Source organism: Photorhabdus namnaonensis, assembly GCF_001684335.1.
GTDB classification, from domain to species: Bacteria; Pseudomonadota; Gammaproteobacteria; order Enterobacterales; family Enterobacteriaceae; genus Photorhabdus; species Photorhabdus namnaonensis.
Map to the genome: position 1 here is coordinate 57,672 of NZ_LOIC01000099.1, position 42,112 is coordinate 99,783.

Here is a 42,112-nt window from a genome sequence, read left to right on the forward strand (position 1 = left end):
TTTTATCTGGCGTTTCGTTGATAATAAACCCATTATTAATCAGTGGGAAACTGCCATAGAGGTACCGGTAAAAACAGAGATTTCAGACGCATTATCACAAGCGCTTAAAAAAAGAGGTTTTAAATTTATCGGCAGTACCACTTGTTATGCATTTATGCAGGCTACCGGTTTAGTCAATGATCATATAACAGACTGTTTATGTAGAAAATAAATTTAGTGGGTTACAACAATCCCTAAGATTAATATGGATAATTAAAGTTGGATGTTAACAAAACATTTGCGCTTTATTTGAAATGCTAAATTAAATATTAAATAACCAATAGTCATAATTTTCCAGATTGCACGCCGATAGTACGCGGAGTATGGTGTTATATCTCCTAATCCAAACAACACACTGACAACGAACGTGGCTATGATTTTTTCTCAATTCGGTAACAAATTCACACAAGACGCGGGCATAACCCGCCTGATGAATGACCTTAATCAAGGGTTGAGGACGCCCGGCGCAATTATGCTAGGCGGCGGCAACCCGGCGCACATTCCAGAAATGGATGACTATTTTCAGCAACTACTGACAGAGATGGTCGCCAACGGCCAGCTCACTGACACGCTATGCAACTATGATGGACCTCAAGGAAAGGATACGTTGATTCAAGCATTGGCAGAGATGTTGCGCGAAAAATTGGGTTGGGAGATTGGTACACAAAATATTGCCCTGACCAATGGCAGCCAAAGTGCATTCTTCTATCTATTTAACTTGCTGGCTGGACGCGGAGAAGATGGCTCTGTCCGCAAGGTACTGTTTCCACTAGCACCGGAATATATTGGCTATTCTGACTCAGGGCTGGACGAAGGCTTATTTGTTGCCAATAAACCCAATATTGAGTTATTGCCAGAAGGCCAATTCAAATATCATGTTGATTTTGACCATCTCAATATTACCGAAGATATTGGTCTGATCTGTGTTTCTCGCCCGACCAACCCAACGGGTAACGTCATCACTGATGAAGAGTTACAACGGCTAGATTGTCTGGCTCAACAACACCAGATTCCATTACTCATTGATAATGCTTATGGCGTGCCATTCCCAGGTATTATTTTTAGCGAAGCTACACCATTGTGGAATCCCAATATTATTCTGTGCATGAGTTTATCCAAATTAGGGTTGCCGGGTTCACGCTGCGGAATCATTATCGCTAACGAGAAAATCATCAATGCCGTCAGTAACATGAATGGTATTATCAGCCTCGCGCCGGGCGGTGTCGGCCCCGCGATGGCGTTGGAAATGATCCGGCGCAATGACTTGCTTCGTTTGTCACAGGAAGTTATCCGCCCGTTTTATCAACAACGGGTTCAAGACGTGATTCAGATTATCCGTCGTTATCTGCCGGCAGAACTTTGCCTTATCCATAAACCAGAAGGCGCCATTTTTCTGTGGTTGTGGTTTAAAAATCTGCCGATAACCACAGAAATGCTTTATCAAAGACTGAAAAAACGGGGTGTGTTAATGGTTCCAGGTCACTATTTCTTCCCCGGACTGGAACAAGACTGGCCGCATACTCACGAATGCATGCGTATGAATTATGTTCCTGACCCGGAAAGGATTGCCAAAGGGATTGCGATTCTGGCAGAAGAAATTAAATTAGCCCATCAGCAAGCCGCCTGAAATCACAAGCCATTTGAAATTACAAACCATTTGAAATGAATAGTAAAAAAGCTCCTGCTCGGAAATGCAGGAGCTAAATGATAACGAGGACTTTACATAATTATTCTCAGAATTTATAGAATGCTTTATGCATAAGGCGAGAAAGAAACAACTCCTTGTTTGCCACCCCTCCTTAAGCAGCCTCTATTCAATCAGAAATTTCTAAATCCAATGCCCTGAATAGGCGGGTTTTTGTGCGTTTACTGGCAGTCAAAGTAAAAACGTACTTCTATACCCGTTATCTTTCAAGTTGCCTCTTTGTTGGCGACACTCACTCGCCATCGCGATACATCTTGAAATCCATAGGATATATACTTAAGAAATATTTAAATTTAAGACTATTTAGATCATTATGATGACTTACATTATTTTTTATTAATTAAAGAACAGAAAAAAATCCTGTTACATAAAAAATTCACGACTTTTTGATCTCGGTGCTATGGTCAACATTGCGTGACGTGATTATAGTGATTGATGCCAAAGCCCTTCGTTAAGGGATTTGGAGAAATTTGGGGAAATAAAGATCACCCAATAAACTCACGCAAGGGCGAACTATTTCAGCGGCTTACCCAGACGAGATCGATAGAACCGATGAAGAGTAATAAACTAATTCTATTTTGCGTCACATTAGGATGGCTGTTAATCAGCGGCTGTACCAGCATCATGACACATTCAGGACCTAGCCGCGGTTATTATCCCGGCGCTAAAACTGACATTGAAATGTTAAAAGACCAAGATACAGGCTGGGTAATGAAACCACTACTCGCGATTGATCTACCCTTTTCCGCGCTATTAGATACTCTGTTATTACCTTATGACTATATAAAATCTGACGAAGATCAATCAGCCAGTTCACCAAAAGAGCGAATTGAAAAAATAGAAAAAGCACAACATCAAACCAAAAACAATTAATTGATAATCCGTTCCGGTTTATTTATTGCCACCAGCAGCAAGTGAACTGGCGGCAAATATATTTATTTCAGTCCTGTTTCCACCAGGAAAATTTGCATATAGCTATCAACTTCACGCATAAAGGCCACATGATGGCTATTTGGTGAAATCACAACCGCATCCGCGGCAGGCGCTTTTTTTGTACGCTTTGTCAAACGTCGCATTTGACCATTGTTTACATCACACAGCATCACGCTGTTATCACAAATAAAAGCAACATATTGACCGCTTCGATCCCAACTGAAAGCAGATTGAATACCATAATGACTCTGAGTTATCTGACGCGGTTCGCCGCCATTTGGCGATATTGTCCACAGTTGCACAATGCCATTATCATCTTTCATCAGAAAGCCAATCCGCTCACCATCCGGTGAAGCCCGCAACCAGTGGCGTGGATTATTCGCTACCCCCGGCCAACGCCTATGATTGGTCAATGTCAGACGACGCTGCATGATATTAGCAGGCGGTGCGGGTAACGTCGTTTCCGTACCTTGCAGTGGTTTTCCCCCTGCTACGGCATAATCAACATCCCGTTCTGGTAAATCAACGATATAAACTTCCGGTACTTTTTCCCCTGTTGCAGAAATAGTATCGCCAATAAATGCCAACGCCCAACGCTGCCAATCACCATCCGCTTTACGATACCCAGCCTGGCCGACCCAACACTCTTCATAGGCACGGTTAATCTCATCACTACCCGGCTCCGGCTGAAAAGTGGTATGACTGACTACAACGGAGAAATAGCGACCATCATGTTCACGGGGATGTCGCTTAGGCGGCTCAACTGATTTGAGAGGCACAGCCACGGCGATATTGCGCAAATCCAGCGCGGGATCAAGTTCATGCATAACATGGTCGTTATAAGTAAAACTCAGACGGCTACCATCCGGGCTGAATACATGAACGTGGCTGCCTCCGCGCAGCGCTCCCGGCGTATAAGGAGCAGTAACATCCATCGCATCCAGAGTGACCGCTTTTCCCGGTAAATCTTCGCTGACAATCACCCCTCGTCGGTGATGAAAATCGTAATGCCATTGCTCATCTGGGAATTCTGGCCCATGAATAAACGCATAACGGACAGGTTCCGTTGGGCTGACTGTCACCACGCCAACATGAGCCCCCTCTTTAGCCTGATAGATAATTTCTGTTTTGCCACTGTGTACATGAATTTTTTCTATCGTTAAACCGGTAAAAGAAGCGCCATGAGGACGAACATCATAAGCTAACCACTGGCTGTCTGGCGTCCAGACATTAATATTGGTAAGCTGGTGGCTACGATTATCAAACGTGATTTGCCGTTCCTGAAAGGCCATTTTATTATCCTTACATCAGGTTTTTTCGGATAAATAATATTAATCCGAAATAGATGGAACTAAAAAATTTCAGTCGAGACTTTACCACTTCGACATTACTCTTACCTTTTTACGTTATGCACATCGAATAACCTATGTTACTAAGTGTTCTTTATATCATTGGTATTACTGCCGAAGCGATGACCGGCGCTTTAGCTGCGGGCCGCCGTAAAATGGACATGTTCGGCGTGATTATTATTGCTTCGGTAACCGCCATTGGCGGCGGTTCCGTTCGGGATATACTTCTGGGGCACTACCCTCTCGGTTGGGTTAAACACCCTGAATATATCGTCACCGTCGCCTGTGCCGCCGTGATAACCACTTGGGTTGCCCCCATGATGAAGCATTTACGCCGCCTGTTTCTTATCCTTGACGCCATTGGCTTGATTGTTTTCTCCATTCTCGGCGCACAAATTGCCTTGGATATGAACTATGGCCCAATCATCGCCTCCATCGCGGCGGTTATCACCGGTGTTTTCGGTGGCGTGTTACGCGATATGCTGTGTAACACCATCCCGTTAGTTTTCCAGAAAGAGATTTATGCCGGTGTCTCTTTTACCGCCGCCTGGTTATATATTGGCTTACAACACACGCCATTACCGCAGGATGGCATTGTACTGATTACCCTAATCGTAGGTTTGACAGCAAGATTGGTTGCTATTCGCTACCGCCTTGGATTACCTGTCTTTAATTATGAACATTCTGATCACTGAGCTATAGCTATACCTACGGGGTTAACCACAGCCCCGTTTTCCCGATCAAACCCCTTGATCCCGGCCACTGACAGTTTCTCTGCAATCGTTTTAATCTGCGTATCATTGACAAAATCAGACAACTTTTTCAATTGCCCGCGAGTGAGTTGCTGTTTTAGCTGTGTTCCGGCTAATTTCTGCTCCAGTTGCCGCCAGTGATCAACATCGTCAGACAACTTATCCATATAAGGCACTCCAATCCCTTTCATCCAATAGGAAAAAGGCTGATTTTTTGCCTTGCTGAATTGTGAATAAATGGCCTGAGCTCGTTTATCTCCAATGCCCGGTAAGGCCGCGATTTGTTGAACTGAAAGTACCAACCAATCGGTTAAATCCGTGACTAACTTCTGTTCGGTCAACATTGCCCAACTACCACTACTGACGCCTGTCATTTGCAAACTTTCACCAAGCCATTTCAATCGTGCATTAAACTGTTGTTCGCAGCCCGCCGTTAACGTCAAGCAACTCAGCGTATAATAACGCTGCTTATCTGGCGGCTGAATATCCTGACGCTCTTTAATCCGCCACACCACCTGAGCTAATTTCGGGATACCATGACCGGCCAGCGTGAGAGTGACCCGATCCCCCGGCAACACATCCAACTGTCGCCAACGACGGACTGAGCCAATATTGACTCGGCTAACTTGTCGGTCATCTAGTTTCACCTTATCCAGCCCAAGCACAACTGAGATCTTGCCCGTTCTGCCAATAGTAAAGCTCACTTCCCTGACTTGTGTAATCTGATGGCGTAAAGGATGTTTCCATGCCACAGCCCAACTGTTAGATCCAGACCGCCACTGATTCCCTTTAGGTTCAATTTCCTGTTTCAGCACGATACCGTCTGTGGCAAAAGGCATGGGTTGTTCAAAATAATGCGTCCGTAGTTTCTGTACCTGTTCTGGCCTCCCTATTTTATGGCTGTAGCGAAGCGCTAATGGAAAACCCATATCCGCCAGTTTCCGCAATTTACTTTCCATATCAACAGGACCATCCGGCCAGCTCCAGATAAATAAACCGACTTGCTTTAATTCTGGCGAATGTTCCTTACGCATCATTAAACCGGCGACACGATTACGCGCGCCATCACTGCCGGAAGATTGCTGTATATGTCCATCCTTATGCAGAAAAAGCTCCCCTTGCAATACCATATAAGGCGGCGCGTTTTCTATCTCTTGGGGAATATCGGAAATATGTCGGCTTTTTGCTGTCCAGTTTACCCCTTCGGCGCCATTGCCCCGGCTGATTAATGAAACCAGTTTCCCATTCTGATAAATCAATGTTACCGCCACGCCATCAATCTTTGGCTGTAACCAGACAGGCAATCTGCCGTGCAACCATCGGTTAATTTCCCGTTCATCTTTCAGTTTATTTAATCCGGTATGAGCAACTGGATGAACCAGCTTATTATCCGCAACAACTTCTACCGGAAAGTTCGAATCAGGTGATTGTTTCAAACAAAGCTGCCAATGAATTAGCTCCGCCATTAATTGATCATAAACTTCATCATCGATCTCACTGATCCCTTTCTGACGATAAAGTTGATCCCATTGAGCCATTTGTTGCATCAGACTTTTTGTTTCATATTGCAATTTATCCTGCGACCATGCCGGGCAATCTTTCTCTATATTCAATGTCTCAGCCGCAACTATCGGTGTACTGAAAACAATAAACAGAATCAATATCAATAAATTAAGCATCCGCTGCTCCTTGGCTATCCATGCATAACGGCAAAATAGAGGATAAAGAGATGCTGTCCAAGGCAAAGATAATAATTTTGCGAAGCGGTTCAAAGGAATAACTTCCTGAAATCCCAAGATAACGAACTTTTTCATATACTGCACAAAACCGATAATTATGGTGAGAACCTGACTCATTTAACTATTTATTGCATTGCAATTAATAATTAAATTCTAAGTCTTTCAAGAAGCAGGATACTTGATTGTTTTTCCGTTACCCATCATACTTATGCGCATACCTTTGCGCATAGGAGTAAACACCATGAATACCGTTACCTCTCCCCGTAACCGCACCAAAAGAAGCACCAACGTGTACCTGACGGCTTCACTGGTCGATAAAGCCCATAGTATGGACATGAATCTCTCAGCAACACTAGATATCCTTCTGGCGCAGGCTATAAAAGCTAAACAGGATGAGAGAGAGAAAGAGAAAGAAGATATGCAGGCTATGAACATATTCATGGCGAAAGCTGGAATGCTCACAGACGATGAATTTTTCGGGAGCCTGTAATGCCACAGCAATTTGATGTGTATCGTAATCCATCGGCCAAAACAAACAGGCTTTGGCCGTTTTACCTTATTATCCAGAATGATTATTTTGATGATTTAACAACAAGGATTATTGTTCCTCTGGTATCTAAAAATGACATTAGCCTCAACCAGAAAAGAATCACCCCTCAGGTGGTCATTAATAATAATAGTTATCATATATTTACACCGGCAATAACGTTTCTGGATGCAAAAAAAATCAACAAATCAGATTTTGTATGCAACGTAGCCTCATCCAGAAATGAAATTATCTCAGCCCTCGATGCCATCATAACGAACACCTGAACCCGCAAAGAGAAGAAAGATAACTAGAACCGTCAGACCCCTTCTGCGGAGAATGTAAAAAATACCCGCTCAATCCGGGCAATCTTTCTCTATATTCAATGTCTCAGCCGCAACTATCGGTGTACTGAAAACAATAAACAGAATCAATATCAATAAATTAAGCATCCGCTGCTCCTTGGCTATCCATGCATAACGGCAAAATAGAGGATAAAGAGATGCTGTCCAAGGCAAAGATAATAATTTTGCGAAGCGGTTCGAAGGAATAACTGCTTGAAATCCCAAGGTAACGGACTTTTTTATATACTGCATAGAGCGGATATTATGGTGAAAAGCTGATGCATTTAATATTTAGTTCAGGGTTGCCATAACAACTCCCACCCCTGTGGTTTTCATCGAAAACAGAGGTTTGACAACTCACAAACTTATCATATAAGATAAGTCTTAGGACAATATTGAATATGAACTGGAACGTTGAACTCTATGATGGTGTCGAGGATGCGATCCTCAATATGCCACCCAGAATTCAAGCTCGTATGCTGAAACTGCTTGAACTCATTGAAGAATATGGCGCTAATCTTGGAGAGCCACACACTAAGTCAATGGGAAAAGGTCTATTCGAGATTCGAGCCAAAGCGCAAGAAGGTATTGGACGCGGATTGTTTTGCTACCTACAAGGCCCAAATATCATCGTCCTTCATGCGTTTATTAAGAAAAACCAGAAAACACCTAAAAAGGATTTTGATCTCGCTTATAAACGAATGAAAGAGGTTACAAAATGAGTAGTTTAAAATCGCTAAAATCCAAAGCATTAGCTAACCCAAATGTAAAAGCTGAGTATGATGCATTAGAACCAGAATTCGAGCTAATTAATACTCTATTACGCATGCGGCATGCCGCTGGCCTAACGCAAAACCAAGTTGCACAACGTATGGGAACAAAAGAAGCTAATATTTCCAGGCTTGAAAAAGGAAATGGAAACCCAACATTTAAGACATTATTGAACTACGCCAAAGCTTGCAATTGTGAACTGCATTTTGACTTAAAAACAATTTAATCCAAACGATAAAAAAAGCATCTTCGGGTATTTTTCATATTTATTTTCTCTTATAACAGCCAACTATATCCGCATTTTTCAGTAATGGATTATGCGGACTGAGTTCTCGTGCTATATCATCGGGATTTACTACAGGAACCTTGCCAGTTAGATGACGTCGAACCAGTGTCGATTTGCCAGCTCCATTAGGTCCTGCAATAACCCATAGCTGAGGCCAATGCGTCACTCTTCCAAAACCTCAACTATCTCCTCGGTACCACTCATAAAACTAGCCAGTTCCCTACGGCCGCCTGGATATTCTTTAATAACCATCCCTGCTGGAGTGTCAAACTCCGCATAATAAATTGGTTCACCTGCATTGAGGTGAGCACGTGCCTCTGAACCATCGTCATTTGCCAGTTGAGCATCAAAGATAGCTATAAAAGCGCACTCTTGCACCGGTGACATCTCATCTAAATTTTGCAGTTCAAGCCTCATCGCTGTAGCCCCTGTAATTTGCGCCACAAACGTATGGCAGAATAAAATTAACTTAATGATATTAAGGCAATAATTGTTGATAAATTATACACCATAGAATGCAGTGTAAATTCCATTCTTACCCAAGACAACTCTTTTCTGATACATCCATGTGACTACATCAATAAATTAAGCATCCGTCGCTCCCAAGCTATCCATGTAATAACGGCAACATAGAGGATAAAGAAAGACTGTCCAAGGCAAAGATAATAACTTTGCGAAGCGGTTCGAAGAATAACTTCCTGAAACCCCAAGGCAACGGAATTTTTTATATACTACACAAAACAGATAATTATGGTGAGAACTTGGCTCATTTAACTATTTATCGCATTGCAATTAATAATTAATTGCATATGCTACTCTAAGTACTTGCATATACATAACTCAGGAGAACATTTATGGTCACAGAAACAATCGATCATCCCACACTAAATCGCCTGGTTGAAGCTGGCGCTGTTAACTCGGTACATGTGGTAGGTCATAACGACGGATGGGCTCTGATGGTGAAATATGGCACGGTGGAGCGTCCTTTGGTTGCCCAGCGCAGCCGTCAAGTACGCCTGTTCAAACGGCTGGAAACCCTTGTCACCTATCTTAAAGACGTCGGCATCGCACAGTTCAATGTAGATGCAGCCAATTATAATCTGGATATACCAACGAAAATTGCCCGCCCAGACCGTGCAGAAGCTCTGAAACGGACACATAAGGCAGCTGCTTATGACGCATGGTTCCGTAAGCAAGTTCAGGCAGCTATCGATGATCCCCACCCCAGCATTCCCCATGAGGAAGTTAAAGCGCGGTTTGCAGCCAAAAAAGCGGCCCTACGTAAGGAGATATAATGGAGTTGGAATGGAAGCCAATGGCTCTGGCTGATCGTGAGGCTATTATGGAGTATATCGCGCTGGATAATCCGCTAGCTGCAATTGAACTAGATAATGGATTTGAATTGACGGCAGAAACTGCCTGCCAACACCCCAATATGTATAAACCCGGTAGGGTAAAAGGGACACGAGAGGCTGTCGTTCATCCCCATTACGTTATTATCTACCAAGTTCAGGGAAACCTTTTACAGATACTCAGAGTGTTACATACTGCCCAGCAATGGCCTTAGTTATTTACGACGATAGAATTTTTCTTGCGTTATTTCTAATACATTAATCTAGCTACGAGTAGGTGATTGAATGATCATAGCGCCTGAATATATCACCATGTAAAAAATACCGGCTCAATCAGGACAATTATTCTCTGTATCTGATATCTCAGCCGCAACTATCGGTGTACTGAAAACAATAAACAGAATCAATATCAATAAATTAAGCATCCGCTGCTCCTTGGCTATCCATGCATAACGGCAAAATAGAGGATAAAGAGATGCTGTCCAAGGCAAAGATAATAATTTTGCGAAGCGGTTCGAAGGAATAACTGCTTGAAATCCCAAGGTAACGGACTTTTTTATATACTGCATAGAGCGGATATTATGGTGAAAAGCTGATGCATTTAATATTTAGTTCAGGGTTGCCATAACAACTCCCACCCCTGTGGTTTTCATCGAAAACAGAGGTTTGACAACTCACAAGCTTATCATATAAGATAAGTTTTAGGGCAATATTGAATATGAACTGGAACGTTGAACTCTATGATGGTGTCGAGGATGCGATCCTCAATATGCCACCCAGAATTCAAGCTCGTATGCTGAAACTGCTTGAACTCATTGAAGAATATGGCGCTAATCTTGGAGAGCCACACACTAAGTCAATGGGAAAAGGTCTATTCGAGATTCGAGCCAAAGCGCAAGAAGGTATTGGACGCGGATTGTTTTGCTACCTACAAGGCCCAAATATCATCGTCCTTCATGCGTTTATTAAGAAAAACCAGAAAACACCTAAAAAGGATCTTGATCTCGCTTATAAACGAATGCAAGAGGTTACAAAATGAGTAGCTTAAAGTCGCTAAAATCCAAAGCATTAGCTAACCCAGATGTAAAAGCTGAGTATGATGCGCTAGAACCAGAATTCGAGCTAATTAATACTCTATTACGCATGCGGCATGCTGCTGGTTTAACGCAAAACCAAGTTGCCCAGCGTATGGGAACAAAAGAAGCGAATATTTCCAGGCTTGAAAAAGGAAATGGAAACCCAACACTTAAGACACTATTGAACTACGCCAAAGCTTGCAATTGTGAACTGCATTTTAGCTTCAAAACAACTTAATCCAAACGACATAGAAAAGCATCTTCGGATGTTTTTCATATTTGTTTTCTCTTGTAACAGTCAGCTACATCCGCATTCTTCAACGATAGATAATGATCAGGACTACATCTCGTTGACCGATATGGTCAAGAACTTTGGGGACGAGAGTATCCTCTATAATTGGCTGCGTAACCGAAATACTATTGAGTTTCTGGGGATATGGGAGCAGCTCTACAATTCAGCCAATTTTAAACTTGTCGAATTCGAGAGGTTTAAAAGCCAGGCGGGTTTGAACAGTTTTCACTACTCAGATGCGTTCCCTGATTGGTCAGCCAGGTGTCAAACAGTTGGCAGGGAGATCACAACAATTACCTGATCCCTCATCAACACAGTAAAGGGATTGAAACTCAAAAGAAAACGGGCAACCGATCGTTAAGCCCTTAGAATTAGATATTAAGGCTCACGGCGAATATAATTAGTTAATCCATTAAGTGAACCATTAACCAATAGCTGAGACAAATAGAATAACTCAGCCTATCGAGTATTCATTTTAAATCTTAGTTCTCCCGCCCTCTTTTATCACCAAAATCACCTTTCAAATAAAGATCAAAAACCCCAAAATAACTGACACTTTTATAAACAGGAAAAATCGAATATTAAGATAACCACCCGGGTGCTTTTTACTCTTTTTTTACAATTAATACTTAGTAGATTAAGTTACATATTCATGTATTAATCAATAGCCATAAAGATGTACATTTCCTCTAAATTCTGTCGTTCAAACCTCATAATTTTAACCTTCATCACTTATCGATAAAAAATAATCCAAAACCAACTACCAAAAAATCAATTTAGTATTAACCTATAGTTATTAGCCGATAACCTCTCTCTATTATCTTACTCATCAAAGAATGGCTAGTATTAAATCAAATTAACCCACAAAGGATAAGTTTTATGGCATAGATTCCCATGTGGGTAATGTAGGTAAAAAGGTCAATCCGATATCACCATCATTAGGAGGGTAATATGCATCAAGATGGTTTCTCCTCAAACATGAGTTCCAGCAATACTCTTATATGAATGAACCTGTAATAACGGCCTGCACGGGTAACCCGATGCAGAAAATAATCATTTAAAGAAGGAGTGCCCTTAAAAGGCCAATGTAATCTGGCCGGGACAGGGTTATCACAGAGAATGAAAATTTTTAATATGCCAACCGGGGAGCAATCCCCGCCAGAGTATCCGATGAATACTGAAAAAACGTTCATCAATAGAGTGAAGCAGAATGTTGGCCGAAATCGCCGGTGGTCGGCATGGGTAATGTGCGTATCTATAGGAGCGCTTTTTTTCACCTCGGTATTGGCTGCTACTGAATCCCCCAGTAAACCAACACCAGACCTAGGGGACGCAGAATACATATTCAAATCTCTCGGGCAGCCAATAATCAATGGGAAAGACAACAAGGTCTCCATCACCTCCACTTACACCGCAACCGCCATGTTATTAACCAATGGCAGAATGGTCGCCTGGGGAGATGAGAGCGGCGGCGGCTCTATACCGTCAGAAATTGCCAAATTACAAGATATCGTCAGCCTGAGTTCAACAGGCTATGCATTCGCAGCCCTGCGGGCAGACCGTAGCGTGGTCGCTTGGGGAGATGAGAAGTATGGCGGCTCTATACCGCCAGAAATTGCCAAATTACAGGATATTGTCAGCCTGAGTTCAACAAATTATGCTTTTGCTGCCCTACGGGCAGACGGTAGTGTAGTCGCTTGGGGAGATCAGAAATATGGCGGCAAATTACCAGCAGAGATTGCTGAATTAAAGGACATTATAAGCATAAGTTCAATACATAACATTTCGGATAGTGTCTGTGCAGCCTGGTGGCCAGACCGTAACCCAAACGCTTGCGGAGATGACTACAACCGTGGCTGGCCCAAGTTCGTTATAAAATATAACTTCACAAATGATACCTTTACCGCCCTTAGGGCAAACGGTAGAGTGGTCGCTTGGGGAAAAGTCCCGGTCCCGCCAGACATTAAAAAGTTAGAGGATATTATCAGTCTCAGTTCAAGAAATAACATTTTCATCGCCCGGCGAGCAGACCTCAGCGTAGTCACCTGGCCCGGGTATCCCATACCTCCTGAAATTGCAAATTGGCAGGATATTATCCACCTAGATGTAACAACCTATGCTGTAGCCGCCCTGCGGGCAAACCGTAGCGTGGTCGCCTGGGGGCATCAAAACTATGGAGGTCAAGTCCCACCAGAAATTGCCGCATTACGGGATATTATCAGCTTAAGTGCAACAAATGGTGCTTTCGCCGCTTTGCGTACCGATCGCAGTGTCGTCGCCTGGGGGGACCCAAGCTCTGGTGGTCAGGTTCCACCCGAAATTGCCGTATTAAAAGATATCGTCAGCCTATACTCATCAAGGAACACATTTATAGCTCTACGGGCAGACCGCAGTGTGGTCTCCTGGGGTCTTATTAGTGTCCCACCCGAAATTGCCAAATTAAAGGATATCGTCAGCCTGAGTACAACCGATCTTGATGATTCCTCACGAGGTCATTATGCTTTCGCAGCTCTACGAGCAAATCGTAGCGTGGTCGCTTGGGGGTTCAAAGAGCTTAATATCCAGATACCACCTGGAATAACCCAACTACAAGATATCATCAGCCTAAGTGCATCCAGCAGCGCATTCACCGTCTTACGGGCAAATGGTCAAAGATTAGCCTGGGATCTGTTGGATATGGGGGACAATATAGTACATAGCGAATATGATGATTAATCCCTTGTTATTATGAATGACCAAAAAGCACGAAAACCAAGGCTGAACCACAATACTTCGGTTCAGCCTATCGTTTATTCCGTTTTAAATATCAACTCATTCGCCCGCTGTTATTACCAACATCAACTTTCAAATCACGTTCAAAAGACAATAACTTTATGAAACAGTTTGAAAAATAAATATTAAAAACCTCAAAATAACTAAGTTTTCATAAACCATACAGAGCGAAAATTACGACAACAACTTAACAACCCTTTATTTCCGGCCTAACAACTAATTGTTAATTAATTAAGTTACTCATTCAAGTAATAATAGCCATAAAGATGTATATCCCCTCTAAATTCTTCTGCCTAAATCTCATTATTATTACTCTTATCATTTACCTGTAAAAATGACCTTAAAAACCACCATCAACAATCAACTTTAGCGTTAACCAATAGTTATAGACTGATAATCTTTTATTATCACATTCTGTTAATTTTTTGCTTTTTCTATTATCTTTTTTTTAAAGAATTGCTAAACTTATTTATGTCTTATTAGCCGCAATAGAAAATCAGCGTAATCCGCAAGGGATTCAGTTCTACGGTATAAGCTCCCCTGTGGGTAAAAAAGGTCAATCCAATACCACCTTAAATTTAGGAGCATAATATGAATCAAGACGATTTCTCCTCAAACATAAGTGCCAGCAATACTCTTATATAAATGCAATCTGTAATGATGGCCTGCGCGGATAACCCGATGCAGAAAATAATCATTTAAAGAAGGAGTACCCTTAAAAGGCCAATCCAATCTGGCCGGGACAGGGTTATCACAGAGAATGAAAATTTTTAATATACCAACCGGGGAACAATCCCCGTCAGAGTCTCCGATAAATACGGAAAAAACGTTCATTAACAGAGCAAAGCAGAATGTTGGTCGAAATCGCCGCTGGTCGGCATGGGTAATGTGCGTGTCTATCGGGGCGCTTTTTTCCACCTCGGTATTGGCCGCCGCTAAATGCCCAGATAAACCAGTACCAGACCCAATATATCCTGCCACCCCGGCCTGGGATGCAGAAGGCATATTCAGATATCTCGGGCAGCCAATCATCAATGGGAAAGACAACAAAGGTAAGCCGGTTCATTACCCAGCAAGGGGGTACACTAACTTACCGGGTGCCTTTCCGCCAGTAGTCGATCATGAGTTTCCAACGCCGACCGGAGATTTGAAGTTAAAAGAGGGCATGTTTTGGGTTAGAGCGCCAAACGGAATCTTCAAGGTGCCACATGTGGTCACAGGTAAGTATACCTGTAAGATGACTGCCAAGCTTAAAGATGGAACGCCCGGGAAAGCCACCTCAACCCTTGAGACGGATGCTGTCGTTGCAAATCAGATCATCCGCAGGTTTCAGGGAGACAAAAACGTTCTGGAATCTAGCGTGACAGACCTGTTTTACACAGCGACCTGTAAAGGGACTGGATTTTCATGGGAGCGTAAACCCGAAGAGAAATTTGAATGGGAAAGTGTGTGGGACAACCCTGCGCTGTCAATTAAAATGCAAGACCTTTGCAACTGGGCTCATGATGTCATTTTCTGGACGCCACCAGAAGACAATCCGAATGATCGGTTTAAAGACCCGGCTGTCATGAGGCCGACTAGTACGGATAGCGGCAATAAATAAAAATCGTCAACAAAACAGCCGGGGAGCAATCCCCGGTTGAGCACGCAATAATTGTTACTAAAACCAAAGCAGAGCCATAACACTCGGCTCTGCCTATCATTTATTTCATTTAAAATATCATCTCCCCTTCCCTCTGTTATTACCAAAATCAACTATCAAATAAAGATTAAAAAACAATAACTTTACGTAACCGTTTTAAAAATAAATATTAAAAACCCCAAAATAACTGATATTTTACAAATCATATAGAACGTAAATTACGAAAACAACTTAGCAACACCTTATTTCCAGCCCGACAATAGGTCATTAGTTAATTAAGTTACTCGTTCACGTAATAATAGCCATAAAGATGTACATCCCCATTAAATTCTTCTATTTAAATCTCATTATTATCACTCTTATCATTTATTTGTGAAAAACAATCTTAGCAACCATCATTAACAATCCACTTTAGCGATAACCTATAGTTATCGATTGATAACTTTTCGTTATCACATTTTTCTAATCTTTTGCTTTTTCTATTATCTTTTTTTTAAAGAGTTGCTAAACTTATTTATGTCTTATCAGTCGCAATAGAAAATCAGCGTAATCCGCAAGGGGTTTAGTTTTACGGTACAGGCTCCTCTGTGGGTAAAAAGGTTAATCCACTACAACCTTAAATTTAGGAGGGTAATATGAATCCAGACGATTTCTCCTCAAACATAAGTTCCAGCAATACCCTTATATGAATGCAATCTGTAATAACGGCCTGCACGGGTAATCCGATGCAGAAAATAATCATTTAAAGAAGGAGTGCCCTTAAAAGGCCAATGCAATCTGGCCGGGACAGGGTTATCACAGAGAATGAAAATTTTTAATATGCCAACCGGGGAACACTCCCCGTCAGAGTATCCAATGAATACTGAAAAAACGTTCATCAACAGAGTGAAACAGAATGTTGGTCGAAATCGCCGCTGGTCGGCATGGGTAATGTGCGTGTCTATCGGGGCGCTTTTTTCCACCTCGGTATTGGCCGCTACTGAATGCCCTAAAGTACCAGTACAAGACCTAGGGTACCCTGCAACTCCCTCCTGGGATGCAAGATACATATTCAAAACTCTCGGGCAACCAGTCATCAATGGGAAAGACAACCAAGGTAAGCCGGTTCATTACCCAGCAAGGGGGTCCACTAACTTAACAATTGCCTTTCCACAAGTAGTCGATCATGATTTTCCAACACCGACCGGCGATTTGATGTTAAAAGACGCCATGTTTTGGGTTAGAGCACAAAACAGAATATTCAAGGTTCCACATGTGGTCACAGGTATGTATCACTGTAAGATGGTTGCCAAACGTAAAGATGGAGCGCCTGGCGAAGCCACAGCAAACCTTTATACGGATGCTATCGTTGTAAATCATGATACCCACCAGTTCCAGGGAGACCAAAACGTCATGGAATCTAGCGTGACAGACCTGGTTTACACAGCAACCTGCAAAGGGGCTGGATTTTCGTGGGAACGTAAACCCGAAGAGAAATTTGAATGGGAAAGTAAGTGGGAAAACGGGGTGCCGTCAATTGAAATGCTAGACAACTGCCATTGGATTCATAATGTCGCTTTCTGGACGCCACCAGACAACAATCCGAATGATAAGTTTAAAGACCCGGCCGTCCTGAGACCGACTAGCGCGGAAAGTGCTAACTCGAAAAAGCCAGTCTCCCAAGATAACCCAGATAATCTCCCTTGGAAGAGAAAAGCGGATAGTAATAATCAATAAAGATCATTAATAAAACAGCCGGGGAGCAATCCCCGGTTGAATATCCAAGCAATACAGATAGTAGACCGAGTTATAATTCATCTTATTTGCTATTAATCTGAAATATCAGAATATTTAATTCCAGTTATTATACTGATTTTCTAATTCATTCACATTAATCATATTATCCGCTTACTTGTTCATGTTACCCTTTCAATTACTTTCATTCGCAAAATATCTCAATTTATGTGATATTTTATTTAATGATGTAATGTAGTATTAACCGCTATATCTAACTTTCTATTTAACTGATGCAAAGCCAATTCAACAACTTCAACCCTTGATGAATGTTCAACATCAAGAAGCCGATCAATCTGTGGCCCCTTTTGCCCTAATCGTCGAGCAAGATCGGCTTTGCGTGTTCCTGTCTCTATCATTGCATTATGCAATGCCACTTTCATTGCGACCAGAATAGGGAGACTGACAACATATTCACCTGCCTCCAACACTGATGCTTCAGGTATAGGCCGACGTTTGTCAATTTCTATAGCAATAGCCGTAACCAACCCATCAATAGATTCGAGAAGAGCTTCATCAACTGAGTCACCTACTGAGTTGAATAAGGGAAGATCACGACAACTAGCCACATAACTTCCTGTCTCTTCGTCATATTCTAGTTTTATCGGATAATTAAACATAATACCTCTCTTTAAAATAGATAACCGGAACTTAAAGCCCCAGATCCTTCATTATTTTCTTCCTCAACGGTTCAGGGATCTCTTTGGAGCCATGATCAGGGAAAACCGACGATTTACCATTTATAGATACCTTTCGGCGGCTTCCTCCACCCCTAGCTTTTTCTATCAGCACTCCTAGAGAAGTCACTCTCTAACGATACAAAATACCCATTAGCAATCCTTCGCCAATAAAATTTCGGCAGAAATGCATCGGCAACGCGACACATATAAGCAGGTACGTGTATACTGTAAAAGAATTTTATTCTGCTTCATTGTTATTGTTATCCAATCAACCAAGACACCATCATGATCCAAGGCACGTTATATATTGTCTCTGCGCCAAGCGGAGCGGGTAAATCAAGTCTGATTCAGGCTTTATTAAAAACTCAACCTTTGTATGATACTCAGGTTTCTGTCTCTCATACCACGCGTGCAATGCGCCCCGGTGAGAATCATGGTGAACACTATTTTTTTATCACCGAAGAAGCCTTTCGCCAGATGATTGATAATAATGAATTTCTGGAACATGCTCGTGTTTTTGATAATTATTACGGTACATCCCGGAAAGTGATTGAAGAAACCCTTGCCAGTGGGGTGGATGTTTTTCTTGATATCGATTGGCAAGGAGCACAGCAGATCCGCAAACAGATGCCATCTGCCCGCGGCATTTTTATCCTGCCGCCGTCGAAGGAAGAGCTTTGTCGCCGTCTACGTGGCCGGGGGCAGGACAGTGAAGACGTTATTGAAAAACGTATGGAGCAAGCCGTTGCAGAGATGGCTCACTATAACGAGTATGATTATTTAATCGTTAATGATGATTTCAATACTGCATTGGCCGATCTACACACCATCATCCGTTCAGAACGCCTGCATCGGGAGCGCCAGGCACAACGGCATGATGCTTTAATCAGCAAATTATTGGCAGACTGAACCCAATTTCAGTATGATGCCCAGTCATTTCTTTACCTGTGGAGTCGCACACATATGGCACGCGTAACTGTTCAAGACGCTGTAGAAAAAATTGGTAACCGTTTTGACCTGGTGTTGGTCGCCGCTCGTCGAGCGCGTCAACTGCAAACAGGCGGTAAAGACCCGCTGGTGGCGGAAGAGAACGATAAAGTGACGGTTATCGCTCTACGTGAAGTGGAAGAGGGGCTGATTAACGGTAAGATCCTGGATGTCCGTGAGCGCCAGGAACAACAAGAGCAGGAAGCCGCGGAAATGCAGGCGGTTTCCGCTATCGCGGAAAGTCGTCGTTAATCTACGGTAGGTCTGCCTTGTATCTGTTCGAAAGCCTGAATCTGCTTATCCAAAAATATCTGCCTGGGAGTCAAATTGAACTCCTCAAGCAGGCTTACACTGTCGCGCGGGATGCCCATGACGGGCAAACCCGCACCAGTGGCGAACCCTACATTACGCACCCTGTCGCGGTCGCCTGTATTCTGGCCGAAATGCGTCTCGACCATGAAACACTGATGGCCGCTTTGTTGCATGATGTCATTGAAGACACGCCCGCCACCTTTCAGGATATCGCCCAACCTTTCGGCTCGGTGGTCGCCGGGTTAGTCGAGGGGGTTTCCAAGCTTGATAAGCTCAATTTCCGCGATAAAAAAGAGGCGCAGGCGGAAAACTTCCGCAAAATGATCATGGCGATGGTGCAAGATATTCGCGTCATTTTGATCAAACTGGCAGACCGTACCCATAATATGCGTACTCTCGGAGCGTTACGTCCAGATAAGCGCCGTCGTATCGCCCGGGAAACGTTAGAGATTTACAGCCCATTGGCGCATCGTCTGGGTATTCACCACCTGAAAACCGAGTTAGAAGAACTGGGGTTTGAAGCTCTCCACCCTAACCGTTACCGGGTTATCAAAGAGGTGGTAAAAGCGGCCCGTGGCAACCGCAAAGAGATGATCCAGAAAATTCTGTCTGAAATCGCAGGCAGGCTGGCCGAAGCCAATATTGAATGCAAAGTCAGCGGCAGGGAAAAACATCTCTACTCTATCTACCAGAAAATGCACCTCAAAGAGCAGCGTTTCCATTCCATTATGGATATCTATGCCTTTCGGGTCATCGTCAACAATGTTGATATCTGCTATCGCGTTTTGGGGCAGATGCACAGCCTGTATAAACCCCGTCCAGGCAGAGTCAAAGATTATATCGCCATCCCTAAAGCCAACGGCTATCAATCTTTGCACACTTCTCTGATTGGCCCTCACGGCGTACCGGTTGAAATCCAGATTCGCACCGAAGATATGGATCAAATGGCTGAAATGGGCGTCGCGGCACACTGGGCCTACAAGGAACAGAAAGAGTCGAGCACCGCCGCGCAAGTTCGCGCACAACGCTGGATGCAGAGTCTGCTGGAATTACAACAAAGCGCCGGCAACTCTTTTGAATTTATTGAAAGCGTTAAATCTGATCTGTTTCCTGATGAGATTTACGTTTTTACCCCGAAAGGGCGCATTGTGGAATTACCCGCGGGCGCGACCCCGGTTGACTTCGCTTACGCCGTACACACCGATATTGGTCATGCCTGTGTGGGTTCGCGAGTTGATCGCCAGCCATATCCATTATCGCAATCGCTGACCAACGGCCAGACGGTTGAGATTATTACCGCGCCGGGCGCTCGACCAAACGCCGCCTGGCTGAACTTTGTCGTCAGCTCAAAAGCGCGCGCCAAAATTCGCCAATTGCTAAAAAACCTTAAGCGGGAAGATTCGATTGGGCTAGGTCGTCGCCTGCTAAATCACGCGTTTGGGAATGGGAAAAAGCTGGTTGATATTCCACAGGAAAATATCAATAAAGAGTTGACGCGAATGAGACTCGCGACAATAGAGGATCTACTGGCTGAAATCGGGCTTGGCAATACCATGAGTATCGTCGTCGCCCGCAACCTGTTAGGCGCGCAGGAGAGCGGCGCAAACACCAGCAGCAGTAACAGCGGAGCACGTAAACTACCGATCAAAGGCGCTGACGGTGTACTGATCACTTTCGCCAAATGTTGTCGGCCGATCCCCGGCGACCCGATTATCGCCCATATCAGCCCCGGCAAAGGGTTGGTTATCCACCATGAATCCTGTCGTAATATTCGCGGCTATCAGAAAGAGCCGGAGAAATTTATGCCGGTGGAGTGGGATAAAGATGTTAGCAGTGATTTTATTGCTGAAATCAAAGTGGATATGTTTAACCATCAAGGGGCGCTGGCAAATCTGACCGCCGCGATTAACGCAGCAAACTCCAATATTCAGAGCATGAACACAGAAGAGAAAGATGGTCGTGTTTACTGCGCTTTTATCCGGCTGACCACCAAGGACCGCATCCAGTTAGCCAATATTATGCGCAAAATCCGCATTATGCCGGATGTGATGCGAGTCAGCCGTAACAGAAACTAAACCGGCCAGACTCCCCTCGTCGCTCAGGGGATCTGGTTTTAATTATTCTTTTCAACTCCGGGCAGCCCGTGCGGATCAACCGGTGAATAGCCAACAGCGCTCTCCACCGCCGCCCCACAAGAGACCACTGTCGATGACTGCGCCGGATACAGAGCCGACGGCGCGTCATTCCGATGCTCAAGGAATAGGCCCATCAATACGGAATCAACCTCACCTAGCATACGACCTAACCACCCCTCCCCCTCCACGCCAAACATTAACACCAGCCCAATTGCAATAAACAATAGCGGCAAAATCCATGCCCGGCACCAATACGCTAGCAGCATACGGGGATAGCGGGAGTGGCGAACTTTGTTACCCAATAACAACCCACAGGCAATAAGCAGTACGATGCTGATAACCAATACCACTCGGCTTATCAGCATCCTACCCACAGAATCGATAAAAACGCATCCTCCACCATATGCCGCCAGACAGCCACCTGTGTCATACTCTTTAAGAAATAAACGGACCGTTAAGAAATAAACGGACCGCAAGCGCGTTGCAAAAACCAAGTACGCATATGATTAATCTGTGATGATGTCCGGGAATGCGCCGACTTCACCGTTTTTGTCACCAGTGTCTGGTTCCTCTGAGGCATAGGTTTAGCGACTGCCGTAACAATCAACATCAGACGCCGACTGCCGTGTTTTTCACGAAAAAAGACTTTTTCACAGGAAATCACATCACTCCGCTCATTGTAGATATAATTCATCACATCCCTTGCCCGGCGTTCCGACACCCGAAACACCTGACTGATTTCACTTTTGGTAAATCCTCGCCCCTTCAATAACCCCCAATACGCGACCGCCATATACAACGGCGTATCATTCAAATGAGACAAGCAGACAGGCAGACGAAAAGTCCCATGATTACTCTGCTTGCCAGTAATAGTCTGATTTCCGGGCAAATCAGACTGACTGCCGCTCATTTGAAGCGCCATTGAATCATTAACATTGATTGTCATTTTACTCTCCCCTGGTGACTAACTGGTCGATCTGTTACCACATGAGAAATGAAATAGTGTGATTTATTGAGATGAAGCACTTAGGCGGCTAAAGCCACATGCCATATTTAAATACCCTGCCATCGTAGGCGTTATCGCACGACTAACGTTGCGTTCATAGTGGTCTGAAATTCACCATAAGTACCCGGGTTTAACGCCTTTACTTGCCAAACTTCCACATTAAATTGGTTTTGAGAGACATAGGTGTTTGGCGTATCACCCACAGTAAAGTACAGAACATCCGCCGGGTTAGTTGGAGGACCAAATTTTACTGGCTTGTCTTTCACGTTTGGCGCCGCCAACTGAGTATTCCCGCCTATCATTGTCGGCACCACTTTAATCCTCAGCGCGTCATCGAAGTCAGGCACCACGATACTTTCATTATTATCAGCTAGCTGTGAGGCAGAAAACTGCAAAGTGGCCACTCCTCCGGCCTTGTTCTTATCGCTCACCGTGCATATAATGTTCATAGGAAAATATCCACCAGACCTGCTGAATTCACCTGTTGGGAGCTGTTTCGGATATGGCCCGAGCGACCGGAGAACCTCTCCCATCGGCACTACACCCACAAAAGCACCTGGGGTGCCAAAATCTAAGCCGCAAACCGGCGGGTCCAGTACTGTTACCGGGTCTTTGATAGGCGGAAAGCGTGGTTTGGACCACGACATGAACTCCTCTCCATCAGCCAAAATACTTAAAATTGGTGCGTTATCGTCACTATCAAATTCGACTTTTTCATCAGGATTCCGCTGCCAGGAAAAATTTACCCCACGACAGGACACATCAAAATCGAGGTCACTTATCCTTCCCTCTGCTATATTCTTATCATCCTGATTATTAGGATTTTCCGGCTGGAAATATAATGGTTGAGAAAGATTTTCATTGGGGTATGGCTTATCAAGACTCACCGTAAAGTGTTGAATGGCTGTTCCTTCAATAGGATGCTTAGTATGGTAATAATGAGATTTAGCTATAATTGTACATTCGTAACTGCCTGACACCACTCTAGGGACTTTAAAAATTTCACCGCGCCCTGCTCTGAGCTGGAACCGGACATCCTCCAGAAATTTCTGATCATACGAGGTGGTGTTACTCGCTATCCTCTTCCTATAAAACGGAAACACATCTAATGTCGCTTTACCCGCTGCCGGGTAAGTGATTACTCCATCACTGCGCTTTACCGTCCGCTCAGGCCCCAAGACTTTCAAGGTTGTATCAGCGTTCCAATTTAGTGACTCGGCAAACACTGAGGGAGAAGAAGAAATAGCCACCACGGATAGGCATATCATCCCCACCCATATCGGCATCGACCACCAGCGACAATGAACCACCATCCAACTCATATCCTGTTTTAGCTTGTTAATAAATGTCTTATTCGTCTTCATCGGCTGCCCAACCGGGAGTAACTTCCCAGTTGTCCTGTTAGAAATTTTCATTCGTTAATCTCCCCCCATCCCGGCCAGATTACACCCACCTTTCAGCGGTTCCTCTTCCTCTAATAACGATGGTTCTTCACATCAGGTTATCTGTGCACCACCTCATCTTAACCCTGCCCCATCTTAACGGCAGGTTTCGTTCAATTGCCTCATTGGGCTCCAGCTCTTATCTTGCTTCGTTTTTACCGGCGGCGGCCCCAAGTTAAACATCACCTCGCACTGGCTGTCCGGCGCGCTGCCCCACTTCACTTTGAGTACCCCGTTGGGAGGCATGCCACTCAGGTACACTTGTCCGCCCTCCCCGACTATCGCCGCCAGATTGGTTGTTGTATCCCCTTTAAGCCCCGCCATTGCCCCAAACGGTACCGGTTTACCGTGATAGAGCAAATTCATCAACAATTGCTGCCCAATACGTACGGGATAATCCACCATCACAACCGCCCCTTTAGTCGGGAATACGTTCTTGCTACCCTGCGCCATGTCAGCCCCTTCCGGCAGCGATGACGGATCTAAACTGATACTATTACGGCTGTACGTCTGGGCATAAGGCACCACCGCATATCCCCAACGATTAGTCGAAATCGAGCTGGAGTTCATCACACGAATACCGCCAACCCCCGATGTCCGCACTAATACCGCCGCATCACCAATACGCGATGCCAACGTGACGCCATGCTGATGGGCGATCAATCCGCCACTAATCCCGTAGTTCACACCTCGCCCTCCCGATGAATCGTAGTTGTATCCCAGGTTAGCCTGCCCAAGGGAACCACTGTATCCCATTGATACTGACCCGCTATTTCCCTGTCCTTTATTCGCCTGACTTTGCGACACACTCCAGGACAGACTATTGTCATCCAGCAATGAACCGCCCAAACCTAACTGGTTACTGCCGCGCCCCGTGCTATCGTGGAATAAGCTATAGTTGGCATACGCATTGTTCAGAGCCGCATAAGAGCCAAACAGACTCAGAGGAATGTTAACGTTCAACGACACTTGCCGGTTCTCAGGCCAATCGCCGTTGCCGCGTATGCGATCAATGCTGTAATTAAGCCCCCAGCCCACACGGTAGAAAGAGCCATTCAATCCCATCGACAGGGTGGTGTTAGTTTTAGAACTGCCCCAGTAGTTATCCCGCTGACCACTGAGCCACAGGGAATAGTTACCCGGCAATGACTGGCTCAATCTCATTTGCCAACTGCTGCGACGTCGCTGAGACATCCAGGAAGGCAGCTCCCCCCAAACCGTGTAACCTTGGGTATTAACATCGGAAAAACTGAGGTAATTACGTGTTGAATAGCGGTACGCGGTTAAATCCACCGTCGTGCCGGAGGTCAGCATACTTTTCGAATATTTAGCGCGATAAGATTCTCCGCGCTGGATATCAGCCATATTTTTCAACCTGGCCCGAGACGTGGTGATATCCGCGGATAACGCTCCCATCATACCTAGGGAAAGCCCGGTCCCCAGCGCCGCGGACTGGTACGATTGCGCTACCAAACCACCACCATATAATGTGACGTTGCCGGGCAGACCATAAATCATTGAGACCATGCCAAACACTGGCTTACGCCCGCCGCTACTATATCCACTACTGTGATAGCGCCCTGCCGCTGCTTCGTATTTGAATTGCCCCTGCCGCAACATCATCGGCAGGCTAGAATAAGCCTGACTGAACCCATGATGGGTACCATCAGCCTCAGTGATTGTTACCTGCAAATCCCCGCCGGTACTGCTCCCCACCAAATCCGTGATACGAAATGGGCCTGGCGCGACATTGGTTTGATAAATCACACTGCCATTCTGTGTCACCGTCACCTGAGCATTAGATTTAGCTATCCCACTGATAATCGGCGCAAAACCACTCTGCCTACCCGGTATCATCGAATCGCTGGTGGCCAGCCCAATCCCACGATAGGGGAAACCATCAAATACCTGCCCCGCCACACTGCCGGTGGAAGTATCCCCTATCGTCAGATCACTGCGTAACGCCACCACATCCCGCTGCAAATAGGTTTGCAGGAAGTTCCACCTTTGCCGGGATTGGGTGGTTTTTTTCATTGCGTCATCGAGTGAGTCATACCGGTTATAAGTTTGGGTACTATAAGAATAGGTAGCTGTGTTACGAAGACGCCAGGCACCCAGATTCAATCCAGAATTGAAGCTACCGAACAGACTCTGATTAGTCTGTTGATTGCCAAATTGCGAGCGTCGATTCTGGCTGCCATTAATGTTGTAGTTCAATATAAAAGCCGGGATGCCCTCTTGCCATAACTTCGGATCAACCTGCCCGTTGGCTGAAGGCTTCATCGCTATTTGGGGTATACTCAAATTTAACCGCATCTGGGAAAAGTTCAGGCGGGCCGTAGCCTGGGGAATATATTTACCTAACGGATTCTCTATCGGCTTATCCGCCGGCAAGGTTTTCAGTGCCGGCGTGTCGCTGATATTAACACCGGCGGTATCTAACAAATCTGGAGTAAGCACCGGGACCAGCTCGCTGTCGCCATGACGCTGGAACGTAATATCCCGTGAATCAAAAAAATTGCCATTCACGTAAATGTCAACACGATAAGTCCCTGGCGCCTGGCCTCCGGCGGTTTCAAACTGTGATAAATCCACCGTTTGCCCTGAATTCGAACCAAAGTCCAATAAGGCCGGGTCAAAATAGTCGCGTCCTATCGCCTGAGCACTCCATCCAGTCACAAACGCCAGCGCCATCCGACAGAAAACCAGAGAAAGGCGCAATTTCACCGGGCACTTTGATAGCGCCAGAGAAATAGAAATATTTTGATTTACACGATGATAAATAGGCGGTCGCTCTAAACGGCAGCTTATCACCGGAATTAACATTTTCATTGTTAAAATCGCCATCTCTTATTTAAATATATTCAACTCAATATCTATTCGGTCGGTATCTGCAATATTGTTATTAACCACAATTGTTATTAACCATATTGCTATTAGCCACTGCCAGATACAGCAATAGATCGACTCTCTTCATCGGTGCTTAAACCAAATTCATCAATAGCACGCCACGATATCGTGACACTATTGCCTAGTGACATTTTGCCCACCGGCAGCGACCAGCTCTGCTGACCAAATGGCGGCACCATCCTAAATAAATCCTGATCCGGTACGGCAAACGAACTTACCTGTAAAGCCTGCAACGTTATCCAAAACGGCGACGGATTAGTCAGCGTCACAACACTCTCTTTTACTGACGCGCTTAATTGTTTCACGGCACCGGCAACGCCCTCTTTTGGCAACCCTTCAGGACGATAGAACACTTTTACCGCCAAAGCCGTCGTCATTTTTATCTTGCCGGAGAAACTCTTAGATACCGATGATGGTTTCTCAGAAGGCAACATACGCACATTCAGAAAAAACAGAGATTCCCGATCCTTAGGAAAATCCCCACCGGTACGCAGGATTTTCAACACCTGCCGTTCATGCGCATCCACCTTGGCAATAGGCGGAATCACAATAAATGGCGCCTTAGCATCCAGCGGTAAACCGGTGGCAGGGTCCAATTCCCGTACCGTTGACTGAATTAGATAATTACTGTCGCTGTTATTAATGAATGTTGAAGGAACGCCATTGTTGAATGATTCAAGGTAAAGCACACGGGCATCATTGATATATAACGCCCCCATCAGGCCCTCTTCCGCCCTCAGTGGCAAAACCGGTAATATCATTGCCAGAGCGCATAACACAGACGTCACCCTCTGCTTTATTAAAACCTTACGCTCCGCCATGTGATGCTCTTCCAATTCTCAAAATATACTCAGTCAGCCTGTAACGTACCGCTCTGTAGCTTACTCACCCCGCCGATATCGGTGATCATCGACCATTCCACCTTACTGCCAACCTTGCCTGCCAGGGGAAAAGTCGTCTGGCCGAAAGGCGTCAATATTGACGGGGCTTTGTCAAAATCCACCGCCTTGCCGTCAAGTTTCAGTTGAGCAAAAGTCTGGTAATACGGTGTTGGGTTGGTCACTACCACACTATTGCCTGATTGTGTAAACGTCAGCCGACCCCGGGCCTGTTCCGGCGTCATCGGCAGCTTATCCGGCCGGTAGATAAGTTTAATATTCATACCCAACGAGATAGACAGCGACGCGCCAATCTCCCCTTGTTTCCCGTCGCTATTTTCTTTGCTGTCATCAGTTGTTTTCTTCGCCGGGATCGCATTAATCCGAAAACGAAACAGAGACTCACGATCAGCAGGGAAATCACCACCGGTACGTACAAGGCGCATCACATTCAAGCTATTGCCCTCCATACGGAACAACGGGGGCAGCACCGTAAACTCCGATGAACGAGTATTTGGGTTATCCCACGGCGTCACGGCAGCTTGTACCAGATAGACCTCTTCGCCTGAATTTTGCAGTGAGATGCTTTGCACCTTGTCACCCTGCTGATAAATAATACGCGTCTTCCTCAACATCAGACCTGCGTGGGCTGACGACGACGCCATAACCGCCCATATCCCCAGCATCCCCATAACTATCAGCTTTTTCATATATCCCACTTCATTTCAGATACTCTTCCTCAAATACACCCGGCTGATAACGTTATCTACTTCAAGCGCTCATACGAAAACTCAAAATGTATGGTCACTCGCGCCTCTCCTCCGCATAACACACTGGTCTCGTTACTCCCGGTTTTACACGTTACTGGATTATTTTTGTCGCCAAAACCACCCACATAAGCCCGGAACGTCCTCGTTACTCCATCCCCTGCGGACGGTAACGGCACCTGAAACGGATCATTGATAGGCTGCGCCTTTACAAACGTCTGGTTGCCAAGGTCCCGTAACCTAATCCCCACTCCCTTGGTAGTACCAACATCATTTGCAGGCATGAACAGCTCCAAGTCACTTGAGTTGCGAGCACCATTAGTCCATATGTACAACGCTGGCGATTGGCCTGGACTACAGTGACTAAGCTGAAATTCTAAATCTAAGGCTGAACTTTCCACATATTTGCTATTTCTAAGTTGATTCGCGTAGACCTGAGGCATAGTATCGTCATAACCACTACCAGTAGATCCGCCATACTTGCCATTTACACTCAACGCACAAGTCGGACGCAACAGATTGCCTTTAATTGTGATCTCAATATTCTTACCATCCGCCTGAACCGACAAAGCTACACAACCGATAATCCATCCAATCAGTATCATGATGAGTAACGAATATTTCGCTCTGCTGTGACATGTTATTAACTCACGGTTTATAAGAGTGCTATTTTTCGCTTTCATCTAACTCTCTTCCCCTCATTGGTCCCCATTTTTATCATCTGTGATCAACCGCATCTCAGGGATAAGAATAGGTAAACGCGACTCGCGCAATTAATGAGCCTGGTCGAATAACCTTACTATCTTTTCCACGTGCAACCGCTGCCGTCACCTGAAGCTGTGCACGACCATCATCAAAAAATAGCGAATCAAGGCGATTCTCATGATTATTTATTACCAAATTATCCCAACCTATTTTCCCTTCATCTCCTAAATGAACAATAAACCCCAACCCCTCAGAGGCGTTATCATCGGAACCAGAGACAGGATCACGAAATATTGAACCTTGTTCAGCGTCGATGGTGTTTCCTGACACAGTGATAACAGGTCCGTTCGGTGCAACATCCGGATCACCACAATTGGTTAATTCCAGAGTAAATCTTCTGGGGTTTGATATATACCCTGCCTGACTGAACTCCGCCGCTGGTAGCGAGCCGAAATTCAGCTCCGAACCATTGATATCACTACCACTGATCCCTACGTCACAAGGTTCAGGCACGACAGTTATAGACAGATTTACGTCTACCCCACTCGATTGCGTCGATGGGATTGGAGGGGGTTTAGGATCTTCGGATTCAGCCATAACGCTGCCTGCCAAGAATAGCGCAGCTAACATAACCCCCCAACAAAACCGGAGTACCACGATACGCAACGTCGAGCAGCCGCCATTACTCAGAAAAGCTTGTTGGTCGCCCACTCTGTTTTTTTCTTGCCTTGTCACTTTGGTCCACCTTAAAACTCTCTCGTTTACAGCTATTCTGTTAATGAATCGCACTGCAAACTCAACGATAATCAAATGTAAAATTCACGTTGGCATAGATTCTTCCTGGCTTTTTGCAGACCATTATCGTCTCCCCTGCCGCCGGGGCGCATACCAGTGAAAACCTCACCGGCACAGAGGGAGTTTGAGCATTTATGACTGTGCCTTTATCCGCCAGATAAAATGGTTCACTATCCGCTATATTTGAGGACCATTCCGTTCCATTCAGCTTTTTCAAGCGCACCGTGACGCCCACAGCCTTTGAAACCGAATCTTCGCTGTTTTGACTACGAAATAGCGTCTTATCATTTGTACCAAAATGCTCTCCGGTAATAGTAATCGCAGGAGCAACCCTGTTTGCATCGATCACATCTGAGCAATTTCTCAGAGTGAGATTGGTTTCCCCGTAGGCGCTCCCTGATACCAGGCTGGCAAATTGCACTTTGCCCAGATCGATATTGTTGTTATCCACAGCGATATCACACGTCCCGTAGGCAATATCGGCCTTAAATGTGACGATGGCAGAATTCTCCGCCCACAAGGGGCCAGAAGAGAGCCACAGAACTCCGCCTATGCCGATGTAATTCAGGTATCTGCGCAGATGCTGAACCCTTGAGATACCGGCTTTACTGAATTTCACCATTGAAGTTCTCTCCACCGCCGAGATCGCTGATCACCGCCCATTCCACTTTCTTTTTATTCTGATTATTTTGAGCGGGATAAACATGGCTACTGAAAGGCGCCAGCATTTGTGGATGGCTTTCAGAAAACTTCACCGGCACGCCATCAACTTTGATTTGGGTAAAGCTGATGTGATAAGGCGAATTGTTACTGACTTGAACGCCCCCGGAAGCATGGGTAAAGCGCAGCGCTTTGTATGCCTGCTCTGGCGTACCCACCAATCCCGTTGGCCGATAAAATAGTTTGATGGTATTGCCGATGGCATAAGTTATCCCGCCGCCAATCTTAGTTTCTTCGAAACGCTGGCTCGGCGGATTATTACTACCGGGAATAGCAGAGGCATTAAAATAAAAGACGCTCTCCCGGTCAGTCGGCAACTTACTGGTATCGCCTAAGATGCGCAGGACATTGGTTCCTTTAGGGTCCAAACGGAATAAAGGAGGCGTGACGTAAAAAGGCGCTTTACCCTTGCCATCGACGGTGCGAGTAATTTTAGTTGTCACCAAGTAAGGGATATTGGTTGTTGTATTGCGTACTGAGACTGTTGTTGCAGCTTTATCCTGTAAGAAAATAATGCGTGTAACATCGATGCCAAATCCGCCTTCGGCCTGACTTTGTGACGTGAATAAAAACACACCCAATACAAAGCTTTTTACTATGATGTTAGGAAGTCGGAGTTTATGGATCATCTTTTCTTTCTCACTATTTTGGCTCTGCCCGCCAGTAACTACCTGATAAAAGGCATCATCAATCATCTAGAATTCTTCACCAAAGAAGCCCGAGGAGGTTCTCCTCAGGCTAAAGCCACATAAAAGTCAGTCATACGCATAGGAGAAGGTGATGGGAGCATAAATCTGCTGATTTCCAGGAACATCTTTGCCCGTCGTTGCTATAAATACAACAAACTTTGCATAACTATTCTTGATGTCAGCTGAATCTTTGTCGTCTATTTTCACAGAAGGAACAGTCATATCAATCAAGCTTTCAGTTTTAATAGGTGTTAATACATCATTTTCTAAATGATTTAGTATTATACCTGCCTGTTCCTTACTATCTTTGTTAAAGAGATAACCCCCTGATCCATTCAAAGTTTGACCTGTCACATACAACTTAACTTTAGTTGCATCTTTATTGTCTGAAGAGCAGTTAGCAAGACCAATAGTAAAATGCCTTTCACTGCTAGATATAAATTTTTTAATTTCTGCGTGTGGAAATTTATTACCCGGATCTACAAACTCTACTTTTGTATGGTTCCCCGTATCCACCGTCCCATTTGAGCCTGGGTTGGTAACATCACATGTTGCAGTCACAATCGTACCAGTAACATTTACTGTGGTATTATTCCCCCCTTTATTTTCCTCACCTGCTGCCAAAGCAGCCGAAGCTGCCCCCATAACCAGCGCTGCCACCGCGCTTATCTTTAATATCTTTTTCATTTCATTAATCTCTTTTAACTACCTAACTAAAGTCCGATTCAAACTCGTGCATCATGTTTTGATAAACAGAGGCATCTAGCTGTACAAAAATTTGTCAATTAGGACCATTTTGACTATCGAAACACGGCTATTTTTCTGTATAAAAACAGCATCATACAGAGTTAATATGCGATTTTTCCGCAAATTTTAAGGATATCATCTTTGCCTATCCTAAAATTAAAAACAAAAATTTTGCTAAAGTGACAACAAAAGGGCAATGTTTTTGCATGTTGTAATAAAAAGAGTGGATTATTGGAATGTTTCTGTGGTAGGATTATTGAGTTTTACAAATATATACAAATCTATCTCTTTTTTTATTAGAAAACTTTTAGTACAATTTCTAGGCGATCGTGTTTCGATAGTCAAAATGGTCCTAACTGTCGTACCTTAACGCCTACCTTTTACGCCCCAAACTCCTTGAAAACGTTCAACATTACTCGCGGTATAACGTACCGTGTGGCGAATGTTTTTATGTCCAAGATAGTCTTGTATTAGCCGGGTATCGATTCCTCGATCTGCAAGGGCAAAACCGCAGGCATGACGCAACATATGTGGATGAGGCTCTACCGCGATATTCGCCCGTTGCCCTAACTGGTTGATAATCTGATAGATGCGCTGGCGAGTCAGTGGTTTCCCACAACGCGACAAAAACAACCAATCGCTATCGGCGCCCTGAAAAGTTTTGCGCACTTTAAGCCATGCCTTAATCGCCTTAACTTCACGCTGCAAAAGGGGATGATTAGTACAAAACCCGCCTTTTAATCGCCTGATATATAGGCATTTTTCTTTTAACTCCATGTCAGATAACCGTAAATGCCTGGCTTCGCTAACACGAAAACCGTGGATATAGCTCATATAAATCAGACAGTAATTTCGTTCTGGATTAGGCCCCACTTTCGCCATTTCCAACATGCTTTCTACTTCTGATTGAGTCAGATATTTTCTTTGGCCCATGATTATTTCTCCAAAATATATTGATAGCACAACCCGGCGATATCTCGCTTAGAACAGACATAAGCTAGGATAAAATAGACACCGCTACCCAAAACGATGGCCTATTGTTCACCGAGGCTACAAGAGGTTATACAGATATGGGATAAAATTTAAACACCTTTTTTGATTATTTTTTCACCTCGCAAGCACGTTAGTTTACATTTGACTGACAGGACAGATTATTCAAAACAGGTTATAAGAACCTGTCATTACAAATCGTCTTTTTCGTTATAGCGGCTTACTCTTAAAGGTATTGATATGGTTTTCAACCAGTTACCAAGGCAAATATTCCATTGATTACGCTAAACTCGCCTGTATTATTATGGCTGGTCAACAGGATCAGGCCACGACCTGTAAAACCTGATGGAATGCCATGCAATTAACGGAGATAAAAGAAACCTTATGAAAGGCCAATTGCTTGATGCCATCCCTCTAACTTCCCTGCGTGGCGTCGGGGCAAGTCAGGCCGCCAAATTAGCAAAAATAGGGCTGGTTAATTTGCAGGATCTACTGCTGCATTTCCCGCTGCGTTATGAAGACCAGACACGCCTTTATACTATTAATGATCTTTTACCGGGTATTTCCGCCACCGTCACAGGTGAAATCCTGCGTACCGATATTGTTGTTAGTCGTCGTCGAACCCTGATCTGCAAAATTAGCGATGGCACCGGCGTGCTCACGCTGCGCTTTTTTAACTTTTCGGCGGCAATGAGAAACAATCTGGCGAAAGGGAAACAGGTTGTTGTCTACGGTGAAATCAGAAGAGGCAGTCTGGGCGCCGAAATGATTCATCCTGAGTATAAGATTCAAAACCATATGGGAAATGTACAGCTTCAAGAAACATTAACCCCGATTTACCCGACAACAGAAGGTGTTCGTCAGGCGACGCTGCGTAATCTCATTGATCAAGCGCTGAAATTGTTGGATACCTGTGCAATCAATGAACTCCTGCCGGAAGAACTTAGCCGCTCCATGATTAGCCTGCCGCAAGCACTGCATACCTTGCACCGCCCGACACCGGATATTGCTCTGGCGGATCTGGAAACCGGCAGACATCCGGCTTATCGCCGTCTGGTTCTGGAAGAACTTTTAGCTCACCATTTGAGTATGTTAGCCGTCAGAGCCGGCGTACAACGCTATCACGCTCAGTCGCTGCCGACTGAGGACAAGTTAAAACCGCAATTCCTTAATCGCCTGCCATTTTCTCCAACCCATGCGCAACAACGGGTTGTCTCGGACATTGAGCAGGATCTGGCAAAAGACGTTCCCATGATGCGACTAATTCAGGGCGATGTAGGTTCAGGAAAAACACTGGTTGCCGCATTAGCTGCGTTGCGGGCTATTGCGCATGGTAAACAGGTCGCCCTGATGGCGCCGACTGAACTGCTGGCAGAGCAGCATGCGAATACATTTCGGCAATGGCTGGAACCGTTGGGTATTCAGGTCGGCTGGCTGGCGGGTAAGCAAAAGGGGAAAGCGCGTCAGAAGCAACAAGAAGCCATTGCCAACGGTCAAGTCGCCATGATTGTCGGTACTCATGCCATGTTTCAGGAACAGGTGAAGTTTTCCGGTCTGGCGCTGGTGATTATTGATGAGCAACATCGGTTTGGCGTTCATCAACGTCTGGCTTTGTGGGAAAAAGGACGTGAGCAGGGTTTTCATCCTCACCAATTGATTATGACGGCCACCCCGATTCCCCGCACCTTAGCCATGACCGCTTATGCGGATCTCGATACTTCTATTATTGATGAATTACCACCGGGGAGAACGCCGGTGACGACCGTTGCGATCCCGGATACACGCCGCGAAGAAATTATCAAACGGATCAGAAACGCCTGCCTTGATGAAAATAGACAAGTCTATTGGGTCTGTACGCTAATTGAAGATTCCGATGTGCTGGAAGCTCAAGCCGCGCAAGCCACCAGTGAAGAACTTACTCTTGCTTTACCGGAACTGAAAGTCGGGCTGGTGCATGGCCGCATGAAAGCCGCAGAAAAGCAGGCAGTGATGGAGGCTTTCAAGCGTGGCGAACTACAGCTTTTGGTTGCAACAACGGTTATTGAAGTGGGCGTGGATGTGCCGAATGCCAGTTTGATGGTTATTGATAACCCGGAACGGCTCGGCTTGGCGCAACTTCATCAATTACGCGGACGAGTTGGCCGTGGGGCTATCGCTTCTCATTGTGTTTTACTTTACAAAACGCCGCTGAGCAGTACTGCCAAAATACGTCTGCAAGTGCTTAGAGACAGTAACGATGGTTTTGTTATCGCGCAGAAAGATCTGGAAATTCGTGGTCCGGGGGAGCTATTAGGAACACGCCAAACTGGGAATGCGGAATTTAAGGTGGCTGATTTGCTAAGAGATCAGGGAATGTTGCCGGAAGTTCAGCGTATTGCCCGCCATCTCCACCAGCATTATCCTGAACATGCCCGTGCCTTGATTGAACGCTGGCTACCAGAACGGGTACATTATGGTAATGCGTGATTGAGAACATATCAGAGCTGGCTTTTCGTTTCTCAACGCTGCCAAAAATACAGATATCTGGTTTTATCTAATAATTAAGATGCTCTGCTATAGAGCTTTCTTTTAATTATTCCGTTTAATTGTTCATGTATTATTTCTAAAGGAATGTAAAATAGAACCACGATTATTCCTAAATTGGCAACAGTATTAAAAAATATCCCCAGAAAATATAAATGATTTTTTATTATTTTCTTAAAAAATAGAATCTAATACCTCGGGTTAATTGATACGATGAGTCACTATCCGCAGTCTTTTATCAGCTAACTGGGGTGACAAGCGATTCCGTCATTTTTCATCAAATTAAGTTGATGGCATGTGCGGTATTAGCGCAATGTTATGCTCAAAGGTTAAAACGGAAATAGATGTAAACCTATGATATGAATTCAAGGGTAATTATTATATTTACATCAATGTAATATTGAGTTACTAAGTTTAAATAGTAAATATTTCTATTAACCCAATGAATGTAATTTTAAATATTTTCTTTTCGAAGTATAAAACCTTGATGGAGGTCACATAAATAATAGTTTTGTTGGTCTTTTTTATCCTATACTTATATTTCATTATGGTACATATTAGGATATTTTTAAATTAGAGCTAAATAAATCTACGTTGATATAATGGAGAGTTTAATATGATTTATGTCAAAAATCTTTCAGAGAATATGGTTAAAGTTGCAATGAGCAAATGGAGTAGTGAAGAAGGTAATGACGAATATATTGAAATTAATCCAGAAGAAGTAGTTCAATGGGATAGATCAGATAAGCGCGGTTTTTTAATGTCAGTAGTACGCGAAGATAATATTCCAGAGTTGTATTCAATACAATCAGATGGCTACTTAATTATTAATAATAACAATATTGAAAATAACGGCGAACAGATAAACTATTTATATTCGATACAATCTAACTAAAAAATTTTATTATTTATCTAGTTTTCTTAATTTACGTTCATATGCCATTGAATTAAATGAAAATATTCATTATTGATATAGTGGAGGATTTATGATTTATGTTAAAAATCTCTCAACTGAACCGGTTAAAGTTTCGGTTAATAAATGTGGAGAGGAAGGTAGAGAGGAATATTTAGCTCTTGATTGTGAAGATGTCAAGGTGTGGGATCTATCCGATACGCATGGTTTTATATTGTCAGTCATACAGAGAGGTATTGAAAAATCATATCCTGCTTCTAATAACAGTTTTATTATTATTTTTGATGATTATGTACAAGATAGCGGCACCAATATATCTCATCAAGAGAAATAAATGAGAACTTGTCATCCGATTTAATTGAGTGTTAGACAAAATTAAATCACCATAATCAGGAATGGAGTCTCCATTCCTGAACCATTTATATTCAACGGTTTACTACTTTTGCCCCTAATGCTTGTTTTTCTGCTTGATTGATAAAGATATCTCCAGCCTCTTTATAATTAATCAGTTGTTTTATCAACTTCCTCTGCCCGCATTTCCAGACTGATGTTTAGTCCCAATACTTGATGAATAAGATAATAGAAAAAATTATCGCCTGATAACTTTAGGTTAATACTAAATTGATTTTTTGGTAGTTGGTTTTAGATTATTTTTATCGATAATGAGTAAAAGTTAAAATTATGAGGTTTGAGCAACAGAATTTAATAAAGATGTACATTTTTATGGCTAATTTTATTAATACGTAAATATGTAATTTAATCTACTAAGCATTAACCGTAAAGCAAAGAATAAAAATCTCCAAGGATGACGTAATATTTTTTCTGTTTATAAAAAAGTGAGTTAGTTTGGTAATAACAAGATGGGAAAACTAATATTTCAAATTGAATAAACGATAGGCTGAGCCGAGGTATTACGGCTCAACCTTGGTTTTAGGTTTTTTTAGTGATTTATAATGACAATGGATTAATCATCATATTCACTGTGTACTATATTATCGTTATTAGTATTCCAAGCCACTATCTGACCATTTCTCCGTAAGACTGCGAATGAATTTTTTGATGCACTCAGGCTGACGATATCTTGTAATCGTGCTATTCCAGGAGGAACCTGGACGTTAGAGCCAGAGATTCTGTTATCATAATCGTCCACTTGGTATCCCCAAGTAACCACGCTGCCATTCGCCCGTAAAGCAGCGAAAGCACTCTTTGCTGCACTCAGGCTGACAATATCCTTTAATTTAGCGATCTCGGGTGGAGCGCTACCAATACTACCCCAAGAGACCACGCTGCGGTCTGCTCGTAGGGCTGCGAATGAGCCATTTATTGGATATGAACCTATTATTGGATGTAAGCTGATGATATCCTTTAATTTGGCAATTTCGGATGGGATACTGATATTACCCCAAGAGACCACACTGCGGTCTGACCTCAAGGCGGCAAATGTCTTACCTGTTGCACTTAGGCTAATAATATCCCGTAATGTGGCAATCTCTGGTGGGACTTGGCCGCCACAGTTCTCATCTCCCCAAGCAAGCACGCTACCGTTCGCCCTAAGGGCTGCAAAAGCGCCAATTGTTTTACTAAAATTACCAATTGTTTTACTCAAGCCGACAATATCTTGCCATCTTGCAATTTCAGGAGGCATAGAAGGTCCACCTCCCCAAGTGACTATGCGAAAATCTGCCCACCGGGCTATGAAAGTATCATCTATTGCACTCAGACTGATAATACCCTTTAATTTAGCAATGTCTGGCTGAACTGTAGAGCTTCTCCAAACGACCACGTTACCGTTCGCCCTAAGGACTGCGAATGTATAATCTGTTGCGCTCAGGCTGACAATATCCTTTAATTTAGCAATTTCTTTTGGGACTTTGACGCCACCGTTCTCATCTCCCCAACCCCAAGCGACTACGCTACGGTCTGTCCGTAGGGCTGCGAAGGCAAAACTTGTTGCGCTCAAGCTGACAATATCCTGTAATTTGGCAATTTCTGGCGGTATAGAGCCGCCATACCTCTCATCTCCCCAAGCGACCACGCTACGGTTTGCTCTCAGAGCTGCGAATGCATAACGTGTTGAACTCAGATTGACGATATCCCGTAATTTGGCAATTTCTGGCGGTATCTGGAGTCTCCAAGAGATCACTCTGCCATTTTGTAATAACATAGCAGTTGAGCCTTTAGTAGAAGTGACGGAAATCTTGTTGTCAGAGTTACTATATATTCCAACCCCAGATTGCTGGTATAGATTGTTTGGTGAGAACTCGTTATTTTGGTTCATATCATTCTCCTATACAAGGTTATATCGGATTTACCTTACTCACAGGGAGTCTGTACCGTAAAACCTCTGCTTAATGGATTAATTAATTGTCATATTCATTATGCAATTTATTATCATCAGCCGATCCCCAACCAACTCTCTGACCATCAGCTCTTAATACTGTAAATGAGTTTCTTGACGCACTTAGGCTAACGATATCTTGTAATCGAGCTATCCCGGGTGGGGCTTGATTGCCTTGATTACCGTGATCATTGTCTGAATAATTGCCATATCCCCAGGTGACTACGCTACCATCCATCCGTAGAGCTGCAAATGCGGTTTCTGTTGCACTTATACTGACAATATCCTGCAATGCGGCAATTTCTGGCGGGGTTTTGATATCATTACCTCCCCAGACGACCACACTACGGTTTGCCCGCAGGGCTGCGAAAGCGCTCGATGTTGTACACAGACTGACGATATCCTGTAATTGGGCAATTTCCGGCGGAATACTGCCACCCGAAGATGGATTACCCCAAGCGACGACACTGTGATTTGCCCGTAGGGCTGCAAAAGCAAAATTTGTGGCGCTTAGACTGACAATATCCCGCAATTGAGCAATTTCTGGTGGGATTTGAGTACCTGAGTTCTTGAACCCCCAAGCGACGACACTGCGGTCTGATCGTAGGGCTGCGAAAGCAGAAACTATTGCACTGATACTGACGATATCCTGCAATTTAGCTATTTCTGGCGGAACTTGACCGCCCCAATTTTTAATTCCCCAAGCGACCACGCTGCGATTTGCCCGCAGAGCAGTAAATGCGCTTATTGTTGAACTCAGGCTGGTAATATCCTGCAATTGAGCAATTTCATCAGGTATTTTACCGCCATAAAATTCATCTCCCCAAGCAACTATGCTACCGTTTGCCCTCAGGGCCACGAAAGCAGAACCTGTTGCCTTTAAACTGATAATATCCTGTAATTGGGCAATTTCTGGCGGAATTTCACCACCATTACCTTCGTTTTCATTTCCCCAGGCAACCACGCTACGGTTTTTCCGCAGAGCCGCGAAAGCATCATCTGTTGCACTTAGGCTAACGATATCTCGTAATTGGGCAATATCGGACGGGATTTGACTACTAGGGTCATTTCCCCAAGCGATTACTCTGCCAGTTGGCAATAACATGGCGGTTGCCCCTCTGGTAGAGGCAATAGAAGTATTATTATCAGAATGACTACTCCTGTCCGGTTGCCAATATTGCTTGATAGGATTACCTTCGGCATCCATGTTTGGTGAGGACTCATTATTTTGATTCATATTATTCTCCTAATGATGGTGATATCGGATTAACCTTTTTACCCACAGGGGAATCTATGCCATAAAACCTATCCCTTGCGGGTTAAGCTGAATTTCTACTGCAATTTAGTACTAACTATTCTTTGATGAAGAAGATAATAGAAAAAATTATCGACTGACAATTATAGGTTAATACTAAATTGATTTTTTGGTAGTTGGTTTTAGATTATTTTTTATCGATAAAGCGTAAAAATTAAAATTATGAGACTTGGGCAACAGAATTTAGGGGGAATGTACATCCTTATTGCTACTTTTATTAATACGCATACATGTAACTTAATTTACTAAGTATTAACTGTAAAGCAAACAATAAAAATCACCAAGAGGGGCGCAGTATATTTTCTATTTATAAAGAAATGAGTTACTTTGGTTTTTTAGGATTTACATTAAAAACTATTTCGTAGAGAGCGGGAGTGATAAAATTTCAAGTGAATATTCCATAGGTTGAATTATTATATTTTTCTCAGCCATTGGTTAATGGTCTGCAATAACAAAATAATACTTAATAGATTAACTAAATCGAGAGAGCAATACCCATTCATTATCGACATTCAGAATGATCTATTAGACGATTATGATTCACGGACAATATTACAAAGTCAGTGACAACGGTAGCAAAGAGCAAGTTAAAAGCTGCGGATATCGTCTGTGTGACGAAATGTCGCAGGTCATCTTAAAGCATTAAGCAATAGTAAATGCGGGGCTACGCCAGCCCTGCATTTGTCGGCAGTTATCGCAGCTACCCGGCCACTACCCCTTTTAATTGAGAGCGTAAAAAAGTCTGGGGAACTTTTTTACGCTCTCCATCTCCTGCGCTGTCACCATGTCACGGCGTTTGCTGCGCCGCGTGTTTCACTCGCAAAATTTCGACGGTGCGCGCCTCGTCCAGCACGCGATAAAAAATAATGTAGTTCCGATGCGCGACCAGCTCGCGCACATAATCCGGCAGGCCGGGCCGCCCGGTGCGGCCAAGCTCCGGGTGCTGCGCAAGCGGCAAGGTCTTGTCGCGTAGCTCCTGACCGAAGCTGCGCGCCCTGGTCGGGTTGTCTTTGCCTATGTATCGAACAATGGCGCGCAAATCCTCGCGGGCCTTCGGTCGCCACTCGATGCGGTAAGGGGTCTTTGCCTTCGCCATAAATCAGCCAGCCGCGCTCAAGCGCGCTTCCTTTTGGCGGGCTTGTGTTCGGCGGCCAAGGCGGCAATATCAGCGTCCATCTCGACCATAACCTCATCGTGTGAAAGATTCGGGCGCGGGTCGTCGATAGCATCCTGAATCTCGGCGGCCAGCCACTCCGAGTAGGCGGCGGCTTGGTGGGCCTTACGCATTGCCTCGGCCCGGCCACGATTGCCGGCGGTTTCTTCTTTCTCGTCCGGGTTCCACTCACTGGCGTCGAACTGGCCGATGGTGATACCTACGTCGCGCAACACTTTCAGGGCGGCAATGGGGTTGCCGAAACGGCGCGGCTCCTGGCTGCGGGCCTTCGCCAGCAAAGCGGCGGCACCGCTGCGGGTTGCGATCTGCACAAGGAAGGTTCCGCCCTGCCCTTTCAGAGTCACACCTTCCACGCCGCCGGCATCGCTTGCGGCGCGTAGCTGCTCAATGGTCATGCTTTGCATGATTCACTCCTTATAGGGTGATGAAAATAACAGGGTTGATTGTGCATGTTTTCTAGGAAACGCGCAATCACCTAGACAAAAAAGGTTGGACAACATTTAATGGACATTACCGCCTCCCCAGACTTTCCCGCCAGAAATGCTCTCACTTGACGAGCGGAGTCCAAAAATCATCTTGGTTGGCGGTTGGCTATTTTGATTACTGGTAGCTCCATGCATTTTTAACCATAATAGCTATTCGAGCCATTTTAGCAAAATCCGCCGTAAACCCTCGCCCAATGCGGGCGGTGATATAAGGCGAAAAGCCCGCAGGGCTTTCAGGTTATTAACCATC

Annotated in this window: 44 protein-coding genes (1 of these 44 running past the window's edge); 23 read left to right on the forward strand and 21 right to left on the reverse strand. The window is 44.4% G+C overall.

Annotated features, from left to right (window positions below):
* The 3 genes from Phpb_RS22570 to Phpb_RS22580 form a co-directional block, all read left to right on the forward strand.
* On the forward strand, window positions 1–211 hold the 3' portion of the coding sequence (locus Phpb_RS22570) for a DNA-3-methyladenine glycosylase I (RefSeq protein ID WP_065392316.1). The gene continues 347 nt to the left of window position 1, outside the view; 211 of the gene's 558 nt are visible here — the last part of the coding sequence; its start codon lies beyond the left edge, outside the window; the stop codon is at window positions 209–211.
* A gap of 201 nt (window positions 212–412) precedes the next feature.
* Entirely contained in the window at window positions 413–1,666 is a 1,254-nt protein-coding gene (locus tag Phpb_RS22575) for a valine--pyruvate transaminase (protein WP_065392317.1), read from the forward strand.
* A 630-nt stretch (window positions 1,667–2,296) separates the two neighbouring features.
* Complete coding sequence (locus tag Phpb_RS22580) at window positions 2,297–2,617, forward strand: YceK/YidQ family lipoprotein (RefSeq protein WP_036779848.1); 321 nt, start codon at window positions 2,297–2,299, stop codon at window positions 2,615–2,617.
* A gap of 62 nt (window positions 2,618–2,679) precedes the next feature.
* Here Phpb_RS22580 and Phpb_RS22585 read toward each other — a convergent pair whose 3' ends face one another.
* Window positions 2,680–3,969 (reverse strand): YidR family protein, encoded by a 1,290-nt coding sequence (locus Phpb_RS22585; protein ID WP_065392318.1) that lies wholly within the window; start codon window positions 3,967–3,969, stop codon window positions 2,680–2,682.
* Window positions 3,970–4,103: 134 nt separating this feature from the next.
* Between Phpb_RS22585 and Phpb_RS22590 the strand changes: the two genes are divergently transcribed.
* On the forward strand, window positions 4,104–4,721 hold the full coding sequence (locus tag Phpb_RS22590) for a trimeric intracellular cation channel family protein (protein WP_065392319.1): 618 nt from the start codon (window positions 4,104–4,106) through the stop codon (window positions 4,719–4,721).
* Here the strand turns inward: Phpb_RS22590 and ligB are convergent.
* Window positions 4,715–6,592 (reverse strand): NAD-dependent DNA ligase LigB, encoded by a 1,878-nt coding sequence (ligB, locus tag Phpb_RS22595; RefSeq protein ID WP_240492662.1) that lies wholly within the window; start codon window positions 6,590–6,592, stop codon window positions 4,715–4,717. The genes Phpb_RS22590 and ligB overlap by 7 nt on opposite strands.
* Window positions 6,593–6,758: 166 nt before the next feature.
* On the opposite strand from ligB, the gene Phpb_RS22600 reads away from it, so the two are divergent.
* From Phpb_RS22600 to Phpb_RS22615, 4 genes are all read left to right on the forward strand, one after another.
* On the forward strand, window positions 6,759–7,007 hold the full coding sequence (locus Phpb_RS22600; protein WP_082302660.1) for a type II toxin-antitoxin system CcdA family antitoxin: 249 nt from the start codon (window positions 6,759–6,761) through the stop codon (window positions 7,005–7,007).
* A complete protein-coding gene (locus tag Phpb_RS22605) occupies window positions 7,007–7,330 on the forward strand; it encodes a CcdB family protein (protein ID WP_065392322.1) in 324 nt (107 codons plus the stop codon). The genes Phpb_RS22600 and Phpb_RS22605 overlap by 1 nt, the downstream gene beginning before the upstream one ends.
* Before the next feature lie 458 nt (window positions 7,331–7,788).
* Entirely contained in the window at window positions 7,789–8,109 is a 321-nt protein-coding gene (locus Phpb_RS22610; protein WP_065392323.1) for a type II toxin-antitoxin system RelE/ParE family toxin, read from the forward strand.
* Window positions 8,106–8,384 (forward strand): helix-turn-helix domain-containing protein, encoded by a 279-nt coding sequence (locus tag Phpb_RS22615; protein WP_065392324.1) that lies wholly within the window; start codon window positions 8,106–8,108, stop codon window positions 8,382–8,384. Before Phpb_RS22610 ends, Phpb_RS22615 begins: the two co-directional genes overlap by 4 nt.
* A gap of 40 nt (window positions 8,385–8,424) precedes the next feature.
* Here the strand turns inward: Phpb_RS22615 and Phpb_RS24245 are convergent, their stop codons facing one another.
* Together Phpb_RS24245 and Phpb_RS22620 are read right to left on the reverse strand one after the other, a co-directional pair.
* Window positions 8,425–8,610: an AAA family ATPase gene (locus tag Phpb_RS24245; protein WP_075489593.1), complete on the reverse strand. Its 186-nt coding sequence runs from the start codon at window positions 8,608–8,610 to the stop codon at window positions 8,425–8,427.
* Window positions 8,607–8,861 carry a hypothetical protein gene (locus Phpb_RS22620; protein ID WP_065392325.1) on the reverse strand — a complete coding sequence of 85 codons (255 nt, stop codon included), beginning with the start codon at window positions 8,859–8,861 and terminating at the stop codon, window positions 8,607–8,609. Before Phpb_RS22620 ends, Phpb_RS24245 begins: the two co-directional genes overlap by 4 nt.
* 437 nt (window positions 8,862–9,298) lie before the next feature.
* On the opposite strand from Phpb_RS22620, the gene relB reads away from it, so the two are divergent.
* From relB to Phpb_RS22660, 8 genes are all read left to right on the forward strand, one after another.
* The gene (relB, locus tag Phpb_RS22625) at window positions 9,299–9,739 is read left to right on the forward strand and encodes a type II toxin-antitoxin system RelB family antitoxin (RefSeq protein WP_065392326.1); all 441 of its coding nucleotides are present in this window, start codon (window positions 9,299–9,301) and stop codon (window positions 9,737–9,739) included.
* A complete protein-coding gene (locus Phpb_RS22630) occupies window positions 9,739–10,011 on the forward strand; it encodes a type II toxin-antitoxin system RelE/ParE family toxin (protein ID WP_065392327.1) in 273 nt (90 codons plus the stop codon). The genes relB and Phpb_RS22630 overlap by 1 nt, the downstream gene beginning before the upstream one ends.
* A 554-nt stretch (window positions 10,012–10,565) precedes the next feature.
* On the forward strand, window positions 10,566–10,835 hold the full coding sequence (locus Phpb_RS22635) for a type II toxin-antitoxin system RelE/ParE family toxin (protein WP_240492663.1): 270 nt from the start codon (window positions 10,566–10,568) through the stop codon (window positions 10,833–10,835).
* Window positions 10,832–11,110: a helix-turn-helix domain-containing protein gene (locus tag Phpb_RS22640; RefSeq protein WP_065392329.1), complete on the forward strand. Its 279-nt coding sequence runs from the start codon at window positions 10,832–10,834 to the stop codon at window positions 11,108–11,110. The genes Phpb_RS22635 and Phpb_RS22640 overlap by 4 nt, the downstream gene beginning before the upstream one ends.
* Before the next feature lie 28 nt (window positions 11,111–11,138).
* Window positions 11,139–11,465: a KilA-N domain-containing protein gene (locus Phpb_RS22645; protein ID WP_065392330.1), complete on the forward strand. Its 327-nt coding sequence runs from the start codon at window positions 11,139–11,141 to the stop codon at window positions 11,463–11,465.
* A gap of 818 nt (window positions 11,466–12,283) precedes the next feature.
* The gene (locus Phpb_RS27185) at window positions 12,284–13,879 is read left to right on the forward strand and encodes an RCC1 domain-containing protein (RefSeq protein WP_065392331.1); all 1,596 of its coding nucleotides are present in this window, start codon (window positions 12,284–12,286) and stop codon (window positions 13,877–13,879) included.
* 943 nt (window positions 13,880–14,822) lie between these two features.
* Complete coding sequence (locus Phpb_RS22655) at window positions 14,823–15,539, forward strand: hypothetical protein (protein WP_240492670.1); 717 nt, start codon at window positions 14,823–14,825, stop codon at window positions 15,537–15,539.
* A gap of 792 nt (window positions 15,540–16,331) precedes the next feature.
* On the forward strand, window positions 16,332–17,294 hold the full coding sequence (locus tag Phpb_RS22660; RefSeq protein ID WP_240492664.1) for a hypothetical protein: 963 nt from the start codon (window positions 16,332–16,334) through the stop codon (window positions 17,292–17,294).
* 239 nt (window positions 17,295–17,533) lie between these two features.
* Here the strand turns inward: Phpb_RS22660 and Phpb_RS22665 are convergent, their stop codons facing one another.
* Window positions 17,534–17,971 (reverse strand): type II toxin-antitoxin system HicB family antitoxin, encoded by a 438-nt coding sequence (locus Phpb_RS22665; protein WP_065392332.1) that lies wholly within the window; start codon window positions 17,969–17,971, stop codon window positions 17,534–17,536.
* A 345-nt stretch (window positions 17,972–18,316) separates the two neighbouring features.
* Between Phpb_RS22665 and gmk the strand changes: the two genes are divergently transcribed.
* Genes gmk through spoT form a run of 3 tightly spaced genes read left to right on the forward strand, consistent with a single transcriptional unit; the run spans window position 18,317 to window position 21,405 of the window.
* Window positions 18,317–18,940 carry a guanylate kinase gene (gene gmk / locus Phpb_RS22670; protein WP_046395304.1) on the forward strand — a complete coding sequence of 208 codons (624 nt, stop codon included), beginning with the start codon at window positions 18,317–18,319 and terminating at the stop codon, window positions 18,938–18,940.
* A 54-nt stretch (window positions 18,941–18,994) separates the two neighbouring features.
* The gene (gene rpoZ, locus Phpb_RS22675; protein ID WP_011144672.1) at window positions 18,995–19,270 is read left to right on the forward strand and encodes a DNA-directed RNA polymerase subunit omega; all 276 of its coding nucleotides are present in this window, start codon (window positions 18,995–18,997) and stop codon (window positions 19,268–19,270) included.
* A 17-nt stretch (window positions 19,271–19,287) separates the two neighbouring features.
* The gene (gene spoT / locus Phpb_RS22680) at window positions 19,288–21,405 is read left to right on the forward strand and encodes a bifunctional GTP diphosphokinase/guanosine-3',5'-bis pyrophosphate 3'-pyrophosphohydrolase (RefSeq protein WP_065392333.1); all 2,118 of its coding nucleotides are present in this window, start codon (window positions 19,288–19,290) and stop codon (window positions 21,403–21,405) included.
* A gap of 38 nt (window positions 21,406–21,443) precedes the next feature.
* On the opposite strand, the gene Phpb_RS22685 is transcribed toward spoT, so the two are convergent.
* From Phpb_RS22685 to Phpb_RS22730, 10 genes are all read right to left on the reverse strand, one after another.
* The gene (locus Phpb_RS22685) at window positions 21,444–21,830 is read right to left on the reverse strand and encodes a hypothetical protein (protein ID WP_065392334.1); all 387 of its coding nucleotides are present in this window, start codon (window positions 21,828–21,830) and stop codon (window positions 21,444–21,446) included.
* 89 nt (window positions 21,831–21,919) lie between these two features.
* A complete protein-coding gene (locus Phpb_RS22690; RefSeq protein ID WP_065392335.1) occupies window positions 21,920–22,411 on the reverse strand; it encodes a CaiF/GrlA family transcriptional regulator in 492 nt (163 codons plus the stop codon).
* Window positions 22,412–22,542: 131 nt separating this feature from the next.
* Window positions 22,543–23,886 carry a hypothetical protein gene (locus Phpb_RS22695; RefSeq protein ID WP_065392336.1) on the reverse strand — a complete coding sequence of 448 codons (1,344 nt, stop codon included), beginning with the start codon at window positions 23,884–23,886 and terminating at the stop codon, window positions 22,543–22,545.
* A gap of 123 nt (window positions 23,887–24,009) precedes the next feature.
* Window positions 24,010–26,745 (reverse strand): fimbria/pilus outer membrane usher protein, encoded by a 2,736-nt coding sequence (locus Phpb_RS22700; protein ID WP_240492665.1) that lies wholly within the window; start codon window positions 26,743–26,745, stop codon window positions 24,010–24,012.
* Between the two features lie 104 nt (window positions 26,746–26,849).
* A complete protein-coding gene (locus tag Phpb_RS22705; protein WP_065392337.1) occupies window positions 26,850–27,644 on the reverse strand; it encodes a fimbrial biogenesis chaperone in 795 nt (264 codons plus the stop codon).
* A 29-nt stretch (window positions 27,645–27,673) separates the two neighbouring features.
* Window positions 27,674–28,411: a fimbrial biogenesis chaperone gene (locus tag Phpb_RS22710; protein ID WP_240492666.1), complete on the reverse strand. Its 738-nt coding sequence runs from the start codon at window positions 28,409–28,411 to the stop codon at window positions 27,674–27,676.
* 56 nt (window positions 28,412–28,467) lie between these two features.
* Entirely contained in the window at window positions 28,468–29,151 is a 684-nt protein-coding gene (locus Phpb_RS22715; RefSeq protein WP_065392338.1) for a fimbrial protein, read from the reverse strand.
* A gap of 55 nt (window positions 29,152–29,206) precedes the next feature.
* Window positions 29,207–29,908: a fimbrial protein gene (locus tag Phpb_RS22720; protein ID WP_065392339.1), complete on the reverse strand. Its 702-nt coding sequence runs from the start codon at window positions 29,906–29,908 to the stop codon at window positions 29,207–29,209.
* Between the two features lie 61 nt (window positions 29,909–29,969).
* A complete protein-coding gene (locus Phpb_RS22725) occupies window positions 29,970–30,590 on the reverse strand; it encodes a fimbrial protein (protein WP_240492667.1) in 621 nt (206 codons plus the stop codon).
* On the reverse strand, window positions 30,574–31,317 hold the full coding sequence (locus tag Phpb_RS22730; protein WP_065392357.1) for a fimbrial biogenesis chaperone: 744 nt from the start codon (window positions 31,315–31,317) through the stop codon (window positions 30,574–30,576). The genes Phpb_RS22725 and Phpb_RS22730 overlap by 17 nt, the downstream gene beginning before the upstream one ends.
* Here Phpb_RS22730 and Phpb_RS27335 point away from each other — a divergent pair.
* On the forward strand, window positions 31,309–31,440 hold the full coding sequence (locus Phpb_RS27335) for a hypothetical protein (protein ID WP_276204290.1): 132 nt from the start codon (window positions 31,309–31,311) through the stop codon (window positions 31,438–31,440). The two genes, Phpb_RS22730 and Phpb_RS27335, sit on opposite strands and share 9 nt — an antisense overlap.
* Before the next feature lie 3 nt (window positions 31,441–31,443).
* Here the strand turns inward: Phpb_RS27335 and Phpb_RS22735 are convergent, their stop codons facing one another.
* Together Phpb_RS22735 and Phpb_RS22740 are read right to left on the reverse strand one after the other, a co-directional pair.
* Complete coding sequence (locus Phpb_RS22735; RefSeq protein WP_065392340.1) at window positions 31,444–32,064, reverse strand: fimbrial protein; 621 nt, start codon at window positions 32,062–32,064, stop codon at window positions 31,444–31,446.
* Between the two features lie 426 nt (window positions 32,065–32,490).
* Complete coding sequence (locus Phpb_RS22740) at window positions 32,491–33,057, reverse strand: tyrosine-type DNA invertase (RefSeq protein ID WP_046395294.1); 567 nt, start codon at window positions 33,055–33,057, stop codon at window positions 32,491–32,493.
* 441 nt (window positions 33,058–33,498) lie between these two features.
* On the opposite strand from Phpb_RS22740, the gene recG reads away from it, so the two are divergent.
* The 3 genes from recG to Phpb_RS22755 all read left to right on the forward strand — a co-directional run bounded on the left by recG (window position 33,499) and on the right by Phpb_RS22755 (window position 36,884).
* Complete coding sequence (gene recG, locus Phpb_RS22745) at window positions 33,499–35,580, forward strand: ATP-dependent DNA helicase RecG (RefSeq protein WP_065392341.1); 2,082 nt, start codon at window positions 33,499–33,501, stop codon at window positions 35,578–35,580.
* Between the two features lie 673 nt (window positions 35,581–36,253).
* Window positions 36,254–36,532, forward strand: a complete 279-nt coding sequence (locus tag Phpb_RS22750; protein ID WP_065392342.1) for a hypothetical protein — start codon at window positions 36,254–36,256, stop codon at window positions 36,530–36,532.
* 91 nt (window positions 36,533–36,623) lie between these two features.
* Window positions 36,624–36,884 carry a hypothetical protein gene (locus tag Phpb_RS22755; protein ID WP_065392343.1) on the forward strand — a complete coding sequence of 87 codons (261 nt, stop codon included), beginning with the start codon at window positions 36,624–36,626 and terminating at the stop codon, window positions 36,882–36,884.
* Between the two features lie 630 nt (window positions 36,885–37,514).
* Here Phpb_RS22755 and Phpb_RS22760 read toward each other — a convergent pair.
* The 4 genes from Phpb_RS22760 to Phpb_RS22775 all read right to left on the reverse strand — a co-directional run bounded on the left by Phpb_RS22760 (window position 37,515) and on the right by Phpb_RS22775 (window position 41,781).
* Entirely contained in the window at window positions 37,515–38,828 is a 1,314-nt protein-coding gene (locus Phpb_RS22760) for an RCC1 domain-containing protein (RefSeq protein WP_065392344.1), read from the reverse strand.
* 82 nt (window positions 38,829–38,910) lie between these two features.
* Complete coding sequence (locus Phpb_RS22765) at window positions 38,911–40,125, reverse strand: RCC1 domain-containing protein (RefSeq protein ID WP_065392345.1); 1,215 nt, start codon at window positions 40,123–40,125, stop codon at window positions 38,911–38,913.
* 865 nt (window positions 40,126–40,990) lie between these two features.
* Window positions 40,991–41,299 carry a type II toxin-antitoxin system RelE/ParE family toxin gene (locus Phpb_RS22770; protein ID WP_036780593.1) on the reverse strand — a complete coding sequence of 103 codons (309 nt, stop codon included), beginning with the start codon at window positions 41,297–41,299 and terminating at the stop codon, window positions 40,991–40,993.
* A 17-nt stretch (window positions 41,300–41,316) separates the two neighbouring features.
* Window positions 41,317–41,781: an antitoxin PaaA2 family protein gene (locus Phpb_RS22775; protein ID WP_065392346.1), complete on the reverse strand. Its 465-nt coding sequence runs from the start codon at window positions 41,779–41,781 to the stop codon at window positions 41,317–41,319.
* Window positions 41,782–42,112 lie beyond the last annotated feature (331 nt).

Excerpts from the sequence above, each read along its gene's own strand:
- Phpb_RS22575 (WP_065392317.1), top strand. The coding sequence starts at position 413 with ATGATTTTTTCTCAATTCGGTAACAAATTCACACAAGACGCGGGCATA.
- Phpb_RS22580 (WP_036779848.1), top strand. The coding sequence starts at position 2,297 with ATGAAGAGTAATAAACTAATTCTATTTTGCGTCACATTAGGATGGCTG.
- Phpb_RS22585 (WP_065392318.1), bottom strand. The coding sequence starts at position 3,969 with ATGGCCTTTCAGGAACGGCAAATCACGTTTGATAATCGTAGCCACCAG.
- Phpb_RS22590 (WP_065392319.1), top strand. The coding sequence starts at position 4,104 with ATGTTACTAAGTGTTCTTTATATCATTGGTATTACTGCCGAAGCGATG.
- ligB (WP_240492662.1), bottom strand. The coding sequence starts at position 6,592 with ATGAAAAAGTTCGTTATCTTGGGATTTCAGGAAGTTATTCCTTTGAAC.
- Phpb_RS22600 (WP_082302660.1), top strand. The coding sequence starts at position 6,759 with ATGAATACCGTTACCTCTCCCCGTAACCGCACCAAAAGAAGCACCAAC.
- Phpb_RS22605 (WP_065392322.1), top strand. The coding sequence starts at position 7,007 with ATGCCACAGCAATTTGATGTGTATCGTAATCCATCGGCCAAAACAAAC.
- Phpb_RS22610 (WP_065392323.1), top strand. The coding sequence starts at position 7,789 with ATGAACTGGAACGTTGAACTCTATGATGGTGTCGAGGATGCGATCCTC.
- Phpb_RS22615 (WP_065392324.1), top strand. The coding sequence starts at position 8,106 with ATGAGTAGTTTAAAATCGCTAAAATCCAAAGCATTAGCTAACCCAAAT.
- Phpb_RS22620 (WP_065392325.1), bottom strand. The coding sequence starts at position 8,861 with ATGAGGCTTGAACTGCAAAATTTAGATGAGATGTCACCGGTGCAAGAG.
- relB (WP_065392326.1), top strand. The coding sequence starts at position 9,299 with ATGGTCACAGAAACAATCGATCATCCCACACTAAATCGCCTGGTTGAA.
- Phpb_RS22630 (WP_065392327.1), top strand. The coding sequence starts at position 9,739 with ATGGAGTTGGAATGGAAGCCAATGGCTCTGGCTGATCGTGAGGCTATT.
- Phpb_RS22635 (WP_240492663.1), top strand. The coding sequence starts at position 10,566 with ATGCCACCCAGAATTCAAGCTCGTATGCTGAAACTGCTTGAACTCATT.
- Phpb_RS22640 (WP_065392329.1), top strand. The coding sequence starts at position 10,832 with ATGAGTAGCTTAAAGTCGCTAAAATCCAAAGCATTAGCTAACCCAGAT.
- Phpb_RS22645 (WP_065392330.1), top strand. The coding sequence starts at position 11,139 with ATGTTTTTCATATTTGTTTTCTCTTGTAACAGTCAGCTACATCCGCAT.
- Phpb_RS27185 (WP_065392331.1), top strand. The coding sequence starts at position 12,284 with ATGAAAATTTTTAATATGCCAACCGGGGAGCAATCCCCGCCAGAGTAT.
- Phpb_RS22655 (WP_240492670.1), top strand. The coding sequence starts at position 14,823 with ATGTGCGTGTCTATCGGGGCGCTTTTTTCCACCTCGGTATTGGCCGCC.
- Phpb_RS22665 (WP_065392332.1), bottom strand. The coding sequence starts at position 17,971 with ATGTTTAATTATCCGATAAAACTAGAATATGACGAAGAGACAGGAAGT.
- gmk (WP_046395304.1), top strand. The coding sequence starts at position 18,317 with ATGATCCAAGGCACGTTATATATTGTCTCTGCGCCAAGCGGAGCGGGT.
- rpoZ (WP_011144672.1), top strand. The coding sequence starts at position 18,995 with ATGGCACGCGTAACTGTTCAAGACGCTGTAGAAAAAATTGGTAACCGT.
- Phpb_RS22685 (WP_065392334.1), bottom strand. The coding sequence starts at position 21,830 with ATGCTGATAAGCCGAGTGGTATTGGTTATCAGCATCGTACTGCTTATT.
- Phpb_RS22690 (WP_065392335.1), bottom strand. The coding sequence starts at position 22,411 with ATGACAATCAATGTTAATGATTCAATGGCGCTTCAAATGAGCGGCAGT.
- Phpb_RS22695 (WP_065392336.1), bottom strand. The coding sequence starts at position 23,886 with ATGAAAATTTCTAACAGGACAACTGGGAAGTTACTCCCGGTTGGGCAG.
- Phpb_RS22700 (WP_240492665.1), bottom strand. The coding sequence starts at position 26,745 with ATGAAAATGTTAATTCCGGTGATAAGCTGCCGTTTAGAGCGACCGCCT.
- Phpb_RS22705 (WP_065392337.1), bottom strand. The coding sequence starts at position 27,644 with ATGGCGGAGCGTAAGGTTTTAATAAAGCAGAGGGTGACGTCTGTGTTA.
- Phpb_RS22710 (WP_240492666.1), bottom strand. The coding sequence starts at position 28,411 with ATGAAAAAGCTGATAGTTATGGGGATGCTGGGGATATGGGCGGTTATG.
- Phpb_RS22715 (WP_065392338.1), bottom strand. The coding sequence starts at position 29,151 with ATGAAAGCGAAAAATAGCACTCTTATAAACCGTGAGTTAATAACATGT.
- Phpb_RS22725 (WP_240492667.1), bottom strand. The coding sequence starts at position 30,590 with ATGGTGAAATTCAGTAAAGCCGGTATCTCAAGGGTTCAGCATCTGCGC.
- Phpb_RS27335 (WP_276204290.1), top strand. The coding sequence starts at position 31,309 with ATGGATCATCTTTTCTTTCTCACTATTTTGGCTCTGCCCGCCAGTAAC.
- Phpb_RS22730 (WP_065392357.1), bottom strand. The coding sequence starts at position 31,317 with ATGATCCATAAACTCCGACTTCCTAACATCATAGTAAAAAGCTTTGTA.
- Phpb_RS22735 (WP_065392340.1), bottom strand. The coding sequence starts at position 32,064 with ATGAAAAAGATATTAAAGATAAGCGCGGTGGCAGCGCTGGTTATGGGG.
- Phpb_RS22740 (WP_046395294.1), bottom strand. The coding sequence starts at position 33,057 with ATGGGCCAAAGAAAATATCTGACTCAATCAGAAGTAGAAAGCATGTTG.
- recG (WP_065392341.1), top strand. The coding sequence starts at position 33,499 with ATGAAAGGCCAATTGCTTGATGCCATCCCTCTAACTTCCCTGCGTGGC.
- Phpb_RS22750 (WP_065392342.1), top strand. The coding sequence starts at position 36,254 with ATGATTTATGTCAAAAATCTTTCAGAGAATATGGTTAAAGTTGCAATG.
- Phpb_RS22755 (WP_065392343.1), top strand. The coding sequence starts at position 36,624 with ATGATTTATGTTAAAAATCTCTCAACTGAACCGGTTAAAGTTTCGGTT.
- Phpb_RS22760 (WP_065392344.1), bottom strand. The coding sequence starts at position 38,828 with ATGAACCAAAATAACGAGTTCTCACCAAACAATCTATACCAGCAATCT.
- Phpb_RS22765 (WP_065392345.1), bottom strand. The coding sequence starts at position 40,125 with ATGAATCAAAATAATGAGTCCTCACCAAACATGGATGCCGAAGGTAAT.
- Phpb_RS22770 (WP_036780593.1), bottom strand. The coding sequence starts at position 41,299 with ATGGCGAAGGCAAAGACCCCTTACCGCATCGAGTGGCGACCGAAGGCC.
- Phpb_RS22775 (WP_065392346.1), bottom strand. The coding sequence starts at position 41,781 with ATGCAAAGCATGACCATTGAGCAGCTACGCGCCGCAAGCGATGCCGGC.